Origin of the sequence: Rhodococcus zopfii NBRC 100606 = JCM 9919, assembly GCF_001895025.1 — a bacterium.
Lineage (GTDB): Bacteria > Actinomycetota > Actinomycetes > Mycobacteriales > Mycobacteriaceae > Rhodococcus > Rhodococcus zopfii.
Map to the genome: position 1 here is coordinate 230687 of NZ_BCXI01000001.1, position 56563 is coordinate 287249.

General features: G+C 70.0%; 54 protein-coding genes and 2 tRNA genes (2 of these 56 cut by a window edge). 25 read left to right on the top strand and 31 right to left on the bottom strand.

The features are described from left to right. Nucleotides 1–2420 carry the 3' portion of a DEAD/DEAH box helicase gene (locus tag RZ1_RS00980; protein ID WP_072808374.1) on the top strand. 793 nt of this gene lie to the left of the window's left edge, so only the last 2420 of its 3213 coding nucleotides appear in the window; its start codon lies beyond the left edge, outside the window; it ends in the stop codon at nucleotides 2418–2420. Between the two features lie 52 nt (nucleotides 2421–2472). Here RZ1_RS00980 and mshC read toward each other — a convergent pair whose 3' ends face one another. Genes mshC through RZ1_RS01005 form a run of 5 tightly spaced genes read right to left on the bottom strand, consistent with a single transcriptional unit; the run spans nucleotide 2473 to nucleotide 6814 of the window. Further along, the gene (mshC, locus tag RZ1_RS00985; RefSeq protein WP_072808376.1) at nucleotides 2473–3714 is read right to left on the bottom strand and encodes a cysteine--1-D-myo-inosityl 2-amino-2-deoxy-alpha-D-glucopyranoside ligase; all 1242 of its coding nucleotides are present in this window, start codon (nucleotides 3712–3714) and stop codon (nucleotides 2473–2475) included. Nucleotides 3715–3767: 53 nt separating this feature from the next. Continuing rightward, a complete protein-coding gene (locus RZ1_RS00990; RefSeq protein WP_072808378.1) occupies nucleotides 3768–4574 on the bottom strand; it encodes an SCO1664 family protein in 807 nt (268 codons plus the stop codon). 4 nt (nucleotides 4575–4578) lie between these two features. Continuing rightward, nucleotides 4579–5166, bottom strand: a complete 588-nt coding sequence (locus tag RZ1_RS00995) for a DUF3090 domain-containing protein (protein ID WP_072808380.1) — start codon at nucleotides 5164–5166, stop codon at nucleotides 4579–4581. Between the two features lie 45 nt (nucleotides 5167–5211). Beyond that, on the bottom strand, nucleotides 5212–5913 hold the full coding sequence (locus tag RZ1_RS01000) for a histidine phosphatase family protein (protein ID WP_072808382.1): 702 nt from the start codon (nucleotides 5911–5913) through the stop codon (nucleotides 5212–5214). Between the two features lie 55 nt (nucleotides 5914–5968). After that, the gene (locus tag RZ1_RS01005; RefSeq protein ID WP_174565149.1) at nucleotides 5969–6814 is read right to left on the bottom strand and encodes an undecaprenyl-diphosphate phosphatase; all 846 of its coding nucleotides are present in this window, start codon (nucleotides 6812–6814) and stop codon (nucleotides 5969–5971) included. A gap of 187 nt (nucleotides 6815–7001) precedes the next feature. On the opposite strand from RZ1_RS01005, the gene RZ1_RS01010 reads away from it, so the two are divergent. The 9 genes from RZ1_RS01010 (at nucleotide 7002) to RZ1_RS01050 (ending at nucleotide 16137) form a co-directional block, all read left to right on the top strand. Continuing rightward, the gene (locus tag RZ1_RS01010; RefSeq protein WP_072808386.1) at nucleotides 7002–7940 is read left to right on the top strand and encodes an aldo/keto reductase; all 939 of its coding nucleotides are present in this window, start codon (nucleotides 7002–7004) and stop codon (nucleotides 7938–7940) included. 97 nt (nucleotides 7941–8037) lie between these two features. After that, nucleotides 8038–8709: a biliverdin-producing heme oxygenase gene (locus RZ1_RS01015; RefSeq protein WP_072808387.1), complete on the top strand. Its 672-nt coding sequence runs from the start codon at nucleotides 8038–8040 to the stop codon at nucleotides 8707–8709. After that, a complete protein-coding gene (locus RZ1_RS01020) occupies nucleotides 8709–9725 on the top strand; it encodes a heme/hemin ABC transporter substrate-binding protein (protein ID WP_072808389.1) in 1017 nt (338 codons plus the stop codon). Before RZ1_RS01015 ends, RZ1_RS01020 begins: the two co-directional genes overlap by 1 nt. Continuing rightward, on the top strand, nucleotides 9722–10807 hold the full coding sequence (locus RZ1_RS01025; protein ID WP_072808391.1) for a FecCD family ABC transporter permease: 1086 nt from the start codon (nucleotides 9722–9724) through the stop codon (nucleotides 10805–10807). Before RZ1_RS01020 ends, RZ1_RS01025 begins: the two co-directional genes overlap by 4 nt. After that, a complete protein-coding gene (locus tag RZ1_RS01030) occupies nucleotides 10804–11694 on the top strand; it encodes a heme ABC transporter ATP-binding protein (RefSeq protein ID WP_371305026.1) in 891 nt (296 codons plus the stop codon). Before RZ1_RS01025 ends, RZ1_RS01030 begins: the two co-directional genes overlap by 4 nt. A 145-nt stretch (nucleotides 11695–11839) precedes the next feature. Further along, nucleotides 11840–12853, top strand: a complete 1014-nt coding sequence (locus RZ1_RS01035) for an NHL repeat-containing protein (RefSeq protein ID WP_307718274.1) — start codon at nucleotides 11840–11842, stop codon at nucleotides 12851–12853. After that, a complete protein-coding gene (locus RZ1_RS01040; protein WP_072808395.1) occupies nucleotides 12853–13104 on the top strand; it encodes a DUF5703 family protein in 252 nt (83 codons plus the stop codon). Before RZ1_RS01035 ends, RZ1_RS01040 begins: the two co-directional genes overlap by 1 nt. 44 nt (nucleotides 13105–13148) lie before the next feature. Continuing rightward, entirely contained in the window at nucleotides 13149–14213 is a 1065-nt protein-coding gene (locus tag RZ1_RS01045; protein WP_072808397.1) for a quinone-dependent dihydroorotate dehydrogenase, read from the top strand. 124 nt (nucleotides 14214–14337) lie between these two features. After that, nucleotides 14338–16137 carry a lipase family protein gene (locus RZ1_RS01050; protein ID WP_072808399.1) on the top strand — a complete coding sequence of 600 codons (1800 nt, stop codon included), beginning with the start codon at nucleotides 14338–14340 and terminating at the stop codon, nucleotides 16135–16137. 62 nt (nucleotides 16138–16199) lie between these two features. Here RZ1_RS01050 and RZ1_RS01055 read toward each other — a convergent pair whose 3' ends face one another. Together RZ1_RS01055 and RZ1_RS01060 are read right to left on the bottom strand one after the other, a co-directional pair. Continuing rightward, nucleotides 16200–16742: a YbhB/YbcL family Raf kinase inhibitor-like protein gene (locus tag RZ1_RS01055; protein ID WP_072808401.1), complete on the bottom strand. Its 543-nt coding sequence runs from the start codon at nucleotides 16740–16742 to the stop codon at nucleotides 16200–16202. 30 nt (nucleotides 16743–16772) lie between these two features. Next, nucleotides 16773–18125 carry a M20/M25/M40 family metallo-hydrolase gene (locus tag RZ1_RS01060; protein WP_072808403.1) on the bottom strand — a complete coding sequence of 451 codons (1353 nt, stop codon included), beginning with the start codon at nucleotides 18123–18125 and terminating at the stop codon, nucleotides 16773–16775. Between the two features lie 117 nt (nucleotides 18126–18242). Here RZ1_RS01060 and RZ1_RS01065 point away from each other — a divergent pair. Together RZ1_RS01065 and RZ1_RS01070 are read left to right on the top strand one after the other, a co-directional pair. Next, nucleotides 18243–18328, top strand: a tRNA-Leu gene (locus RZ1_RS01065). Nucleotides 18329–18561: 233 nt separating this feature from the next. Continuing rightward, nucleotides 18562–18647, top strand: a tRNA-Leu gene (locus tag RZ1_RS01070). 127 nt (nucleotides 18648–18774) lie between these two features. Here RZ1_RS01070 and RZ1_RS01075 read toward each other — a convergent pair. Beyond that, nucleotides 18775–18996 (bottom strand): hypothetical protein, encoded by a 222-nt coding sequence (locus tag RZ1_RS01075; protein ID WP_072808405.1) that lies wholly within the window; start codon nucleotides 18994–18996, stop codon nucleotides 18775–18777. 87 nt (nucleotides 18997–19083) lie between these two features. Between RZ1_RS01075 and RZ1_RS01080 the strand changes: the two genes are divergently transcribed. From RZ1_RS01080 to RZ1_RS01110, 7 genes are all read left to right on the top strand, one after another. Then, the gene (locus RZ1_RS01080) at nucleotides 19084–20571 is read left to right on the top strand and encodes an SDR family NAD(P)-dependent oxidoreductase (RefSeq protein ID WP_072808407.1); all 1488 of its coding nucleotides are present in this window, start codon (nucleotides 19084–19086) and stop codon (nucleotides 20569–20571) included. 152 nt (nucleotides 20572–20723) lie between these two features. Continuing rightward, a complete protein-coding gene (locus tag RZ1_RS01085) occupies nucleotides 20724–21116 on the top strand; it encodes a universal stress protein (RefSeq protein WP_072808409.1) in 393 nt (130 codons plus the stop codon). A gap of 18 nt (nucleotides 21117–21134) precedes the next feature. Beyond that, nucleotides 21135–21521 (top strand): DUF2784 domain-containing protein, encoded by a 387-nt coding sequence (locus tag RZ1_RS01090; RefSeq protein ID WP_072808411.1) that lies wholly within the window; start codon nucleotides 21135–21137, stop codon nucleotides 21519–21521. A 10-nt stretch (nucleotides 21522–21531) separates the two neighbouring features. Further along, nucleotides 21532–22779: a saccharopine dehydrogenase family protein gene (locus tag RZ1_RS01095; protein WP_072808741.1), complete on the top strand. Its 1248-nt coding sequence runs from the start codon at nucleotides 21532–21534 to the stop codon at nucleotides 22777–22779. A gap of 285 nt (nucleotides 22780–23064) precedes the next feature. After that, entirely contained in the window at nucleotides 23065–24000 is a 936-nt protein-coding gene (locus RZ1_RS01100; RefSeq protein ID WP_072808413.1) for a sulfite exporter TauE/SafE family protein, read from the top strand. A gap of 55 nt (nucleotides 24001–24055) precedes the next feature. Beyond that, nucleotides 24056–25432, top strand: coding sequence for a CoA transferase (locus RZ1_RS01105; protein WP_373863687.1), 1377 nt, complete (start codon nucleotides 24056–24058; stop codon nucleotides 25430–25432). An 83-nt stretch (nucleotides 25433–25515) separates the two neighbouring features. Further along, nucleotides 25516–26091 (top strand): hypothetical protein, encoded by a 576-nt coding sequence (locus RZ1_RS01110; protein ID WP_238072305.1) that lies wholly within the window; start codon nucleotides 25516–25518, stop codon nucleotides 26089–26091. 28 nt (nucleotides 26092–26119) lie between these two features. Here the strand turns inward: RZ1_RS01110 and RZ1_RS01115 are convergent, their stop codons facing one another. From RZ1_RS01115 to mutA, 4 genes are read right to left on the bottom strand one after another with little or no spacing between them, the layout of a single operon-like run. Next, a complete protein-coding gene (locus RZ1_RS01115) occupies nucleotides 26120–26806 on the bottom strand; it encodes a lysoplasmalogenase family protein (RefSeq protein WP_072808414.1) in 687 nt (228 codons plus the stop codon). Continuing rightward, nucleotides 26803–27795, bottom strand: coding sequence for a methylmalonyl Co-A mutase-associated GTPase MeaB (gene meaB / locus RZ1_RS01120; RefSeq protein ID WP_072808416.1), 993 nt, complete (start codon nucleotides 27793–27795; stop codon nucleotides 26803–26805). The genes RZ1_RS01115 and meaB overlap by 4 nt, the downstream gene beginning before the upstream one ends. A gap of 5 nt (nucleotides 27796–27800) precedes the next feature. Then, complete coding sequence (gene scpA, locus RZ1_RS01125; RefSeq protein WP_072808418.1) at nucleotides 27801–30074, bottom strand: methylmalonyl-CoA mutase; 2274 nt, start codon at nucleotides 30072–30074, stop codon at nucleotides 27801–27803. Further along, nucleotides 30075–31937, bottom strand: a complete 1863-nt coding sequence (gene mutA / locus RZ1_RS01130) for a methylmalonyl-CoA mutase small subunit (protein ID WP_072808420.1) — start codon at nucleotides 31935–31937, stop codon at nucleotides 30075–30077. 254 nt (nucleotides 31938–32191) lie between these two features. On the opposite strand from mutA, the gene RZ1_RS01135 reads away from it, so the two are divergent. Genes RZ1_RS01135 through RZ1_RS01145 form a run of 3 tightly spaced genes read left to right on the top strand, consistent with a single transcriptional unit; the run spans nucleotide 32192 to nucleotide 34045 of the window. After that, nucleotides 32192–32896 carry a TVP38/TMEM64 family protein gene (locus RZ1_RS01135; protein WP_072808422.1) on the top strand — a complete coding sequence of 235 codons (705 nt, stop codon included), beginning with the start codon at nucleotides 32192–32194 and terminating at the stop codon, nucleotides 32894–32896. A gap of 31 nt (nucleotides 32897–32927) precedes the next feature. Continuing rightward, on the top strand, nucleotides 32928–33509 hold the full coding sequence (locus RZ1_RS01140; RefSeq protein WP_072808424.1) for a hypothetical protein: 582 nt from the start codon (nucleotides 32928–32930) through the stop codon (nucleotides 33507–33509). Further along, on the top strand, nucleotides 33506–34045 hold the full coding sequence (locus RZ1_RS01145; protein WP_072808425.1) for a hypothetical protein: 540 nt from the start codon (nucleotides 33506–33508) through the stop codon (nucleotides 34043–34045). The genes RZ1_RS01140 and RZ1_RS01145 overlap by 4 nt, the downstream gene beginning before the upstream one ends. Here RZ1_RS01145 and RZ1_RS01150 read toward each other — a convergent pair. From RZ1_RS01150 to RZ1_RS01195, 10 genes are all read right to left on the bottom strand, one after another. After that, nucleotides 34038–34850: an SDR family oxidoreductase gene (locus RZ1_RS01150; protein WP_083583450.1), complete on the bottom strand. Its 813-nt coding sequence runs from the start codon at nucleotides 34848–34850 to the stop codon at nucleotides 34038–34040. The genes RZ1_RS01145 and RZ1_RS01150 overlap by 8 nt on opposite strands. A 93-nt stretch (nucleotides 34851–34943) precedes the next feature. Then, nucleotides 34944–36680 carry an ABC transporter permease gene (locus RZ1_RS01155; protein ID WP_072808427.1) on the bottom strand — a complete coding sequence of 579 codons (1737 nt, stop codon included), beginning with the start codon at nucleotides 36678–36680 and terminating at the stop codon, nucleotides 34944–34946. Between the two features lie 5 nt (nucleotides 36681–36685). Beyond that, on the bottom strand, nucleotides 36686–37852 hold the full coding sequence (locus RZ1_RS01160; protein ID WP_072808429.1) for an ABC transporter ATP-binding protein: 1167 nt from the start codon (nucleotides 37850–37852) through the stop codon (nucleotides 36686–36688). Nucleotides 37853–37880: 28 nt separating this feature from the next. Further along, on the bottom strand, nucleotides 37881–39065 hold the full coding sequence (locus RZ1_RS01165) for an acyl-CoA dehydrogenase family protein (RefSeq protein WP_072808431.1): 1185 nt from the start codon (nucleotides 39063–39065) through the stop codon (nucleotides 37881–37883). Between the two features lie 43 nt (nucleotides 39066–39108). After that, on the bottom strand, nucleotides 39109–39393 hold the full coding sequence (locus RZ1_RS01170) for a hypothetical protein (protein WP_072808433.1): 285 nt from the start codon (nucleotides 39391–39393) through the stop codon (nucleotides 39109–39111). Between the two features lie 83 nt (nucleotides 39394–39476). Next, entirely contained in the window at nucleotides 39477–40538 is a 1062-nt protein-coding gene (locus RZ1_RS01175; RefSeq protein WP_072808435.1) for an ABC transporter substrate-binding protein, read from the bottom strand. 113 nt (nucleotides 40539–40651) lie between these two features. Then, complete coding sequence (locus RZ1_RS01180) at nucleotides 40652–41893, bottom strand: acyl-CoA dehydrogenase family protein (RefSeq protein WP_072808437.1); 1242 nt, start codon at nucleotides 41891–41893, stop codon at nucleotides 40652–40654. Between the two features lie 236 nt (nucleotides 41894–42129). Beyond that, on the bottom strand, nucleotides 42130–43299 hold the full coding sequence (locus tag RZ1_RS01185; protein WP_072808439.1) for an amidohydrolase family protein: 1170 nt from the start codon (nucleotides 43297–43299) through the stop codon (nucleotides 42130–42132). 117 nt (nucleotides 43300–43416) lie between these two features. Then, nucleotides 43417–44634: a CaiB/BaiF CoA transferase family protein gene (locus RZ1_RS01190; RefSeq protein WP_072808441.1), complete on the bottom strand. Its 1218-nt coding sequence runs from the start codon at nucleotides 44632–44634 to the stop codon at nucleotides 43417–43419. Between the two features lie 197 nt (nucleotides 44635–44831). Further along, nucleotides 44832–45623, bottom strand: a complete 792-nt coding sequence (locus tag RZ1_RS01195; RefSeq protein WP_072808443.1) for an SDR family NAD(P)-dependent oxidoreductase — start codon at nucleotides 45621–45623, stop codon at nucleotides 44832–44834. A 163-nt stretch (nucleotides 45624–45786) separates the two neighbouring features. On the opposite strand from RZ1_RS01195, the gene RZ1_RS01200 reads away from it, so the two are divergent. From RZ1_RS01200 to RZ1_RS01210, 3 genes are all read left to right on the top strand, one after another. Then, nucleotides 45787–46572 carry a FadR/GntR family transcriptional regulator gene (locus RZ1_RS01200; protein WP_072808444.1) on the top strand — a complete coding sequence of 262 codons (786 nt, stop codon included), beginning with the start codon at nucleotides 45787–45789 and terminating at the stop codon, nucleotides 46570–46572. Nucleotides 46573–46707: 135 nt separating this feature from the next. Further along, nucleotides 46708–47991 carry an MFS transporter gene (locus tag RZ1_RS01205; RefSeq protein WP_139281737.1) on the top strand — a complete coding sequence of 428 codons (1284 nt, stop codon included), beginning with the start codon at nucleotides 46708–46710 and terminating at the stop codon, nucleotides 47989–47991. Nucleotides 47992–48104: 113 nt separating this feature from the next. After that, nucleotides 48105–48824 carry an SDR family NAD(P)-dependent oxidoreductase gene (locus RZ1_RS01210; RefSeq protein ID WP_072808446.1) on the top strand — a complete coding sequence of 240 codons (720 nt, stop codon included), beginning with the start codon at nucleotides 48105–48107 and terminating at the stop codon, nucleotides 48822–48824. A 63-nt stretch (nucleotides 48825–48887) separates the two neighbouring features. Here the strand turns inward: RZ1_RS01210 and RZ1_RS01215 are convergent, their stop codons facing one another. The 9 genes in view from RZ1_RS01215 to RZ1_RS01255 are tightly spaced (at most 60 nt apart) and all read right to left on the bottom strand, a layout consistent with a single transcriptional unit that may run on beyond the window. Further along, a complete protein-coding gene (locus RZ1_RS01215) occupies nucleotides 48888–49772 on the bottom strand; it encodes a TIGR03619 family F420-dependent LLM class oxidoreductase (protein ID WP_072808448.1) in 885 nt (294 codons plus the stop codon). A 60-nt stretch (nucleotides 49773–49832) separates the two neighbouring features. Beyond that, entirely contained in the window at nucleotides 49833–50921 is a 1089-nt protein-coding gene (locus RZ1_RS01220) for a phosphotransferase family protein (RefSeq protein WP_072808748.1), read from the bottom strand. Further along, nucleotides 50921–52210, bottom strand: a complete 1290-nt coding sequence (locus RZ1_RS01225) for an acyl-CoA dehydrogenase family protein (RefSeq protein WP_072808450.1) — start codon at nucleotides 52208–52210, stop codon at nucleotides 50921–50923. The genes RZ1_RS01220 and RZ1_RS01225 overlap by 1 nt, the downstream gene beginning before the upstream one ends. 40 nt (nucleotides 52211–52250) lie before the next feature. Further along, nucleotides 52251–53393, bottom strand: a complete 1143-nt coding sequence (locus RZ1_RS01230) for a thiolase family protein (RefSeq protein ID WP_072808452.1) — start codon at nucleotides 53391–53393, stop codon at nucleotides 52251–52253. Further along, nucleotides 53390–53824, bottom strand: a complete 435-nt coding sequence (locus RZ1_RS01235) for a Zn-ribbon domain-containing OB-fold protein (protein ID WP_072808454.1) — start codon at nucleotides 53822–53824, stop codon at nucleotides 53390–53392. The genes RZ1_RS01230 and RZ1_RS01235 overlap by 4 nt, the downstream gene beginning before the upstream one ends. Next, nucleotides 53821–54297, bottom strand: coding sequence for a Zn-ribbon domain-containing OB-fold protein (locus tag RZ1_RS01240; RefSeq protein WP_072808455.1), 477 nt, complete (start codon nucleotides 54295–54297; stop codon nucleotides 53821–53823). The genes RZ1_RS01235 and RZ1_RS01240 overlap by 4 nt, the downstream gene beginning before the upstream one ends. Next, nucleotides 54294–55481: a thiolase C-terminal domain-containing protein gene (locus tag RZ1_RS01245; RefSeq protein WP_072808456.1), complete on the bottom strand. Its 1188-nt coding sequence runs from the start codon at nucleotides 55479–55481 to the stop codon at nucleotides 54294–54296. The genes RZ1_RS01240 and RZ1_RS01245 overlap by 4 nt, the downstream gene beginning before the upstream one ends. A gap of 48 nt (nucleotides 55482–55529) precedes the next feature. Beyond that, on the bottom strand, nucleotides 55530–56345 hold the full coding sequence (locus tag RZ1_RS01250; RefSeq protein ID WP_244899307.1) for an SDR family NAD(P)-dependent oxidoreductase: 816 nt from the start codon (nucleotides 56343–56345) through the stop codon (nucleotides 55530–55532). Beyond that, nucleotides 56342–56563: the 3' end of a mycofactocin-coupled SDR family oxidoreductase gene (locus tag RZ1_RS01255; protein ID WP_072808457.1), read on the bottom strand. Its footprint extends 606 nt past the window's final position; 222 of the gene's 828 nt are visible here — the last part of the coding sequence; its start codon lies beyond the right edge, outside the window; the stop codon is at nucleotides 56342–56344. The genes RZ1_RS01250 and RZ1_RS01255 overlap by 4 nt, the downstream gene beginning before the upstream one ends.

The following is a 56563-nucleotide window of genomic DNA, read 5'->3' on the forward strand; positions in this document are numbered from 1 at the left end:
ATCACGCCGTGCCTGCGGTCGGGTTCATCGGCGCACCGGCGCACGGGGTGATTCACCTGCCGCCGGGCGATCACTCGGAGATCGCGACTGCCGATCTCCCGTTCCGTATCGCACGCCTGCACGGCGCCGCACCGGAAGGAATGCAGCGTCTGCTGCTCGGCGGTGCGGCGCTCACGGTGCCGGCGGGTCAGGTGCCGCGGTTCGCCACTACCTACTATCCGAGGTTGCAGCGCACCGCGACAGTCGGCTCTGCCGACGGATCGTTCACGGCACCGACGGTGAGCGGCCCCACCCTGTTGATGCACGTCGCATTCCGGCCGGCGCACCGCACCGATCTGCACTCGCAATTCGTGTACACCGTGGGTGACGCCGAACACGCCGTCGAGTTGTACGAACAGCTCTCCGATTCCGTGCGCGACCGGGACGCGGAGGACGCGCTGCTGTCCGAGATTCGCGACCTCGTCGCACCATACGGCTTGGACAACACCGTCGATCGTCGACTGTTCTCGCGGGTCACCCTCGCCGGCCTCGATACGGCACGTCTGGCGTCCGAACTGTTGCCGCTGCTGTCCGACCGCGACGACGTGGACGTGCGGGTCGACGGCACTCCAGCCGACTATCGTGACGTGGGCGACAGTCTTCGGATCGGATTGTCCACCAAGGAAACCGGCGACTCAGACTGGTTCGACCTGAACATCACCATCGAGATCGACGGTGAGACGGTCCCGTTCCGCGAGGTGTTCACCGCGCTCAGCGACGGCGCGTCCTATCTGATGCTGCCCGACGGCGCCTATCTGTCGCTGGACAAACCGGAGTTGCAGCAGCTGCGCCGGCTCGTCGACGAGGCTCGCGCGCTGCACGAGGACGACCCGGATCGGTTGCGGCTGAGCCGGTTTCAGGCGGGCATCTGGGAGGAGCTGGCGGCACTCGGCGTCGTCGACCGGCAGGCCGCCGCCTGGAAGAAGCAGGTTCAGGGCCTGCTCGACGTGAAGGCGACCGCGAAAACACGTGCGCCGAAAGAACTTCAGGCGACGCTGCGGCCATATCAGCTGGACGGATTTCGCTGGTTGACGTTCCTGTGGACGCACAACCTCGGTGGGATCCTCGCCGACGACATGGGCCTCGGCAAGACCCTGCAGTCACTCGCGTTGATCTGTCACGCCCGCGCCAAGCGTCCCGCCGACCCACCGGTGCTCATCGTCGCACCCACCTCGGTGGTGCCGAACTGGGCGGCCGAGGCGCGGCGCTTCGTCCCGGACCTGAACGTCGTCGCGATCACCGAGACGTCCGGCAAACGCGGCGTGGGACTGGGCGCGCTGCTCGACGGCATCGACGTGGTCGTCACGTCCTACACGCTGCTGCGCCTGGACATCGACGACTACCTCGAACGCGGCTGGTCGATGCTGCTGCTCGACGAGGCACAGTTCGTCAAGAACCACCGCGCCAAGGCGTATCAGTGTGTGCGACAGGTCGAGGCGCCGCTGAAGGTCGCGATCACCGGCACCCCGATGGAAAACAACCTGATGGAGCTGTGGTCGCTGCTGTCGATCACCGCGCCCGGATTGTTCCCGAACCCCACGAAGTTCCAGGACTACTACCGCAAGCCCATCGAAAGCGGCACCAGCCCCGAACTGCTCACGCAACTGCGGCAGCGGATCCGGCCGCTGATGCTGCGCCGCACCAAAGAACAGGTCGCCACCGACCTGCCCGAGAAGCAGGAACAGGTACTCGAGGTCGATCTCTCCCCCAAACACCGCACCCTCTACGACCGGCAGCTGCAACGCGAGCGGCAGAAGATCCTCGGACTCGTCGACGACCTGGACCGCAACCGCATCACGATCCTGCGGTCGCTGACGATACTGCGGCAGATGAGTCTCGATCCGGCCCTGTGCGACGACGCGCACGCGAAGGTCGGGTCCGCGAAGATCGACGCGCTGCTCGAGCAGCTCGACGACGTGATCGCCGGCGGGCACCGCGCGTTGGTGTTCAGCCAGTTCACCGGGTTCCTCTCCCGGGTCCGCGACCGGCTCGACGCCGCCGGCATCGACTACCTGTATCTCGACGGCAAGACCAAGCAGCGCGGAAAGCTGCTCGGCGAGTTCAGATCCGGCACGGCACCGGTGTTCCTCATCAGCCTGAAATCCGGCGGGTTCGGCCTGAACCTGATCGAGGCCGACTACTGTTTCCTGCTCGACCCGTGGTGGAATCCCGCAGCCGAGGCGCAGGCGATCGATCGCACCCACCGGATCGGGCAGACCCGCAACGTCATGGTGTACCGGCTGATCGCCCGCGACACCATCGAAGCGAAAGTGCGGGCGCTGCAGCTCCGCAAGTCGGAGCTGTTCTCGTCCGTCGTCGACGGCGGCGAGATGTTCTCGGCGGCGCTGACAGCCGACGACATCCGTGCGCTGCTGGCGTGACCCTCGTGCGTGGTTCCGGTAGTCAGCGCTACCGGAACCACGCACGGGCGGGTCAGCGCAGCGGGACGCCGAGCAGTGCGTCGACGGCGTCGGCGAACAGACCCGGCGCCGACTCGTCGTCCCCACCGCGTTCGACCGCGAACTTCGCCCAGGCGTCCAGGGCGTCGAGGGCCTTCGGGGTGTCGAGGTCGTCGGCGAGGTGCTGACGCAGCCGGGCGATCGTGTCGGCGACCGGAGACGCCGACTCCAGCGCCGCGGCCTCACGCCACAGCGTCAGTCGCGCCTCGGCGGCGGCCAACACATCGGACGTCCACGGCCGGTCGGCGCGGTAGTGCCCGGACAGCAGACCGAGACGGATCGCGGACGGATCGACGCCCTCGCCGCGCAGCTTGGAGACGAACACCAGATTGCCGCGCGACTTCGACATCTTCTCGCCGTCGAGGCCGATCATGCCGGCGTGCACGTAGTGCCGTGCGAAGCGTCGGTCGCCGGTGACCGATTCGGCGTGCGCAGCGGAGAACTCGTGGTGCGGGAAGATCAGGTCGCTGCCCCCGCCCTGCACGTCGAACCCGGAGCCGATGCGGTTGAGGGCGATCGCGGCGCATTCGATGTGCCAGCCGGGCCGGCCGTCGCCGAACGGGGACGGCCACGCCGGCTCGCCCGGTCGCTGGGCGCGCCACAGCAGCGCGTCGAGCGGGTTGCGCTTGCCGGGCCGGTCCGGGTCGCCGCCGCGTTCGGCGAAGAACCGCATCATCGTCTCGTGGTCGTAGCCGGACTCGTAGCCGAACTGTTCGGTGGCGTCGACCCGGAAGTACACGTCGGGATACTGCTCGTCGTCGACGACGTAGGCGGCACCGGACGCGACGAGCTTCTCGACGAGTTCGACGACCTCGTTCACCGATTCGACGGCACCGATGTAGTCGCGGGGCGGCAGCACCCGCAGCGCTTCCATGTCCTCACGGAACAGGGCGGTCTCGCGCATGCCGAGGACCACCCAGTCCTCGCCGTCCCGGTTCGCGCGTTCGAACAGCGGATCGTCCACGTCGGTCACATTCTGCACGTAGTGCACGTTGTGGCCGGCGTCGCGCCAGAGCCGGTTGACGAGGTCGAACGCGAGGTAGGTGGCGGCGTGCCCGAGATGCGTGGCGTCGTACGGGGTGATGCCGCAGACGTACATGGTGGCCGTGGTACCCGGGGTGACGGGACGAACCGCCCGGTCGGCGGTGTCGTACAACCGCAGCGGAGGTCCCTGACCGGGGACGGACGGGAGCGCGATATCGGACCAAGACTGCATGGCACGAGCCTAATGGAGACCGACGTGTGACCTGGATCGAGGCCGGTCGTCGATCAGAACGCGGGCCACGGGATGCGGCGGTCCCCGAGCGGTTTCGGCATCACGGGCCGCGCGAGCAGGGCGGTGATACGGGCGCGCAGCGCCGCGACCTCGGCGCCGGTGATGTAGGCGCGCAGTTCGTTGCCGAACTCACCGTCGAGTCGCTGGCCGAGTTTCTCGAGGTCGGTGAGCAGTTCCGGGTCGACGGTGCTGCCGGCCCAGCCCCACAGCACGGTGCGTAGCTTGTTCTCCTGGTGCAGGCAGATGCCGTGGTCGACGCCGTAGACGCCGCCGTCGAGCCCTTCCAGGGCGTGGCCGCCCTTGCGGTCGGCGTTGTTGAGGATCACGTCGAGCACGGCCATCCGGTGCAGTCGGGGGTCGTCGGCGTGGACGAGCACGACCTCGGCGCCGTCGTAGTCGCGGGCCCGCAGGATCGGCAGCCAGCCGGTGGGGACGGCATCGGCCGGGCACAGGTCGACCAGGTCGATGCGGCCGTCCGGGGTGTCGTCGGGGTCGGGGGTGTCGATCCACTGCTGCACCATGCCGGGGCCGAACGGTCCGTCGCGCAGCACGGTTACGGGGATCACGCCCCAGCCGAGCGCCTCGCAGATCAGGTACGACGCGACCTCCCGTCCGGCGAGGGTGCCGTCGGGGAAATCCCACAGCGGACGCTCGCCGCGGACGGGTTTGTAGACGCAGCGGACCACGACGCCGCCGAGAGTCGCGTCGCACACGAGCGTCGCGTTGCTCGCGTGCACGACGCGGCCGACGACGGTGAGTTCACCGCGCTGCAGCACGTCGCGGACGTCCGGGGTGCTCACCGGGTCAGGACTCCTCACCGAACCAGGATGCGGGATCGAACCCGGGGGTGCGCAGGTAACCGTTGGTGCGGATGCACACGTGACCGCCGCCGTCGATCGGTTCACCGCACAGCGGGCAGGGGGTGCGTCCGGCGGAGACGACCATCTCCGAGCGGGCCGCGAACTCGAGGGCCTGCTCCGGGGTGAGGAACACCCGCACCGCGTCGGGTCCTTCCTCGGTGTCGTCGAGCACCACCGACTCGTCGAGTTCGGCCTCGGTGACGGCGAGGAGTTCGACGACCACGGCACTGCTGTCGGCGTCCCAGCCCAGACCCATGGTGCCGACCCGGAACTCGGCTTCGATGGGGGTGAGCAGCGGGCTGATGTCGACGTCGGGATCCTCGGGCAGGTCGGTGCCGAACCGGCGGTGCACCTCTTCGAGGAGCAGGCCCATGCGGTCGGCGAGGATTTTGACCTGCTGCTTCTCGAGCATCACGCTCACCACGCGGGAGTCGTGCACGGCCTGCAGGTAGAACACCCGGTCGCCGGGCTCACCGACAGTGCCGGCGACGAATCTGTCCGGCGTCCGGAACACGTGTATCTCGCGGGCCATCGCACACCTCCTCGAGTCGAATGATTCGAAAACCGAACACTGCCATTATCCGCCGGACGCCGCCGCGGCCGGGGGGTCCGCCGCCGCGTTCACCTCCCCGCCGGGCACCGATTTCGGGGGGACGGCGAGCCCCGCCAGATCGGGGCCGGTGTCGTTGACGCGGAGCACGAACGGGCGGGTCTCGGTGTAGCGGACGACGCTGAGCGAGGCCGGTTCCGCGACGATCCGCTGGAACCCGTCGAGGTGGGTGGCGAGCGCGTCGGCGAGGACGGATTTGATGACGTCGCCGTGGCTGCACGCGATCCACACGACGTCGCGGCCGTGCTGTTCGGCGAGCCTGATGTCGTGTTCGCGGATCGCGGCGACCGCCCGGACCTGCACCTGCGCCAGTCCTTCCCCCCCGGGGAACACGGCGGCCGACGCGTGCTGCTGCACGACCTTCCACAGCGGTTCGCGCACCAGTTCGGACAGTTCCCGGCCGGTCCACTGCCCGTAGTCGACCTCGGCGAGCCGGTCGTCGACGAGCGGTGTCAGGCCACGGTCGGTGGCGAGCGGGGTGACGGTCTGCAGGCAGCGCAGCAGCGGCGAGTGCACGATCTCGGTGATCTCCAGACCGGAGAGCCGGGCAATCAGCCCCTTGGCCTGGATGTGGCCGAGTTCGTCGAGCTCGACACCCGGGGAACGACCGGCCAGGACGTGCGACGTGTTGGCCGTCGAACGTCCGTGCCGCAGCAGGATCACCGTCATGGAATCCAGACTAGTGGGCCGCCGATGCCCGGGGCGGTCACGGCGAGGTGCGCGATCACGTCGCCGAGATCACCCCGGTGGCCAGCAGGCCGAGCACGAGAACGCCGAGCAGGATGCGGTAGCCGACGAACCAGTACATCGAGTGGTTGGCGACGAACCTGAGCAGCCAGGCGATCGCCGCGTAGCCGACCCCGAACGCGATGACGGTGGCGACGAACAGCTGGGGACCGGACGCGTTGAGACCCTCTCCGGCCGGTTCGAAGGCGTCGGGCAGGCTGAACAGCCCCGATGCGACGACCGCGGGGATGGCGAGCAGGAACGAGTATCGGGCCGCGGCCTCACGGTTCAGGCCGAGGAACAGGCCGGCGGAGATGGTGCCGCCGGACCGGGACACACCCGGGATCAGCGCCAGGGCCTGCGCGGTGCCCATGACCAGGCCGTCGCGCAGGGTCAGCTGTTCGATGCCGCGCTTCTTGGGTCCGTAGTACTCGGCCGCGGCGATGACGGCGGAGAACACGATCAGCATCGTCGCGACGAGCCACAGGTTGCGGGCGACCGTGCGGACCTCGTCCTTGAGCACGAATCCGAGGATGCCGATCGGGATGGTGCCGAGCAGCACGTACCAGCCCATCTTGTAGTCGTGGTCGGCGCGCAGTTCCTTGTCGAACAGGCCGCGGAACCAGGCGACGAGGATGCGCCAGATGTCCCGGGCGAAGAACACCAGGACGGCCGCTTCGGTGCCGAGCTGGGTGACGGCCGTGAAGGACGCGCCGGCGTCGGATCCGAAGAACACCTCGGAGACGATGCGCAGGTGACCCGAGGAGGAGACCGGCAGGAATTCGGTCAGGCCCTGGACGATGCCGAGCACGATCGCCTGCATCCAGGTCATGGACTCGCCGATCATGCGGCGACCTCCGCTCGGATGTGACTGCTGGGGCGCGCGGTGCGATCGAATCTCACTCGGGGCACAGTACGCGGCGCGCCTGAACACTTTTCGGGCCGCCGCGGCACTAGGGTTCTGTGCCAGGGTGCGGGGTCGCCGTGGCGGCCCGGCGACCCGATCGGACGGTCACGAATCGCGGGCGGTTATGGAACAGAGAACGGTGGGAGCGAGCGGGCTGCGCGTCTCGCGGCTCGGCTTGGGCACCCTGACCTGGGGTCGCGGCACCGACGGTGACGAGGCGGCGGCGCAGTTGGCGGCGTTCGTCGACGCCGGCGGCACGCTCGTCGACACGTCCTCCGCGTACGGCGACGGGATGGCGCAGCGGATCCTCGCCGAGTTGCTCGACGATGTGGTGCCGCGCGATCAGCTCGTGCTGTCGGGCAGTTCCGGGATCGACACGTCCAAGCTCGGCGAGGGGCGCGTCGACTGCTCCCGCGGGGGGCTGCTGACCCAGCTGGATGCGACGCTGCGTGAGCTCGGTACCGATCACCTGGACGTGTGGCAGGTCGCGACGTGGGATCCGCAGACGCCGGTGGACGAGGTCGCGGCGACGCTGGACTATGCGGTCACCAGCGGCCGGGTGCGCTACGTGGGGGTGCGCGGCTATCTGGGCTGGCAGCTGGCGACGGCCGCGACCGCGGCGACGCGGGGTGCGCGGCTGGTAAGCACGCAGGTCGAGTACTCGCTGCTGGCGCGTGGCGTCGAGGAGGAACTGATCCCGGCCGCGACCTATCACGGGGCGGGGGTGTTCGCGGCGGTGCCGCTGGCCGGCGGGGTCCTCACCGGTAAGTATCGCGGCGGGGTGCCGGTCGATTCGCGGGGCGCCGACGAGGTGCATGCGGAGGAAGTTCGTCACTACCTCACGGAGTCAGCGGTGCGGGTGGTCGATGCGGTCGTGACCGCCGCGGACGGGCTGGGCACGTCTCCGCTTGCGGTCGCGCTGGCGTGGGTGCGGGACCGGCCGGGGGTGGCGTCGACGCTGGTGGGCGCGCGGGATCTGGCGCAGTTGACCGGGGTGCTGGTCGCGGAGGAGTTGGAGTTGCCCCCGGCTATCGCGGCCGCACTCGACGATGTGAGCGCCTGAATCCGGTGCTTCCGAGGGGAAACCCTCGCTCGCATATCCTCGGAAAGTTAGGTTACCCTGCTCCGTAGGTTCGGGTTGCCTACAGCAGGGAGAGCAGATGACCGCCACCGAGGTTGCCGGATTCGCCGAGCGCATCAAGTCCGAAACCGCCGCGGAACACAGCGAGACCGAGAACTCCGCGTTCGTCACCGAACTCCTCGGCGGGCAGCTCAACACCGACGGCTACGCCGCCCTGCTGGCCCAGTCCTGGTACATCTACGAGGCGCTCGAGCGGATCGGCGCCGGATACGCCGACAACGCGATCGTCGGCCCGTTCCTCGCCGACGAACTGCTGCGCACCGCCGCGCTCGAGGCGGACCTGCAGTTCCTGCTCGGCGACGGCTGGCGCGCCACCGTCGCGCCACTGACGTCCACCGCCCGCTACGTGCAGCGTCTCGAGGAGGTCGCCGCGGCCTCCCCCGAGGCCTACCTGGCGCACCACTACCTGCGATACCTGGGGGATCTGTCCGGTGGCCAGATCATCCGCCGCATGCTCGAACGCGCCTACGGGTACGAACGTGACGGCCTGCGCTTCTACACCTTCGACGGCATCCCGAAGACGAAGCCGTTCAAGGACGCCTACCGCGCGAAGCTCGACGCCGCGCCCCTGGACAGCGCACAGCAGCAGGCCGTGATCGACGAGGCGAACCTGGTGTTCGGTCTCAACCGCGACCTGTTCGCCGATCTCGGCGCCGATCTGGACCGCTATCGGGTGGCGACGCCGCAGTGATGAGCCGATTCCGTCGCCCCCTCCTGTTCCTTCTCCTTCCGCTGGTGACGGTGCTCGCGGTCGCCGGCTGCAGCACCGTCGACGAGTCCGGTTCGGCGGCCTCCACCGGTGCGCGCACCGCGGTGATCGCCGACCGCGATCCGCGGCCGATCGCTCAGGACCCGGTCCCGGCCCTGCCCGTGACGGTCCGCAGCTTCGACGGGGTCGACGTCACCGTCACCGACGTCTCGCGCATCGTCACCGCAGACCGCTCCGGCACCCTCGCCCAGACCGTGTTCGCGCTCGGTCTCGGCGACAACCTCGTCGGCCGGTCCACGGCGAGTTTCCCGGCGTCGGAGCATCTGCCGAACGTCACCCCCGGCGGGCACGGCCTGAACGCCGAGGCGATCCTGGCGCTGAACCCGACGGTGGTGCTCACCGACGCCTCGATCGGGCCGCTGGCCGTGCAGGAACAGTTGCGGGCCACCGGAATCCCGGTGGTGTTCGTCGACCCGACCCGCACCCTGGACACGGTCGCCCCCGGGATCGAGGCGGTCGCGGCGGCGCTGGGGGTGCCCGAGCAGGGTGCCGCGCTCGTGCACCGCACCGACGAGGAGATCGCCGCGGCGGCGGCGATCCCCGCGGACCGTCCCGCACCGACCGTGGCGTTCCTGTATCTGCGGGGATCGGCGATCAAGATGCTCGGAGGTCCGGGTTCCGGCGCCGACGCGCTGATCGGTGCGCTCGGCGCCCGGGACGCCGGCACGGTCGCCGGGCTCACCGCCGAGTTCACCCCGATCACCAGCGAGGCGATGATCGCCTCCGCGCCGGACGTGATCCTGATCATGACGCACAGCCTCGACTCGGTCGGTGGTCCCGACGGTCTCGCGGCCTTACCCGGCGTCGAGCAGACGCCCGCCGGGAAGAACCGCAGCATCGTCGACATGGACGATTCGGTGCTGTTGAGCTTCGGCCCCGATACCGGCAAGGTTCTCGCCGCGCTCTCCGACGCCCTGTACCCGCAGGCCTCGGGATGACGGCGGTCACCGACAGCACCGCGACGCCGGGCAGCACGAAGAAGGCCGGTGCCCGGCGCAGCACGCTGGTGTTCGCCGGGTTGACCGTCGCGCTGGTGGCGTTGGCATTGGTGTCCGCGTGCCTCGGGCAGGTACCGACCAGCCCGGCCGAGGTGATCGGCAGCCTGCTGCACCGCATCGGGCTGGATCTCGGGCCGATGCCCGCGCATCCGGCCGGCGACGTCACGCTGTGGCAGGTGCGGTTCCCGCGCGTGGTGCTGGCGATGCTCGTCGGTGCGGCCCTCGGCTGCGCCGGGGCGCTGCTGCAGGGGGTGTTCGCCAATCCCCTCGCCGAACCCGGTGTCATCGGCGTCTCGTCCGGTGCGGCGGTCGGTGCGTCGCTCGTGATCGTGCTGGGCGGCGCGTTCACCGCCGGCTGGGCGATCGCCGGTGCCGCGTTCGTCGCCGGCCTGATCACCACCGCCCTGGTGTATGGGCTGTCGCGGTCGAACGGCCGCACCGAGGTCGTCACCGTCATCCTCACGGGTGTGGCCGTCAACGCCGTCGCCGGTGGGCTCATCGCGCTGTTCACGTTCGTCGCCGATCCCGCCGCCCGCGACCAGATCGTGTTCTGGCAGCTCGGCAGCCTCGGCGGCGCCACCTGGGAGATCGTGTCGGTGGTCGCGCCGCTGGCGCTCGCCGGGATCGGCGCGGCGATCGTGCTCGCCCCCAAGCTGGATCTGCTGTCGCTCGGCGAGTCCGTGGCCCGGCACCTGGGGGTCGATGTCGAACGGGTGCGGCAGGCCGCGATCGTGATCGTCGCGGTGCTGGTGTCCGCGGGGGTCGCGTTCACCGGCATCATCCTGTTCGTGGGGCTCGTGGTGCCGCACCTGATGCGCATGGCGCTCGGTCCCGCGCATCGGCGGCTGATCTGCGCGAGCGCCCTGTGCGGTGCGGCGACGCTGCTCGCCGCCGATCTCGGTGCACGCACCCTGGTCACCAACGCGGACCTGCCGCTGGGCATGCTCACCGCGCTGGTCGGCGGGCCGGTGTTCTTCTGGATGTTGCGCCGCACCCGCGCGAGCCAGGGAGGGTGGGCGTGAGCCGTCCTGGACTGTTCGGCCGGTGGCGCGACGACCGGCGGATCCCGGAACGGTCCGGGTCCGGTGCGGTGACGATGCGCGCGACCGGGGTGCGGTTGCAGCGCGGCGACCGGGAGATCCTGCACGACGTGGACCTCGAGGTCCGGGTCGGTGAGGTGCTCGCGCTCGTCGGGCCGAACGGCGCCGGCAAGTCGACGCTGCTGGCCGCGCTCACCGGTGATCATCCGATCTCGGCGGGTCGCATCGACGTCGACGGGCAGCCGCTCGACGACTGGGCGCCGGTCGCGTTGGCCCGGCGGCGGGCGGTGCTCCCCCAGCAGCACGCGGTCGGTTTCCCGTTCACCGCCGTCGAGGTGGTGCGGATGGGCCGGGCGGCGTGGGCGCGCACCGCTCGGCAGGGCGACGACGACACGCTCGTCGACGCTGCCCTGACCGAATGCGATGTCACGCACCTGCGGGACCGCCCGTTCCCGGCGTTGTCCGGTGGTGAAGGGGCCCGGGTCGCGTTGGCGCGGGTGCTCGCGCAGGACACCGAGACGCTGCTGCTCGACGAACCGACCGCCGCCCTGGATCTCGGGCATCAGGAAGCGGTCATGCAGGTGGTGCGGGCCCGTGCCGATCACGGGCACGCCGTCGTCGTGGTACTGCACGATCTGGGGCTGGCCGCCGCCTACGCGGACCGGGTGTGCGTGCTCGAACAGGGCCGGGTCGTCGCGGACGGGCCCGCCGCCGAGGTACTCACCGAGGAACTGCTCAGCCGCGTCTACGCGTTTCCGGTACAGGTGGGTGTCGACCCGACGACGGGCGCTCCCCTGGTGCTGCCGCGGCGGAACCGGCCCGGCCCGTCGATAGCGACCGCCGGCTCAGCCGGCGGCACCGCCGGCTGAGCCGGCACGTCGGCTGTGTCACATTCGGCGGGTGCCGCGCCGAGGCGGCGTCGGTGCCCGCGCGCCGATCAGGAACACTGGAGCGAGGCGCGTCTCCGTATCGGAGGGTGCGCGCATCGGGTCGACGGTGACAGCGAGGAGCAACATGATGGGTAGACCGGCAGTTCGTGCGACCGCAGTGGCGGTGGGACTTGCGGTCGCGCTGGTCACCGGCTGTTCCTCCGACACCGATCCGGAGAACCTACCTACCCGCGACCCCGCGACCGCGCTGACCGCACCCGAGGTCACTGCACCGCCTGCCGGGACGGTCCAGCAGATCGGCACCGGCATCGAGGCGCTCGCGCAGGCACCGGGTACCGATGTGATCGCCGCGCTCGTCGACGAGGGCACCCGGCTGCTGCTCACCGCTTCCGCCTCCGACAGCGAGCCGCGCCCGGTGGCGTTGCCGCGTAGCGCGGTGACGGTCCTGCCGGGGCCCGACGGTCAGGTACTCGCGCCCGCGGCCGGTGCGGTCCTGCGCGTCGACGTCAACTCCGGTGCGGTCGGCGAGGTTCCGGTCGACGGAGAGGCCACCGCGGTCGCGGTGCTGCCGGACGGTCGCTGGGCGGTCGGCACCGCCGACGGCACCACCTATCTCCTCGATCCGGACTCCGGGGCCGTCGAGTCCACCATCACCGGTCTCGTTTCCGTCGACGTGCTCGTCGCGGCCGGCGACGACGTGGCAGCCCTCGACCGGCATCAGACCTCGATCACCGAACTGCACCTGGGCGAGGAGCGCCTCCGGATGGCGTTGCGGGCCGGTGAGGGCGCCGCCCAGATGGTGTCCGATCCGTTCGGCCGGGTCGTGGTCACCGACACCGAGGACGACGAACTGCTGGTCTACACGCTCGACACGCTCGTGCTGCGGCAGCGGTACCCGTCCGGTCCCGGCATCTACGGCGTCGCCTACGACGAGTCGCGTGATCTGGTGTGGGTGACGTTGACCGGCAGCAACGAGGTGGTGGGCTACGATCTGTCGACCGGGATCCCGAGGGAAAAGCAGCGCTATGCCACGGTGCGGCAGCCCAACTCGGTGTCCGTCGATTCGGATGATGCGGTGTTGGTGATCGGCTCGGCAACCGGTGATGGGTTGCAGCGGGTCCCGATCGGGGAGGTGTGATGGCAGGTGCCGGACGCCGGTTCACGCGGCTGCCCGTCGACTGGGACACCAGCAACGATGCCTACGAGTACGTGCCGTTGCGGTTGCCGCCGGACGTGTCGAGGGTCAGTGCGTCGATGCGGTTGGCGATCTCGGCCGAGTTCCACGGCTGGGAGCTGAGCCGGGTGCGGTTGTATCCGGACGGGAGCCGCCGGGTGCTGTTGCGCCGCCGCAAGACCGATCACCACGTGCCCGAACCGACCGTTCGTTGACACCGACCCCGGACCGACCCGGCCCGGGATTGCAGGGAGTTCTCTTGTATCGCTATGTCCTGAAACTGATGTTCCTGCTGCCGCCGGAACGCATTCACCACCTCGCGTTCCTCGCGATGCAACTGGTGACGCGCTTCGCACCGCTGCGGGCGCTGGTGTCGAAGATCCTCGTCGTGAACGACCCGGTGCTGCGCAACACCGTGTTCGGGGTGCCGTTCCCGGCGCCGCTGGGTCTGGCCGCGGGATTCGACAAGGACGCCACCGGCGCCGACGTGTGGGGCCCGCTCGGATTCGGGTTCGCCGAGATCGGCACGGTCACCGCACAGGCCCAGCCGGGCAACCCGGCGCCGCGTCTGTTCCGGCTGCCCGAGGACCGCGCGCTGATCAACCGGATGGGCTTCAACAACCACGGTGCCGGCGAGGCCGCCAATCAGCTGCGGCAGCGTCTGCGCACCGTGCCGATCGGCGCGAACATCGGCAAGACGAAGATCGTGCCCGCTGCGGAGGCGGTCGCCGACTACACCGAGAGCGCCCGGCTGCTCGGCCCGCTCGCGGATTTCGTCGTCGTCAACGTCTCCTCGCCCAACACCCCCGGTCTGCGGGACCTGCAGGCCGTCGAGTCGCTGCGTCCGCTGCTCGCGGCGGTGCAGGCCACCGTGACCGTGCCGGTGCTGGTGAAGATCGCGCCGGACCTGTCCGACGAGGACGTCGACGCGGTCGCCGACCTGGCGGTCGAGCTGGGTCTGGCGGGCATCGTCGCAACCAACACCACGATCCGGCGCGATGGTCTGCGCACCGACACCGCGCGGATCGAGGAGATCGGCGCCGGCGGACTCTCGGGTGCGCCCGTCGCGGATCGTTCCCTCGAGGTGCTGCGTCGCCTGCACGTGCGGGTCGGCGACAAGCTGGTACTGGTGTCGGTGGGCGGTATCGAAACGGTCGAGCAGGCGTGGGAACGGATCCTGGCGGGGGCGTCGTTGATCCAGGGGTACACCGGGTTCATCTACGGCGGCCCATTGTGGATGCGCCGCATCCACAAGGGTCTGGCACGCAAGCTCCGGGCGTCGGGCTATTCGTCGATCGCCGAGGCGGTCGGGTCCGGTATCTGACTTTCCCGATAGCTGAAAGCCCTGGTGGTCCACAACCACCGGGGCTTTCGCATGCCCGGTTCACGAGGCTTGTCGGGTCCGGTGGCTAGGGTGATGCGTCTTCGCACACACGAAAGGGCCACGGTTGAAAATCGTCTTCTTGCATGGGATCGGTGACGGCGACCCGGACATGATCTGGCTCGACGGACTCAACCGCGGTCTCGCCGCGCACGGCAGGGAGCCGGTGCCGGCTTCGGAGGTTCTCGCGCCGCGATACGCGTCGTTCCTGTCGACCGAGGGGCTGGGCGCAAAGATGCCGGCGCCCAATTCCGAACCGAAGGACAACACCGCCGCCCGCCACGAGTTCCAGCGCCGCAGGGCCCGGATCCGGCGGTCGCTGGCCGAGCGCGAGGACGTCCGCGCCTTCGGTTCGATCGGTTACCACCGCGTGCCCGGTCCTGTTCTGCACGCCGGCCAGGCCGCCGCGGTCGGTTCCGGCACGACGTTCTTGAACCTGCATCAGGTCGGCCGGTACGTGAACAGCGAACCGCTGCGTGGCGCGGTCCTGCGGTACGTCCTCGATCAGCTGCCGTCCGGTGCTCACGACCTCGTGCTGATCGGTCACAGCCTGGGCAGTGTGATCGCGATCGACCTGCTCGATCACCTTCCGGACCGGTTCCGGGTTCGGCGGTTCCTGACCGTCGGCAGCCCGGCCGGCTCCCCGGTGCTGCATCGCGACGGCAACCGGATGTCGCGGCGGTTCCCGTACTCGCGGGTCGACGACTGGACGAACGTGCTGGATGTCGGCGATGTCGTCACCGGTGGGCGCGGCCTCGCGTCCATCTTCGGCGCGGCCCAAGACGTCGTCGTCGACATTCGCGGTCAGCACGGCGCGGGCCTGTATCTCGGGCACGGCGCCGTGTCCGGGCTGATCGCGGAGGTGCTGTATCCGTCGCGGGAGCTCGTGCCGATCTCGGTGCATCTGACCGTGCGGATGTCCGACGACGACGCGAACAATCTGCTCACCCTGCACTACGCGCACGCGGTCGCCGGCGCTGTCAAGGACAAGACCGTCGCCGAACGCTACCGGGGGGCGCTCGCGCAGGTGCAGGACGATCTGGTGGAGGCCACCGGACGTTTCGTCCGGGAAACCGGGCGGGCGATACCTCCGGAGATCGCCGAGCTGCTCGAGGGCCGGCTGCCGCCGCTGCCCGACCGTTGGGGACTGCGCGAACTCGTGGCGCGACTGATGGTGCTGTCGTCGACGAACCTGGTCGAGCCCTACGACATCGACACCGGGCGCGCCCAGCGGGACGCGATGCGACAGATCCTGGACCTGCTCGGATACGAGGACATGGCCGCTGTGATCGGCAGGTCGCTCGACGAGGTGCGCGGCCACGTGTCCAAGAAGGGGGGCGTGCCGTGGGGCACGATCATCCCGATCGCCGTCGGGGCGGCATTGATCGCGGCCGTGCCGCTCGGGCTGGCCGCGGTTGGCACCGCTGGGCTTGCCGGCGCCGCGGCGACGACGAGCACGCTCGCCGCGTTCGGTCCCGGCGGCATGATGGGCGGGGTCGCGACGATCGGGACGCTCGCATCGAGTGGCACGGCGGCCGCCGCCTACGGGATGTTCTCGGGCGGCGGCTCGGTCCCGTCCGCGCTCGGCGCGAACGCCCTCGTGCTCGAGGTCGCCGTGGAATACGCGTGCAAACAACTCGCTCTCGAGGTGGACGAGACGCTGTGGTTCCGCGTCGCCGACGCGGAGTCCCAGGTGGCCGCGGAGATCCGCCGCCGTGAAGAATTCAGCGACCCCAAGTCCGCGCGGCTCGTCGAACTACGCGCGGTCCACGCGATCGTCTCGTCCCTGCTCGTGTTCCTCACCGTGCATGAACTGACCCCGCGCGAGCTCACCCCGGCACCCCCGCTGGCCGCGCTCGAGTCCTGACCCGCGCCGGACGAAGGAGGACCCGGCGACCGGAGCGGCCGCCGGGTCCTCGACGCCGATGCCTATTTCACCTCGTAGGTACCCGTCAGCAACGCGCGAGCGATGGCGTGCCCGAACACGTTGAAACCGAGGAACGCCGGGCTGGAGTCGGCGGTAAGCCCGTCGATCGTCTCGACGTCGAGGGCGTGGACGGCGACGATGTAGCGGTGGTGGCCGTGACCGGCCGGCGGGGCGGCACCGATGAAGCCGGGGCCGCCGCCGTCGTGGCGCAGCGTGACCGCCTCGGCGGGCAGTCCCTCACCACCGGCGCTGCCCGCACCGGCCGGCAGGTCCGTCACGGTCGCGGGGATGTTCGCGACAGCCCAGTGCCAGAAGCCCGACGCGGTCGGGGCGTCGGGATCGAACACGGTCACCGCGAAGCTCTTCGTCTCCGCGGGGAACCCGGACCACGACAGCTGCGGGGACACGTCGCCCCCGCCGGGGATCCCGAACGCGCCGCTGGCCTGCGCGAGTTTCCACTCCTCGCCTTCGGCGAAGTCCTCGCTGGTCACCTGGAACGTGGGCAGCTTCGGCAGAAACTCGTACGGGTCGTAATCGAACGCCATCGGGGGTCCTTTCCTCGTGGGGGCGGATCTTCAGGAATGCAACAGGAAGTGTTCCATGACGCGGGTCCCGAATCGCAGAGCCTCGACCGGGACACGCTCGTCGACGCCGTGGAACAGCGCCGCGAAGTCGAGATCCGGCGGCAACTGCAGGGGCGCGAACCCGAAGCACCGGATGCCGAGCTTGGCGAACGCCTTGGCGTCGGTGCCCGCGGAGAGCATGTACGGCACGGTCCGGCCCAGCGGATCGTGCGCGAGGATCGCCGCGTTCATCGCATCGACGAGATCGCCGTCGAAGCTCGTCTCGTACGAGTCGAGGCTCGTGATCCAATCCCGGGTCACGTCGGGACCGATCAGTTCGTCGACGGTGCGTTCGAATTCGGCGAGCCGGCCGGGCAGGATGCGGCAATCGACGATGGCCTGCGCGGTCTGCGGGATGACGTTGGCCTTGTAACCGGCCTGCAGCATCGTCGGGTTGGCGGTGTCGCGGAAGGTCGCGCCGATGATGCGGGCGATGGAGCCGAGTTTGGCGAGGGTGCCTTCGATGTCCGGGGACATCGGGTCGAAGTCGAGGCCGGTTTCCTCCGAGGCCGCGGCGAGGAACTCGGCGACCGAATCGGAGATCACGAGCGGGAAGGTGTGACTGCCGAGCCGCGCGACGGCCTGCGACAGGATCGTCACCGCGTTTTCCTCGTGCAGGAACGAACCGTGCCCGGCGCGACCCTTGGCGGTCAGCCGCATCCAGCCCAGGCCCTTCTCGGCGGTCTCGACGAGGTAGAAGCGGCGTTCTCCCCCGTCGCGTCGGGGCAGGGTCAGCGAGAAGCCGCCGACCTCCCCGACCGCTTCGGTGATGCCCTCGAACAGGTCGGGACGATGCTTCACGAGCCATTGGCAGCCCCAGGTGCCGCCGGCTTCCTCGTCGGCGACGAACGCGAACACCAGGTCGCGGGGCGGGACGATGTTCTCGGCCTTGAATCGGCGCGCCACGGCCAGCATCATGCCGACCATGTCCTTCATGTCGACGGCGCCGCGACCCCACACGTAGCCGTCCTCGACGGCACCGGAGAACGGGTGCACGCTCCAGTCGGCGGGTTCGGCGGGCACGACGTCGAGGTGGCCGTGCAGCATGAGGGCGCCGCGGCTGCGGTCGGCACCGGCCAGCCGCGCGAACACGTTGCCGCGCCCCGGCTGCCCGGACTCGACATACACGGTTTCGTAGCCCACTTCCTCGAGCTGCGCCGCGACCCACTCCGCACAGGCACGTTCGCCGCGGGTGGTCGCCGGGTCGCCGGTGTTCGAGGTGTCGAACCGGATGAGCTGGGAGACGAGGTCGACGACCTCGTTCTCGGCTCGGGACGGAATATGGGCACTCACGTGTTCGGCCATGCCTGAATGTCTACCACCGTGGGTTCGCATCTGTGCAGGTGAAGGGGGCGATTTGGGCGCGTGGACGCAGTGGGTTACTCTTTCACAGCACCCACGGAAGCGGGTGCGAACAATTCAGTCCGAGTGGCGGAATGGCAGACGCGCTAGCTTGAGGTGCTAGTGTCCTATTAACGGACGTGGGGGTTCAAGTCCCCCCTCGGACACTCTGAGTTGAGACAGACGGCGAAGGCCCCGAACCGACAGGTTCGGGGCCTTCGCCGTTGTCGTCACCGCCCCTGCCGTGCGCGTTTCCGGTGGCGGGAGCAGCCGGAAACGCGCACGAGACCCCGGGGCAGAACGATGCCAGCGCACGAATTGGGGAATCGCGCTTCCATACGCTACTGTTCTCGTCAGCGCCCGCGGGAGCGGGAGCTACCGGCATGTCCAAGCACATCCGGTCCGAGTGGCGGAATGGCAGACGCGCTAGCTTGAGGTGCTAGTGTCCTATTAACGGACGTGGGGGTTCAAGTCCCCCCTCGGACACTCCGACAGTTCCCGGAACTGACATTTGCGAGGTCACAAACCCGACAGGGTCGTGACCTCGTTTTCGTTTCGGTTCTGTGTGGGTTTGTGTCCGCTGGGCGAACACAAACCCACACAGAACATGTGATCAGGCGCGGCGACCCTTCCGGAAGTACCAGATCGGGCCCACGAAGTTGATCAGGGTGATCAGCGCCCACTTGCCCTTGCTGCCGTTGACCTTCTCGGCGGGACGCGTGGCGAGGTCCGCCCACGCCGTCGCCGCCAGCGACAGCTGCACGCTCGCAAGCGTGAGGACCGCGGTCTTCTGCCACGGGGCAAGGTCGGCGAACTTCTTCTTGGCGGCGCTCATGATCCGGGTGCTCCTCGGGTGTGTGGACGGACGCACCTCCTGCGCCCGATACCATTCATTGCTACAGCACGACATCGGAAAAGGTTCATGAACTCCCACTGCGACACTCCGGCCGCGGAGGCCGCCGCCGTCCCGCCGCGCGCAATCGACCCCGCCGAGCTCGAAACCTGCTTGAGGGTTCTCGATCTCGCGGCCGGCCTGGACGCCGGCGATCCCGACGCGATCGCCGTGCAGCGGGCCGCCGGCCACATGTTCAAGAAGTTCAAGCGGCTGCGCCGCAACGAGGCACGCACCCGGAAGGTCGAGGCCGACCGCGAGGTGCTGTCGGCGACCGCGACCGGGTCGCCGACCCGTATCGACGACGAAACCGCCGGGCTGACGCTGACGTCGACGACGCGCGGCGCGTCCGCGGGCACCCTGCTGCGTCCTCGGCACTGCTACGTGTGCAAGGACAAGTACACCCGGGTCGACGCGTTCTATCACCAGCTGTGCCCGGACTGCGCGGCCGAGAACCACGCGAAGCGGGACGCCCGCACCGACCTGTCGGGCAGGCGGGCCCTGCTCACCGGCGGTCGCGCCAAGATCGGCATGTACATCGCGTTGCGACTGCTGCGCGACGGCGCGCACACGACCGTCACCACCCGGTTTCCGCACGACGCGATCCGCCGGTTCTCGGCGATGGAGGACAGCGCCGACTGGATCCACCGGCTGCGGATCGTCGGGATCGACCTGCGCGATCCCGCACAGGTGGTCGCCCTCGCCGACGACGTCGCCGCGCAGGGGCCGCTGGACATTCTCATCAACAACGCCGCGCAGACGGTGCGCCGCTCCCCCGGCGCCTATTCGGCGCTGGCCGATGCCGAATCGGGGCCGCTGCCGGCGGGTCCCCGACCGGAGATGATCACCTTCGGCAAGCCGTCGGATGCCCATCCGGCGGCGCTGGCGGGGTCGCTGCCCACCGAGCTTGCCGCACACGCCCTGACGCCGGAGTCGGTGACGGCGCTGGCGATGGTCGCCGGGTCCGCAACGCCGGAGCGGATCGCGGCGGGGGTCGCGGTGGACGCGGGCGGGTTGCTGCCGGACCTCGTGCACACCAACAGCTGGGTGCAGACGGTCGGCGAGGTCGAGCCCCTCGAGCTGCTCGAGGTGCAGCTCTGCAACTCGGTGGCGCCGTTCATTCTGGTCAACCGGCTGCGCCCGGCGATGGCCGCGGCAGCCGCGCGGCGCAAGTACGTGGTGAACGTCTCGGCGATGGAAGGGCAGTTCGCGGGCCGCCGCTACAAGGGCGCCGGCCACCCGCACACCAACATGGCCAAGGCCGCGCTGAACATGCTCACCCGCACCAGTGCGGAGGAGATGCTCACCGACGGGATCCTCATGACCGCGGTGGACACGGGGTGGATCACCGACGAGCGACCGCATCACACCAAGATGCGTCTGGCCGAGGAGGGCTTCCACGCGCCGCTCGACCTCGTGGACGGCGCCGCCCGGGTGTACGACCCGATCGTGCAGGGCGAGGCCGGGGTGGACCTGTACGGCTGTTTCCTGAAGGACTACAAGCCGGCACCGTGGTGAGCCACGACAAGGATGCCGTGGTGAGCCACGACTGAGACGCACCTGACACGAAAGAGCAGGTCGAGACGGGTTACACACCCTCTCCACCCTGCTTCTTCGGGTCTGTGCCGGGATACTGGAGGCAGTTCCGTCGAGTCGCCAGGAGCATCATCATGACCGTCGCAGTCGTTCACGCCGATTCCCCCGAGGGCCGCGCCGCACTCGTCGCCGCCGTCGACGAGGCCCACCGTCACCACGAGGATCTGTTGGTTCTGCATGTGCTCGACGACGACGGTGCGGCTGCCGAAGCGGAAGTCGAATCGGTACGCACCGCGGTGCGGCGGATCGCCGGCGACGACGGCTGGCAGGTGCGCACGGCCGTGCACGACGGTGACGCGGTGGGCACCCTCGTCGGCCTTGCCACCGACAGCGGCGCCGCGCGGGTCGTGGTCGGCAGCCGGGGTCGCAACGCGCTCGGCAAGTTCCTGCTCGAACGGCCGCTGCAGAGATTGGTGATCGAGGTTCCGGTGCCGGTTCTCGTCGTCAAGGATCCCGACGAGCAGTAGCCGCCCTACCCTGGAGGCATGCCCTATCGCGTGCTGGCCGACGGTATCGCGGTTGCACACATGCTCTTTCTGCTGTACGTCGCGTTCGGTGGATTCCTGGCGTGGCGGTGGCCGCGCACGATCGTGCTGCACGGTTTCGCGGTCGCGTGGGGGCTCGGGTCGGTGGTCGTCGGATTCGAATGCCCGCTCACCGACACCGAGAACTGGGCGCGTCATCGCGCCGGCGCGGCGGGATTGCCGCCGTCGGGATTCATCGACCATTATCTGACCGGAGTGATCTATCCGGATTCCGCGCTCGGTCTGGTCCGCGCGCTCGTCGCGGCCTGCGTTCTCGTGTCCTGGGTGGGCCTGTGGCGACGTGCGCGTCGTGTGAGTTCCGTCGCATCCGGGGTTACCCGACAGTAGGGTGGGCGCCATGACTGCTGTCCCACGCGAACTCGACATCGTCGTCTACGGAGCCACCGGGTTCGTCGGTCGGCTCACCGCCGCCTACCTGGCCGAACATCTGCCCTCCGGCCTGAAGGTCGCCCTGGCCGGGCGATCCCGCAGCCGCCTCGAGAAGGTCCGCGCGGAACTCGGCGGCACGGCCGCGGACTGGCCGCTGATCGAGGCCGACGCCGGAAACCCCGAGTCCCTCGCCACGTTGGCCGCCGCGACGCGGGTCGTGCTCACCACCGTCGGCCCCTACGCGAAATTCGGGTTGCCCCTCGTGCAGGCGTGTGCCGAGGCTGGCACCGACTACGTCGACCTCACCGGCGAGGTGCTGTTCCACCGCGAGAGCATCGACCGGTTCGACGAGCTCGCGCACCGGACCGGGGCCCGGATCGTGCACTCGTGCGGCTTCGACTCGATCCCCTCCGACCTGGGGGTGCATGCGCTCTATCGCGCGGCGCAGGCCGACGACGCGGGTGAGCTCACCGACACCACCCTGGTGGTCACCGCGTTCCGCGGCGGTATCAGCGGCGGCACCATCGACTCGCTACGCACTCAACTCGACGCGGTGCGCAAGGATCCCGCGCTGCGGAAGGTCGCGGCGCAGCCCTACTCGCTGAGTCCCGATCGGGGGCGGGAGCCGCAGCTGGGGCGGCAGAACGATCTCGCGCTCGTCGACGGCAAGACCATCGCCCCGGAGCTGTCCGGGTGGAAGGCACCGTTCGTCATGGCGTCGTACAACACCCGGATCGTGCGCCGGAGCAACGCCCTGACCGGATGGGACTACGGAAAATCCTTCCGGTACCGCGAGGTCATGGATGTCGGCACGTCGCCGGTGTCGCCGGTGCTGGCCGGGGGTGTCGCGGCGGGCCTCGGTGCGCTGGTGCTGGGCTTGTCGTTCCCGCCCACGCGGTTCCTGCTCGACAAGGTGCTGCCCGCGCCGGGCGAGGGTCCGTCGGAAGCCACTCGCGACCGCGGGTTCTTCACGATCGACCTGTACACCACGACCACAAGCGGCGCCCGGTACACCACCCGGTTCGCGGCGCAGGGTGATCCCGGTTACAAGGCGACCGCGGTGATGCTCGGCGAATCCGCGCTCTCGCTGGCGGTCGGCGGTTCCGCACTGCATGCCGGTGGAGGGGTGCTCACTCCGGCGGTCGCGTTCGGCGATGTGCTCACCGAACGGCTGCGGGCGGCCGGTTTCGAGATCACGACACGCCGGCTTCCGTGACGGTCCGGCGGGACGACGCTCCACGGGCCGGAGGTGTCGTCCCGCCGCGGATCGGGCTATGCTCGACCGGTCGCCGTGTCTCGGCGACACCGACGACGAAGGACGCCAGCCGTGCAGACGACGAGCATCGAGGCCGCACCGGCCACCGTGCTTGCGCTGATGCCGTTCTGGCCGACTCGTCGTGGTGCCTGCTTCGACGGCGCGTGTTGTTCCCAGGTGTGTTGCTGAGCGGTCTGTCCGCTCCCATTCCCCTTCGGTAACCCACGTTCGCGGTCGGAGCATGCCTTGTTCAATTTGTTGATCTTCACTCTCGTCGGTGTCGGCGCGCAGCTCGTCGATGGCGCACTCGGCATGGCCTTCGGCGTCACCGCCACCACCTTGTTGATCTTCAGCGGGGTGGGTGCGGCACACGCCAGCGCGGCCGTGCACCTGGCGGAGGTCGGCACCACCCTGGTCTCGGGCATCTCGCACTGGAAGTTCCGCAACATCGACTGGAAGGTCGTCGCGAAGCTCGGCGTGCCCGGCGCGATCGGCGCGTTCCTCGGCGCGACGGTGCTGTCGAGCCTGTCCACCGAGGCCGCGGCCCCGGTCACCGCGGGGATCCTGCTGGCGATCGGCGTGTACGTGGCGTTGCGGTTCTCGGTGCGGCCGCCGGCGGTCGCGCATGCCCGCACCTCCCCGCACACCGCGAAGTTCCTGTCACCGCTCGGGTTCTTCGGCGGATTCGTCGACGCCAGCGGCGGCGGCGGATGGGGGCCAATCACCACCAGCACGCTGCTCTCGCGCGGTAAGACGGCACCGCGGACCGTCATCGGCTCGGTCAGCGCGTCGGAGTTCATGGTTGCGGTCGCGGCCAGCGTCGGCTTCGTGATCGGTCTCGGTCGCGAGTCGGTGGGCAACCTGCTCGTCGTCGCCGGGCTGGCGCTCGGCGGCGCGCTCGCGGCACCGCTGGCCGCGTGGCTGGTCAGCCGTGTTCCGGCGACGCTGCTCGGCACCGCGGTCGGCGGCATCATCGTCATCACCAATGCGCAGAAGCTGTTCAAGTCGTTCGACGTCACCGGCACCGTCGCGATGCTGGTGTATCTGCTGATCGTGGCCGGCTGGATCGCGTTGCTCTCCGTCTCGTGGCGGCGCTCGCGCCTCACCCGCGCCGAGTCCGCCGGGTCGCTCGAGCGGATCACCGTCCCGACCTCGCCCGCCCTGCGCGAAGAACGCGTCTGAACGGCACCGCTCGCCTCGCGCCTGACCTCGCGTCGTTCGACAGATTGGAGCGGGTGTGACGGTGTCCGACTCGAGGCTCCCGCACGACTACGCAAAGGCGCTCGCCGGTGCAGGGCTCGATGCCGCACCCGCCGGTGACGTCGAGTGTCCCGCTCCGGGGGCGCTGCTCTCGGCACGGCTGCCGGTGTTCGCGCTCGCCGCGGGCGCGGTCGCGGTGTTCGCGCAGGCCGCGAACCGGGTTCGGGCCGCGGCCGGGGTACCTTCCCGCCCGATTCGCCTGGACCCGGAGCGGATCGCCGCGTCGTTCTCCGGCGATCGGATGCTCCGGTTGTCGGGGACACCGGTCGACGGTTTCGCCGACCTGTCGGGGTTCTTCCGGGTTCGTGACGGGTGGGTGCGCACGCACGCGAACTATCCGCACCACCGGTCACGGCTGCTGCGGGCCCTGAACGTTCCCGCCGACGCGAGCCGCCACGAGGTGGTAGAGCGACTCTGCGGTCTCGACGCCGCCGAGGTCGAGGCCGCCGCGGTCGCGCACGACGCGATCGCGGTGCAGGTGCGCAGCGAGGCGCAGTGGCGGGCATCGGCGGCGGGATGCGCGGTGGCCGCCGAACCCCTCGTCGCGGTGACTGCCCGGCCCGATTCCGGGCGCCCGGCCGGGACGGCGGCGACCGCGGCGGCGCCGCTCGCCGGTGTGCGCGTGCTGGACACGACCCGGGTCATCGCCGGTCCGGTGGCCTCCCGGGCGCTGGCGCTGCTCGGCGCGACGGTGCTGCGGATCGACCCGCCGCACCTACCCGAGATCGCGTGGCAGCACCTCGAGAACGGCCAGGGGAAGCACAGTGCGCTGCTGGATCTGCGCGACCGCCGGGACGCGGCGACCTTCCGCGCGCTGCTCGCGGACGCCGACATCCTGCTCGGCGGGTATCGGCCGGGTGCGCTCGAGGCGCTGATCGGCGACATCGGCGCGATCCGTCCGGGCCTGCTCCGGGGCCGGGTGTGCGCGTGGGGCCGGACGGGGCCGTGGTCCGGCCGCCGGGGTTTCGATTCGATCGTGCAGGCCGCTTCCGGAATCGCGGTCGTCGAGTCCGGGGGTGACGGGCCGGGCGCGCTGCCGGCGCAGGCGCTCGATCACGCATCGGGGTACCTCCTTGCCGCCGGCGTCCTCGACGCCTGTGCGATCGGTGACGGTGTCGGGCGGGACGTCACGGTGTCGCTGGCCCGCACGGGCTCGTGGCTGCTCGGCGCGCCCGGTCGCCGGCCGGACCCGCCGCTGCCCGTCGCCCCGGGTGAGGCCACCGTCGCGATCCACGGTGCGGTCACGGCGGCTCGGCCCGCCGTCGCCGACTACGCCGATCATCCGTTTCCGGCGCGCCCCTGGGGCGGTGATCCCCCGTGCTGGCCGACACCTCCGCCCACACGCGTGCGGTAGCTGCTGACCTGCGACGATCGCGGGCAATCCCGGCAAAGGAGACCAAGATCAACCGGCCGGTGCGCGGCCTATAGCATGCAGCGGTGATTCGAACTCGACTTCTCGCCGCCCCCGTCGCACTTGCCTGTGCGCTGCTGCTGCCCGCCTGTTCCGCCGAGGACTCGTCCTCCGAGTCCGCGTCGTCGGATCCGGCCGCGGAGTTCACCCCCGACACCCTCGACGACGACCTCCTTGCGCGCTTCTCGAGCTGCGCCGAGATCGAACCGTATGTCGCCGACTACATCGACGGCCTGCAGGCCGGCTCCGCGAGCGAGGCCGGCGAGAACGGCGCCTACTGCGAGTGGGAAACCCCCGATTCGGCGACCGACCTCGACGAGATCCGCACGGTCGGGGTCACCCTCGAACCCGGCACCGGCATCGTGTACTCGGCCGAGGAGATGGGTGGGTCCGGGCTGACGGTGATCGCCGACGCCGACATCGAGAACGCCGGTGGCGTCGCCTACACCCTCGACCAGGAGGTCGCCGTCGCCTCCGTCGCCGTGACCACGGTGACTCTGCCCGAGGTCTCGGTGACGGTCATCGGCGGCCGGTGGGGCGACCGTCCGGCTCTCGACGGACCCGCCGCGGTCGCCGTCGCGAAGGAACTGATCGGACTCTGACCGCCGTCCCGGCCGGTTCGCGACCAGTTCAGGAGGCCGCGGCCCGGTCGGGGCTCGACAGCATCGGCTCGGCGACCGCGCGGGCACCGACCGCGATGAGCGCCTGGGCCGCGAGGTAGGTGGCCATGATCGCGAAACCGGGGACGGCCAGCGCGGTGAACGCCCCGAGGGCGATCAGGGCGTCCGAGACGACGAACAGCACCGCGCCGGTCGCGACGACCGGGGACACCCCCGTGGCGAGCACCGCCATGGTGGCGAGCAGCAGCCCGTACACCACGACCGGGACGAGCAGCACACCGGCGCCCGGCGCGCACGCCACGATCAGCGCGGCGACGGCAACCACCGGAATCACCAGCGCCCAGCGGCGCCTGTGCAGAATGCTCCCCGCCCGGTACGGCACGAACGCCACGATGTAGACGACCTGGGCGCACAGGAAGAACCCGACCATCACCAGGAACGAGGCGTCTCCGTCGAACAGGTCGGGTGCGGTGTCCCCCAGCCACGAGAACCCGAGCGCGACGAGAACGAGGCCCACCAGCCGGGTGCGGGGCGGCGGGGCAGAGGCGGCCAGCGCGGCCGCGAGCAGCGGCATGGCGAACCACTGCGAGATGTCCGTGAAGGACGATTCCGGTGCCACCAGCTGTGCGACGAGATGCGCGACGGCGACGGCCGCGAACGCCACCGAAGCAGCGGTCGCGGCCGGACGTGTCGTCATTCGGAGCCGTCGAATGCGGCGAGCAGCCGCTGTGCGGCCAGCGCCGCGGTGAGCGAACCGTCCCGCACACCCGACTCGACGTCGTCGCGGATCGCCCTGACCCGCGGATTCGTTTCGAGGCGGCGCAGCAGCTGGTCGTGCACCATCGTCCACGTCCAGTCGACCTGTTGGCGGCGGCGGTTCTCCTCGAACTGCCCGGCCTCGGTGAGCACCTCGCGGTGTTTCAGGACGGTGTCCCAGAAGGTGTCCAGGCCGATGCCTTCGAGACCGCTCATCGTGATGACCGGAGGCTTCCACAGGGCGTCGTGCCCGTGCACCAGACGCATCGCACCCGACAGTTCACGGGCGGCGACCCGCGCATCGCGTTCGAAATTGCCGTCCGCCTTGTTCACCGCGACGAGATCGGCGAGCTCGAGCACACCTTTCTTGATGCCCTGCAACTGGTCGCCGGTGCGGGCGAGGGTCAGGAACGTGAAGCAGTCCACCATGTTCGCGACGGTCACCTCGGACTGGCCGACACCGACGGTTTCGACGAGGATCACATCGAAACCGGCAGCTTCGAGCAGCACCATCGTTTCGCGGGTCGCCTTGGCGACACCGCCGAGCGTGCCGGCGGTCGGGGACGGCCGGATGTAGGCGTCGCGTTCGACGGACAGCCGCGCCATCCGCGTCTTGTCACCGAGGATCGAACCGCCGGTCCGGGTCGACGACGGATCGACCGCGAGCACCGCGACCCGGTGCCCCTTGCCGAGCAGGTACATGCCGAGCGAGTCGATGAACGTCGACTTTCCGACACCGGGAACACCGGTGATACCGACACGAATCGCGTTGCCCGCCTTCGGGAGCAGGCGCAGCAGCAACTGCTGCGCCTGCTCCCGATGGTCGTCGCGGGTGGACTCGACCAGGGTGATGGCCTTGGCCAGGCCGGCCCGCCGATTGGCGAGCACGTCCTGTTCGAGCACATCGAGATCGACCGGGGGTCGGCCCATTCCGATCAGGCCTCCGCGTCGTGGCCGAGCTGCTCGGAAAGCTTGCCGAGCAGGCCCACGGCCGCGTCGGCGATGACGGTGCCGGGCGGGAAGATCGCCGCGGCGCCGCCCTGGTACAGCTCGTCGAAGTCGCCCGGAGGGATGACGCCGCCGACCACGATCATGATGTCGGGGCGGCCCACCTCCGCGAGCGCCTCCCGAAGCGCGGGCACCAGCGTGAGGTGTCCCGCGGCCAACGACGACACGCCGATGACGTGCACATCGTTGTCGGCCGCCTGGTTGGCGACCTCTTCGGGGGTCTGGAACAGCGGTCCCACGTCGACGTCGAAGCCGAGGTCGGCGAAGGCCGTGGAGATCACCTTCTGGCCTCGGTCGTGGCCGTCCTGGCCCATCTTCGCGACCAGGATGCGCGGACGACGCCCCTCGGCCTGCTCGAACTTGGCGACGAGCTCGGTTGCCGTGCTGATGTTGCCCGCCTTTCCGGCCTCGTCCCGGTACACACCGCTGATGGTGCGGATCTCGGCCTGGTGCCGTCCGTAGACCTCTTCGAGCGCGTCGGAGATCTCGCCGACGGTGGCCTTCGCGCGCGCGGCGTCGATCGCCAACGCCAGCAGGTTGTTCTCCAACGAGACACCCCCCGCCGCTCCGCTCGCCCCGGCCTCGGTGGAGGCGGCCGCACGGGTCAGCGCGGCGAGCGCGGCGCGGGTGGCCTCCTCGTCGCGGTCGGCGCGCAACTGCTCGAGTTTGGCGATCTGCTCGGCCCGCACCTTCGAGTTCTCGACCTTGAGGACCTCGATCTGCTGGTCCTCGTCGACCTGGTACTTGTTGACGCCGATCACCGGCTGGCGGCCGGAGTCGATGCGCGCCTGGGTGCGGGCCGCGGCCTCCTCGATGCGCAGCTTGGGGATGCCCTCGGAGATGGCCTGCGCCATGCCGCCGGCCTCCTCGACCTCGGCGATGTGGGCGCGGGCCCGGTTGGCGAGCTCGTGGGTGAGCCACTCGACGTAGTAGGAGCCGCCCCACGGGTCGATCGGCCGGGTCGTGCCGGACTCCTGCTGCAGCAGCAGCTGGGTGTTGCGGGCGATGCGCGCGGAGAAGTCCGTCGGCAGCGCGAGCGCCTCGTCGAGCGCGTTGGTGTGCAGCGACTGGGTGTGGCCCTGGGTCGCGGCCATCGCCTCGACGCAGGTGCGCGCGACGTTGTTGAACACGTCCTGCGCGGTGAGCGACCAGCCGGAGGTCTGCGAGTGGGTGCGCAGCGACTTCGACTTCGCGGACTTCGGGGAGAACTTCTCGACGAGTTCGCTCCACAGCAGGCGCCCGGCCCGCATCTTCGCGATCTCCATGTAGAAGTTCATGCCGATGGCCCAGAAGAACGACAGGCGCGGCGCGAACTTGTCGATGTCCATGCCCGCGTCGAGGCCGGCGCGGATGTACTCGATGCCGTCGGCGAGCGTGTAGGCGAGTTCGAGGTCGGCGGTCGCTCCGGCTTCCTGGATGTGGTAGCCGGAGATCGAGATGGAGTTGAACCGCGGCATCTTCGCCGACGTGTACGCGAAGATGTCGGAGATGATCCGCATCGACGGCTTCGGCGGGTAGATGTACGTGTTGCGGACCATGAACTCCTTCAGAATGTCGTTCTGAATGGTTCCGGCCAGCTGCTCGGGGGTGACGCCCTGTTCCTCGGCGGCCACGACGTACAGCGCGAGGATCGGCAGCACCGCGCCGTTCATCGTCATCGACACCGACACCTGCGACAGGTCGATACCGTCGAAGAGCTGACGCATGTCCAGGATCGAGTCGATCGCGACACCGGCCATGCCGACGTCACCCTGCACGCGCGGATGGTCCGAGTCGTAGCCGCGGTGCGTGGCCAGGTCGAACGCCACCGACAGGCCCTTCTGGCCCGCCGCGAGATTGCGGCGGTAGAAGGCGTTGGACTCGGCGGCGGTGGAGAACCCGGCGTACTGGCGGATGGTCCACGGCTGGTTGACGTACATGGTCGGGTACGGGCCGCGCACGAACGGCTCGATGCCGGGGTAGCTGGCCAGCGGGTAGCCCTCGGCCTCGACGGCGTCGCGGTCGGCCTTGGTGTAGACGGGCTTGACGTCGATGCCCTCGGGCGTCGACCACACCACGTCGTCGACGGTGTAGTTGTTCGCGGTCGCCACGGATTCGACGAGCGCGGCGGCCTGCTCCGGCGTCGGCGCGGACGGGGCCGGCGACGCCGGATCCGTCAACGGGACCTCGGCGAAGCTGCCGATCTGGTGTTCGATGCTCACTTACGCTCCCAGGGTGTTCAGCAGGTCGGTCAGCGCGGCGATCGCGTCGATCTTGGCGGTGAGGAACCCGTCCGGCCGCGCCTCGCCCTCCGCGTCACCGACGGCCTTCTCCGGTCCCGCGAGCAGGACGGTGGAGATCCCCGCGGCGCGCAGCGCGGCGACCGCGGGGCCGGCGTCCGCGCCGTACCGCTTGTCGGTTCCGCACAGGACGGCGACGGTCGCCCCCGAATCGGCGACGGCCTGCGCGATGGTGTCGAGCGCCAGCGGGCCGGGGTTGACGGCCTCGATGCCGCCCGCGGCGAGGAGATTCACCGCGAAGGTCGAGCGGACATTGTGCTCGGCGACGGGGCCGAGCGGGGCCAGCAGCACCGTCGGGCGGGTGCCGTGGGCGGCGAGGTACACGTCCGAGCGGTCGCGCAGGGCCTCGAACGGTGCGGCGTAGCGGGCCGCGAACGCACCGGAGTCGGCGACGGCGGCGGGCAGCGGCGCCTCCCCGAGATTCGGGAACTCGTTGACGCCGGTCACCGAGGTGCGCCGGTGCGCGATGTCGGTGTCGCGGCGGGCGCGGGTCGCGGCGATGCGTTCGGAGATCAACCCGGCATCGAGCGCGGCGCGGTAGCCGCCGGCCGCCTCGATCTGCTGGAAGAACTCCCAGGCCTTGCCGGCGACCTGCGCGGTGAGCTCCTCGACGTACCAGGAGCCCGCACCCGGGTCGAGGACGCGGCCGAGGTTGGACTCCTCGAGCAGCAGCAGCTGGGTGTTGCGGGCGATGCGCTCGGAGAACGCCTCGGACACCTCGAGCGCACCGGCGGGCAGGGCCACGTCGAACGGCAGGACGGTGACCGAGTCCGCGCCGCCGACGCCGGCGCCGAACGCGGCGAGGGTGGTGCGCAGCATGTTCACCCACGGATCGCGCTGGGTCATCATCGCGGCGGAGGTGACGGCGTGCTGCGGGGCGTTGCCCTCGCCGGCGGCGCCGACGACCTGGGCGATACGCGCCCAGAGCTGACGGCCGGCGCGGAACTTGGCGATGGTCTGGAACTGGTCGTCGGTGGCCGCGAGGCGGAACTCGACCTGATCGAGTGCGCGGCCGGCGGTCCGTCCGGCGGTGACCAGTTCGCGCAGGTACTCGAGGCCGGCGGCGATCGCGGCGCCGAGTTCCTCGGCGTCGGACGCGCCCGCGTTGTGGAACGCGGTGCCGTCGACGGTGAGGGCTCGGACGGTCTCGGCGCGATCGGAGGCGGCGCCCGCGAGGGCGATCGCGTCGGCGACGGAGACGTCGGCGCGACCGGAGAACGCGCTGGTCAGCGGAGCGGCGCCGAGGGCGATGCGCACGGCGGCGCGGTCGGCGACATCGGGGCGGGAGTCGAGCAGCGCGTACAGCGCGTCGGCGGCCGCGGCGGTGTCGGCGCCGGCGTCGAGGGTGACCGGCGCGAGATCGAGCAGCACCCGGTCCAGCGTGGCCGCGAGGGCATCGACGGGCAGTCCCTCGGCGCCGACCTGCAGCCAGAGCGCGCTGACGCCGTTCTCGAGGGCCGCGAGGATCCGCTCGTTGGCGGCTGCGGCGTCGGTGCCGCCGAACCGGGCGGACACGAGCCAGCCCGCGTTGACGTCGCGGGTCGCCGAGGTGCCGCGCACGTACGGGAACTCACCGGGCAGCGGCGCCTCGGGGCGCTCGTCGCGAACCCCGTAGAGGGGGTTGACGGTGACGTCGTCGTACGTGGTGGTCTCGAGCAGTCGCTGCGGCTCCGGTCCGAGTTCGGCGGGCTCGACGCGGCGGGACTTCGCGAGCACGCCCGCCACCGCGTTCTGCCACTGCGCATACGCGCGTGCGGCGTCCTCGGCTTCTGCAGCTAATGACACGTGCGGTTCCTCTCCTACGCTGCGGGGTGTGGTGCAGGCTCGGTGTGATGCAGGTTCTCGGGCCTGTGGGGGCCGTGGATACCTTAGGCGGGTTCTCGTGTGATGCTAGCCGCACACACGCCGGGGCTATTGTGGGGATCACCACAGTTTTCCTAGCGATCGTTAACGGCGTTGCCGCAGGGAAATCTACCGGTTGCTCCTCCGCCACTCGCAGGCACCGGCCCATCCCCCGGCCCCGGGTATCGTGGACCCTCGTGACGAGGCTCCTGAACGACCGCAGAATCCTCGGCATCCTCGTCGTTCTGGTGGCGCTGGCCGCCGCGGCGGTTCTGATTCCGCGCCCGACGATCGCGGAGATCCGCGGCTGGTCGGAGACGATCGGGCCGATGTTCGTCCTGGTCTTCTTCTTGGTCCACACCGTCGTGACGATCGCGCCCGTGCCGCGCACGATGTTCACGCTCAGTGCCGGCGTGCTGTTCGGCGCGGGTACCGGGATCGCCGTTTCGGCCGCCGCGACCACGGTGAGCGCGGTCCTCGCCTTGCTGCTGGTGCGGCGGATCGGCCGTGGGGCGGTCTCGTCGTATCTGACACATCCCGCGGCGAAGGCCGTGGATCTGCGGCTCGCCCGGCGCGGCTGGCTCGCGGTCGGGTCGCTGCGCCTGATCGCGCCGGCGCCGTTCTCGGTGGTGAACTACTGCTGCGCGATCTCGTCGGTGCGGCTCGTGCCGTACACGCTGGCCACGATCGTGGGGATCCTGCCCGGCACGATCGGGGTGGTGCTGCTCGGCGACGCCCTGACCGGGCGGACGAACCCGGCGCTGATGGCCGTGACGGCGGTGTGCCTGCTGGTCGGGGTGGTGGGACTGTGGCTCGAGGCGCGTCTGCCCGCGCCGGCCGGTTCCGCTCTCGACGCGATCGTCGACCCGGACCACGACACTTCGACAAGTCTCAAACCTTGATTTCCTGAAGTCAAGGCTTCATTCTTGACCCATGTTCGTGTTGACGGTGGATCAACGCGGCAGCCGACGCGATGTCGACCGGGTCGCGGCGCTGCTCGACGAATTGCGCGACGCCGACCTGCTGCGCCCGTTCGAACGCACCGCCGGCGACGAGGTCCAGGCGGTCGCGGACGATGCCGAGACCGTCGTGGATCTCGCCCTCGACCTGGTGCGGCGCGGCCACTGGAGTGTCGGGATCGGGGTCGGCTCGGTGGAGACGCCGCTGCCCGAACAGACCCGCGCCGGGCGCGGCCCCGCCTTCGAACACGCGCGGACCGCCGTCGAACGCGCCAAGAACGCACCGGGCAATCTCGCCGTCGAAGGCACCGATTCCGCGGCCGCGGCCGACGCCGACGCCGCCCTCACCCTGCTGGCGACGCTGGTGCTGCGCCGCACCGCTCAGGGACGGGAAGCGGTCGCGCTCGCCCGCGCCGGACTCCCCCAGGCCCAGGCCGCGCAACGCCTGGGCATCAGCAAGCAGGCGGTGTCGCAGCGTCTGCACACCGCCGGGTGGCCGGCCGAACAATCCGGCCGGACCCTCGCTCGCCGACTCCTCGAAAGGGCCGATCGTTGACCGTCGTCTCGCTGGTGTTGCTCGCCGTGGTCGCGCTCGCCCCGGCGCTGAGCCTGCGCCCCGACCTGCCCGCCTGGCTCGCGCCGGTACTTTCGACGGTGGCGCTGGCCGGGGCGGCCGCGGCCGCGTCGGCGACGACCGCGGTGCACAGCTTCGACTACGCCGTCACCCTCGTCCTGACGATGCTCGCGGCAATCACGGGCGGTGGACCGGCCGTACTCGCCGCGTTCCGCATCGCCCGCCGCCAACCCGACGCCGGCCCCGAACCGGCCGCGTCCGGACCCGGCGGCGGCGCACCGATACCGGGTCCGTTGCGCGGCGGTCGCGTCATCGGCATCCTCGAACGCGCCGCGGTGGCCGGTGCGGTGCTGGCCGGCTGGCCCGAAGGCATCGCGATCGTCCTGGCCGTCAAGGGCCTGGCGCGGTATCCGGAACTGCGCGAGCCGCAGGCCTCCGAGCAGTTCATCATCGGCACCGGCACCAGCGTGTTGTGGGCACTCGCGGTGTGCGGTGTCGGGTGGTCGCTGCTCACCTGAGCGGCGACGCGGCCTCGTCGCGCACGGCGTCGTCGATCCGGCGTTGGATGCGGCGCATCCCGCGCAACCACCGGTCGGTGTCGGCGGCGCGGCCCGCGTAGTACTCGGCGACCTCGGGGTGCGGAAGGATCAGGAACTGCTCCCCGGCCAGGGCCACCATCACCTCGTCGGCGACCTGCCCGGGTGTGAGCACACCGGTCTCGAAAATCACCTGTCCCGCCGTGTCGGTCGGCAGCAGGTCCGTCGCGACCCCCTGTGGACACAGGCACTGCACGATCACGCCCTTGTCTCCATACGTCGCAGACAGCCACTCCGCGTGCGCGACGGCCGCGTGCTTCGACACCGAGTACGGCGCCGACCCGAGCATGGTGAGCAGACCCGCCGCCGACGCGGTGACGACGAAGCGCCCGTGCCCGCGTTCGATCCAGCCCGGGACGAGGGCCCGCGCGGCACGCACGTGTCCCATCACGTTGACGTTCCAGGACGTCTCCCACGCAGTCTCGGCGTCGGGAGAATCGGCTACCACGCCGGCGTTCGCGAACCACGCATCGACGGTCCCGAGTGCGTCCACGGCCCTCGCGACGAGCTCGGCGACGCCGGTCTCCCCCGCCGCATCACCGGGGACGGCGGTACCACCGATCTCCCGGGCGACGGCGGCGCAGGCGTCGGCGTCGAGGTCGTTGACGACGACCCGTGCCCCGGCCTCGGCCAGCCGGTGGGCGAGGGCTCGGCCGATCCCGTTGCCGGCGCCGGTCACGACGACGCCGGCGTCGCGCAGCCACGCCGGATACTCGATCGTCTCCACCACATTCCTTCCTGTTTCCTCACCGCCCCGTCCGTGCGTGGTTTCGGTAGCGGGAACTACCGAAACCACGCACGGGCGGTGCCGCGAGAGCGATCACATCTTGCTGAGAGCGTCGGTTCCACCGACGAGCATCGCCGCGGCGACACCGACCGCGGTCACGGCGGTCATCACCAGCGCCACGGCGGCGACCAGCGGATAGCCGCCGTTGGACCAGTACTCGAACAGGATGGTGCCCATCACCTGAGTCTGTGAGGCCCGAACCAGCAGCGACGCGGTGAACTCGTGAGTGAGCAGCACGAACAGCAGAGCCGCGGTCCCGCCGAGACTGCCGCGCATGAGCGGCAGGAGGATCTTCAGGTTGGTGGCGACGAATCCGGCGCCGCTCACCCGGGAGGCCTCGAGGTAGGAGTCACCGAGGGCCAGCATCGACGACAACTGCATCCGGGTCGCGAACGGCAGCATCAGCGTGACGTACACCAGGATCACCACCCACGGCGTGCCGTAGAGCACCAGCGGTCCCTGGGTGTAGGTGAGCAGGAATGCCGCGCCGAAGATCACCGCGGGCACGCCGAGCGGTATCGACACGAGGACATCGGCGACCACACGCAGCACGGGGTAGCTGCGCCCGCGGACGATCAGATTGGCCGCGACGAAACCGAGCGGCAGCACGATCGCCATGGCGATCAGGGAGAACATCACGCTGTTGCCGATCGCGGTGGGGACCGCGGATCCGGAGAAGATCGTGCGGAAGTTGTCGAACGTCAGTGCCGAGAAGCTGATCGTGCCGCTCCAGTACCGCGACAACGCCACGAACACCAGAGCGAGGATCGGCAGCACGGTCGAGAGCAGCGAGAACACCAGGATGATCGCCACGCCCGTCTTCGACGGGCGCCCCTGCGACCGGAACGCCTTACCGCCGTGGGTGACGAACCGCCGCTGGTTGCCCAGCAGTGCCTTCTGCGCGAACACCACGACGATGCCGACGATCAGCAGCGGCGACCCGAGGGCCGCGGCGGTCGCGAACTGCGCCGGCGAATCACTGATCTGGAAGTACATCTCCGTCGTCAGCACGCTCACGCCGGTATTGGTGCCCAGCAGCAGCGGGCCGGTGAACTGGCCCAGGCCCAGCAGCAGCGCCACCCCCGCGCCGTAGATCAGGGTCGGACGCAACAACGGCAGAGTGATCTTGAAGAACACCTTCCATTCCGGCATGCCCGACACCTGCGCCGCCTCGATCATCTCCGAGTTGATGTTCTCGAATCCGGACCGGACGAACATGTACACGAACGAGCTCAGCGAGAATCCGGTGATGATGACGATCCACTGGATCGAGTAGATGTCGATCGGGCCTTCCTCCAGGTGCGACCACCACGGCAGGTTCCGCAGCATCGCGTTGAGGTAGCCCGGCCGGGGTGAGAGCAGGAACGCCCACCCGACGATCGCGGCGACCGCGGGGATCACGATCGGCAGGATCGGCAGGATCTCGAGCAGCGCCAGCCGGCGCGGCAGCCGGTTCGCGGCCCACGCCAGCGCCGTGCCCAGCACCATCGCGATCGTCAGCGATCCGAACGCGAGACCGACTGTGTTCCAGAGGATTCCACCGAGCCGCGCGAGACCCAACGCGCGTTCGTATCCCGCCGCTCCGTCCTCGAACGCAGTCGACTGCAGCCGCACCACCGGGACGACGACCAGATAGGCGAGCAGCGCGACGAACGCCACCACCCCCAACCGGCGCGCCACCGACCGGACGGCTTCGCTCTGCATTCCCGCGGCCGGGGCACTCGGACGCTGTTCGCCGATGTCGTTGCTCGGCAAGGTCACCACAGCCATGGCCCTCACCCCGCCAGGGCGCCGGTGAGCGCCCGCTGCGGCAGCGCCAGGGCGCGGCCGTCGGTGTCGAAGGTGCGGCCGTCGATCGGATCGAACGCGAGAATCATCGCCGCACCGCGGGAGACGGTCCGCGGCGCCCGCGACGAGTCGTGCGTCGGGATCCGCGCGTGCAACTGCCGCCGGGCCGAGTCCTCGACCGCCACCGAACACATCACATCCAGATGCAGGCCGCCGTATTCGACGTCGTCGACGTGCACCGCGATACCGGCCTCGCCGTGCCGCAGGTCCGCCGCATCGGCGACGAGGCGCGCCTTCTCCGGTCGCAAGCGGATCACGAAAGATCCCACCGATGCTCCGGCCGGGGGCTGCATACCGAAGATCTCGGCGCCGAGGGCGTACCAGCGGCCGTCGACGTACTCGCACGGCAACCGGTTCGACATGCCGGTGAATCCGGCGACGTACTCGTCGACGGGTTCCTCGAACACCTCCCGCGGGGGACCGATCTGCACGATCTGCCCGGCGCGCATGATGGCCATACGGGTGCCGAGCGCCAGCGCCTCGCTCTGGTCGTGGGTGACGAACACCGCGGTGAACGGCTTGCGCTGGTGCAGGTCGTGCAGTTCGGCCCGGACCTGGTCGCGAAGCCGGGCGTCGAGGTTGCTCAGCGGCTCGTCGAACAGCACGAGGTCGGGGTGCGAGACGAGCCCGCGGGCGAGCGCGACACGCTGCTGCTGGCCGCCGGACAGTTCGGCGGGGAGGCGGTCGAGCAGGCGTTCGCAGTCGACCAGGGCCGCCGTCTCCTCGACCCGGCCGCTGTTGAGCGCATCGGTGAGCTTGCGGGACTTGAGCGGGTACGCGATGTTCTTGCGGACCGTCATGTGGGGCCACAGGGCATACGACTGGAACACCATGCCGATGAACCGCTTGTCGGGGGTCAGGTTCACTCCCCGATCGCCGTCGAAGACGAGCTGGTCGCCGAGGGTGATCGAGCCGCTCGCGGGCTGTTCGAGTCCGGCCAGGCACCGCAGGGTGGTGGTCTTGCCGCAGCCGGACGGGCCGAGCAGCACCAGGAATTCACCGTCCTCGATCTCGAGGTCGAGGTGGTCGACGGCCACCGTCGGGGGCTTGCCGTCGAAATTCTTCAGCAGCTGGCGTATCGAGACATGGGACATCGGAGACTCACTTTCTGGCCGGCAGGAATCAGGGCTCGGTGGCGAACAGGGCCGAGGCCGGCTCGCGGAGACGTTCGGTGGTCGGGGCGTCGGCGGCGGAGGGGGCGCTGCCGGTCGCGAGGAGATACAACCGTTGCGCGTGATCGTCGGCGGTTCCCCACAGCACGCTCGAGGTCAGGGCCCGGCGGTAGTACAGGTGGGCGGTGTGTTCCCAGGTGAAGCCGATGCCACCGTGTACCTGGATGTTGGTGGCGGTCGCGAGATCCGCCGCGTCACCGCAGGCGAGCGCGGCGATGGCGGCAGCTTCGGCGAGCTCGTGCTCGGTCCCCTCCTCGACGGCCCAGACAGCATGGGACACAGCGGAATCGGCGAGCTCGACGGCGACCGCCACCTCGGCGAGCATGTGCTTGATCGCCTGGAATCCGCCGATCACGCGCCCGAACTGGACCCGGTTCTTCGCGTACTCGACGGCGGTGTCGAGGCACGCCCGGGCGACGCCGAGGCTGTCGCAGGCGAGGGCGACGAGAGCGCGATCGCGGAGGGTCTCGGGAGCCGGACGGTCGGTGAGCAGCGTCGCGGGCGCGGCCCCGATCTCGAGACGCGACAGAATGCGGGTGGGGTCGGTGGCCTCCATCCGGTGCACGGCGATATCGGCGCGGTCGACGGCGTAGAGACCCAGGGTCCCGCTCTCGTCGGCGGCGTGGAGCAGCACGGTGTCCGCGACATCACCGTCGAGCACGAACTCGGCGCTGCCGGTGACCACCGAGTCGTTGCCGATCCGGTCGACCCGGAAGGCGCTGCCGTGCCCGCCCGGGGTCGGAACGCCGGAGAGGACGGTCGCGACGACCGTTCGCCCCGCGGCGAGGCCGGCGAGCAGTTCGGCCGCGTACGGATGGTCGGCGCACCGGCCGAGCGCGGCGGCCGCGACGACACTGCCGACCATCGGAATCCGGGTCAGTTCCGATCCGAGCAGTTCGAGGGCTGCGGCGACCGCGGCGAACGAGGCCCCCAGCCCCCCAGCCGATTCGGGGACAGCGAGTGCGCCGATCCCGATCTCGGCGCCGAGCACCGACCACAGGTCACGGTCGAAGGGACCGTCGCGGTAGACGCGTTCGACTCGGCCGTCGGCCGGGTCGGCCTTGCCGAGGACGGCCCGGATCGTGTCGGTGAGCAGCGCCGCGTCCTCCGCGCCGACCGCGCTCGAGAGAATCATGTGTCGCCTTTCTGGTGGGGCGTGTCGCTCGGGTGGTTGTCGGTCAGTCCGAGGACGGGAGGGGTTTGGCCTGCTTCTCACCGAGTACGGTGTCGCCGAGTGCCAGCGGGCCGGCGCCGGGCTTGACGCACAGCACCTCCACTCCCCCGCCCTCGTAGCGCTTGCCGATGAGCAGACCGGGTGCGGCGGCAGGAGCGGAGTCGGGGGCGGCGTCGGCGGACATCGGCTCGCCCCCGCACAACAGGGGTCCGTCGATACCGGCGTCGAGGCGCACGATGACGACCTCCGCGCCGCAGCGCGAGCTCTTCAGACGTTCTCCGACCTTCATGGTGTCTTTCCTCTCGTCGTGTCCGGCACGTCGTGCCGGAGGGGGTGCCGGCGGCCCGGAGGGGTCGGGCCGCCGGCACGGCATCACTGGCTGGAACCGAACAGGCGCTCGAAGTCGGTGCGGAAGGCTTCGACGTCGGCGCCGGTGACGGTGCGACTGTTGACCCAGATGTTCTGGGCGGACGTGGCCGCGGTCGAGATTCCGGGCAATACGGCACCGGCTCGGTTCGCGACCGCTTCCTGGCCGGCCTTCGTCACCAGGAAGTTGGCGAACAACTGCGCGGCGTTGGGGTGCGGCGCATTCGCGGACACGCCCGTGTGGAAGGGGGCGCCGAAGACGGGGTCGGGCATCCCGGACTCGACGGGGGCGCCCGCTTCCTTCTCCGCGGTCAGCGGAACGGTGTAGACGGCCGCGGCGAGTTCACCGGAGGCCAGCGCCTGCCCCATCGCCTGGGCGCCCGGGTAGGTGCGCGGCTTCTGCGCGGCAAGCTTCTCGACGAAGTCCGGCGACACGGTGTCGTTCAGGTAGTCGTAGAAATCGACGATCGCGGCCGAAACCGGGAGCATGACCCCGACCTTGCCGTCGGCGAGCGCCGGGTCGAGCAGGTCCTCGTAGCCGTCGAGACCCTCGGGGACGCGGGAGGTGTTCCAGCCGTAGGTGAGCACGGCCGCGGACGAGGTGAAGATCGTGTCGTCGCGCAGGAACTTGTCGCGGTCGAACTCGGCCGCGCCGAACGCGGGGCCGGTCACCGGAAGGTAGGAGCCCTCCGCGAGTCGCGCATCCACCCAAGGCTTGGCAGCGGAGGCGACCACGTCGGCCGTGTGCCGGCCCGTCTCCGCCTCTGCCGCGAGCTTCGTCTGGAGGTTCGCGTCGTTGTCGCGGACGATGTCGACCTTGATGCCGTAGGCGGACTCGAAGCGGTTCGAGAGCTCCTGCAGGTTGTCGGTGGCCTGACCGGTGAAGTAGGTGACGGACCCTTCCTGCTGGGCGGCGTCGATCACCTGCTCCCACGCGGCGTCGCCGGCGGGGCCGAGATCCTCGGCGGCGACCTCGGTCGTGGATCCGGAGCCACACGCGGCGACGGCGAATGTCGCCGCGGCGAGTCCGACCCCGGCAAGCGAGCGGCGGAGCGACGCAAATCTCATGGGACACGGCCTTTCAGAGCGATTTCGGGGCGGAGGAGATGGCCGTGCGTGCCGACGGCACGACAGCGGACGGGGTGGGACAGCGGACGGGGTGGGGCGTTAGCCGGGACTGTTCAGTGGGCGCCGGTACGGGAGCGCGCTTCCCGCCAGGTCAGTCCGCGGTCGGCGCGCGGCTCGGCCGGCAACCCGAGCAGACGTTCGGCGACGATGTTGCGCTGGATCTGGTCCGATCCGCCGGCGATGGAGTACCCGGGGGCGCCGAGGACGTGGGCGTTCCACGCGTAGGTGCCGGGCACGCCGGTGTCGGCGACGAGGGACCTGCCGAGGACGGTGCGGGCTGCCGTCGAGACGGCCGCGAGCTTGTCGACCCACTGGATCTTGCGGATCGAGCCGATGGCCGACGGCGCGGCGCCGCCGTCGCGGGCCTGCCGGTCCCGCAGCTGGTCGACGGTGGCGAGCTGCTGGCGCAGGTACACCCGGGCGAGCTGCTCGCGGACGCGCGGGTCGGTGTCGCGCCCGAGCCGGCGGGCGGTGTCGACGAGCTGGGTGAACTGCCCACCGATACCTGCGGTGTTGGAACCTCCCTCGCGTTCGAACGCGAGGGTGGTCAGGGCCACCGACCAGCCCTGCCCGACTTCGCCGAGGCGATGACTGTCGGGAATCCGGACATTGTCGAGGAAGACTTCGTTGAAGCTGCTGCCGCCGGACATCTGACGGATGGGCCGCACCTCGACGCCGGGCGCGTCGAGCGGGACGAGGAACGCGGTGATCCCGGCGTGTTTGGGCTGGTCCGGGTCCGTCCGGGCGAGCAGTTCGCCCCATTCGGCGAACTGGGCGCCGGACGTCCAGACCTTCTGGCCGGAGACGATCCAGTCGTCGCCGTCGCGCACGGCGCGGGTACCGAGGTCGGCCAGATCGGATCCGGCGGCGGGCTCGGAGAACAGCTGGCAGGCCAGCAGTTCGCCGCCGAGCATGGCGGGCAGGAATTGCCGCTTCTGGTCTTCGGTGCCGAGCAGCCGGATGGTCGGGGCGATCAGGTGCAGGGTGACCGAGACGAGTTCGTGCGGAGGAAGCGGGCACAGTTCGTTCTCGATCCGGGCGAACGCTTCGGCGATGTCGGTCCCGGCGTCGGCGCCTCCGTATTCTGCGGGCCACGCCAGGGCCCCGTAGCCGGCGGCGAACTTCTCTCGCTGCCAGGCGCGGTGCCGGTCGAGCAGGGCGAGCTCGGCGTCGGTGCTCAGATCGTGGAACACCGAGACGTCGAATCCGTCGTCGGTGGCGGCCGTGAATCCGAGCCGGGCGACCGCGTCGCCGACCCAGGCCCGGGCGCGGGTCTCGAACTCCGAAGGGGACATGATTACTCCACTGGCTGAGGCTGTCGAGGGGTGGACGGTGTTCTCGTCGGTCCGCGGGCGTGGCAGGCACAGCCCCACCAGGCATCCATTAGGAACATACGCATATTAACGGAGATTTGCGTCACAGTCCAGAATCCACGAGATTGGGATCACTCACAGGGTGGCTGCTCACGGGACGGGCCGTCGTTTCGGCGGCGGGCCGTTGCGCCCGCCGCCGAAACGACGAGGACCGGTGCTCAGTCCAGGTTGTACAGAGCCGCCGCGTTGTCGTGCAGGATCTTGCGGGCATCCGCCTCGGACAGGTGCGCGAAATTGCGCCGGAGGTAGTCGTCGGGGCGCTCCGCGTCGGAGGCCGGGCCGGGAGACATCGACGTCGGATGCGGGTAGTCGGTCTCGTAGAGGACGTTGTCGGCCCCGAGCTGATCGATGGCACTACGCGCCGAGTCCTGTTCGAACCAGAAGCAGCCGTAGATCTGGCGCTTGAAGTACTCGCTCGGCAGCAGCTCGTAGTTGGGATGCTCCTTGTGGACTCCGCTGTTCTTCCACTGCCAGTCCATCCCCTCGAGCGCGAAGGGCATCCAGCCGATACCGGATTCGACGGAGACGAACTTCAGCTCGGGGAAGCGGTCGCAGATGCCGCCGAAGATGAGCTGCGAGAGGGTGCGCGCGTTGTCCATGAAGAAGGAGATGCCCATCATGCCGTAGTTGGCCCGCACCCCGTTGCTCGCATGGCCGAATCCGCTCAGATCGACCTCACCGGACGCGATGTGGAAGTTGATCGGCAGCTTCTTCTCCTGCGCGGACGCCCACAGCCGGTCCCAGTACGGATCGGTGAGCATCGGCAGGCCGAACGCCGCGGGATTCTGGGTGAACACCAGACCCTTGTGACCCGCGGCGGCGACCCGCTCGACCTCGGCGAGCGTGGCCTCCATGTCCCAGAACGGCAGGATCCCGACGGGAACGTACCGGCCCGGCGCGAACTGCGCCCACTCGGTGAGGTAGTCGTTGTAGGCGCGGATGCACTCGATCTGCATCTCGTTGGATCCGTTGGCCTGCAGCGTCTTCGAGCTGAACACCGCGACGTTCGGGTAGAGGATCTGGGCGTGGATGCCGTAGTCGTCCATGAGGGTCAGGCGCTTGGCCGGATCCCACGACCGCGGGTCGGTGTCCTCGAAACGGGGCGGGCAGCTCGGCGGGTACTCGTGCCAGCCGGCCATGGCCGGCGAGCCCACGGCGCTCATCCGCGTTCCGGCGACGAACCACGCTTCGTCGCCGCGCTCGTCGTCCCACCGCACGTGCGGAACGAGGTCGCCCCACTTCCGCGACATGCGGGAGGTCCACAGGTCCGGCGGCTCGACGACATGGGTGTCGGTGTCGATGATCTTGATATCGCGCAGGTCGTACACGATCAGCTCCTTTTACGGATCGAATGAGATGGAGGGGAAAGGCACGCGTGCCCGGCGCCGGGCACGGCGAGAGAGGGCCGCGAGCACGCTCAGCGGCCGGAAGGTGCGGCGGTGCGGCTACTTGATGGCGCCGGCGAGCTTCAGTTCGACGATCCGATCCCAGTCCAGACCGTGTTCGAGCAGTACTTCCTCGGTGTGCTCGCCGTGCTGCGGAGCCCGCGTGAGCGTCGGGGCGTGCCCGTCGAAGGAGGTCGGCGCGGCGACCATGTCGAGCGTGCGTCCGTCCTCGTATTCGACCGTGCGCACGTAGCCGTTGGCGAGGGCCTGCGGATCGGAGAGCACGTCGAGCGGCTTCCGGAAGACGTCCCACTGTCCTTCCTGCTTGCCGAGGATGTCGGTCCACTCCGCGAGGGTCTTGCGTTCGAACACGGCGGTGAGGATCTCGGTGCACTCACGGGTGTTGCGGGCACGGTCGTCGAAGGTGGCGAAGCGCGGGTCGTCGATCAGGTCCGCGAGCCCGATGGCCTCGCACAGGCCGGGCCAGAACTTCTGGCTCTGGAGCAGGGCGAGGTGAATGTACCGATCGTCGCTGGTGCGGTAGATGTTCGAGACGGGATTGACCGGGTTGTTCCGGTCCGGATACGGCAGCTCGTCGGCGCCGACCATCTGGCATCCGGCGATGGTGGCCTGCATCGCCCACGCACCGACCGAGAACAGCGAGGTGTCGACGACGATGCCCTCGCCGGTACGTTCACGATGCAGCAGGCCGGCCGCGATGCCCCCGGCCAGCGCCATTCCGCTCTGCGAGTCCCCGAAGGCCGGGCCGGGCATGTTCGCCGGCCACTCCAGGTCGTCCGGCGCGATCGACCCCGCCGCCCCCGAGCGCGCCCAGTAGGTGATGCCGTCGAACCCCCCCTTCTCGCTGTCCGGACCCGTCACGCCCTGGGCGGTGCCGCGGGCATACACGATGCGGGGGTTGCGGGCGAAGATGTCGTCGACGTCGATGCCGAGCTTCGCCCGTGCGTCCGGCAGGAAGTTCGTCATGAAGACGTCGGCCGATTCGACGAGCGTCATGAGCACTTCGCGCCCCTCGGGGTTGGCGATGTCGAGGGCGATCGCGCGCTTGCCGCGGTTGTTGATCTCCCACAGGCTGGCGAGGCCGTCGACGTGGGCGGGAACGCCCCACGCCGCGGTCGACCGGGTCGGATCGCCGAAATCGGAGTGTTCGACCTTGACGACGTCGGCTCCCCAGTCGGAGAGGATCGCCGCGGCCGAGGGAACGAAGGCGTACAGCGCGACCTCCACCACCTTGATCCCGTTCATCACCGTGGTCATCGAGTGTTCTCCTTCGTCGTCTCACGACCACGACCGGTCGTGCGGAGGCTGGGTTGAGACCGCCGAACAGAGTGCGCGGGGCGCGGGTTCGACGGCAGCTCGAACACGAGCTGAAAACACCGTAACTATAGCAATGTTTTGTGCGTTGTACATCACAATTTTTGGGAGGCCCACCCTCGGGCGCGGCGCGGAGCCGGTCAGTACAGGGATTCACCCCCGTCGACCACCAGGTTCGTCCCCGTCACGAAGGACGCCGCGGGACTCGCGAGATACAGTGCGGCACCGGCCATGTCGGCCGGAGTGCCTGCACGGCCCATGGGCACGGTGGCGGCCCGCTCCTCGAACAGAGTGTTGCGGTCCTGAGCCAGCGGGGTCGCGGTGATTCCCGGCGAGAGGGCGTTGACCCGCACGCCGGTGGAGGCCAGTTCGTACGCCGCGAGCCGGACGAGTTGATTCAGCCCCGCCTTCGTCGTGCCGTACGGAACGAGGGACGGGCGGGCGCCGAGCGCGCGGATCGAGGAAACGACGACGATCGAGCGGTTGGCTCCCTCGCGCTGCACCATCGACCGGGCGGCCGCCTGGACACACCGGAAGGTGCCGGTGAGGTTGAGGTCGATGCAGTCCTGCCACTGCTGCGGCGTGAGCTCGAGGAAGGGCACCGGGGTGCCGCTGCCGGCGTTGGCGACGAGGACGTTGAGCGGGCCGTGGCACTCCTCGGCGGTCGCGAACATCGAGGTGATCGAGTCGCCGTCGGTGATGTCGGCGACGACGCCCGCGACCCGCCGCGGCTGACCGCACCGCGCGCGCAGCCGCTCGACGGCGGCGTCCAGGACGGCCGGCCGGCGGGCGGCGAGCGTGACGGTGGCGCCCGCGTCGAGCAGATGCTCGGCGATGCCGTAGCCGATTCCTTCGCTCCCGCCGGTGACGAGGGCGTGCTGCCCGGCGAGAACCTGCGCCACGGAGGAAGTTTCGACGGATGTGTGTGTCATTGTGTTCCGGGTCATACACAGTGGTATAACATCAACTAACCGAAACATAGCAATAATTTGTGAGGATGCTTCCGGCCGGATTTCTCCAGCCCTATACTCGGCCGCACGCTCGCCCGGCCCGGACGAGTCGGGCATCCGCTGGCGCTACCGACGAGGACTTCCCATGACCCGCAACATCACGAGTTCGCAGGACACCGCCGCTCGGCGGCGCGCGGTCGCGATGACCCGCAACGAGAAGGTCTCGAAAACCGTCGCGCGCATGGTCGCCAAGGAGATCGCCGACCGCGGTCTCGCCCCGGGATCGGCGCTCGAGGCCGAGTCCGAGATGGCACGGCGCTTCGGCGTCGGACGCGCGTCGGTGCGGGAAGGACTGCGGCTGCTCGAGGCCCAGGGGCTGGTCACGGTCCGTCAGGGTCTCGGTGGCGGACCGATCGTCTCCGAACCCTCCGGGAGCGAGTTCGGCGACACCCTCTCGATGTACCTGCAGGCCAGGGACGTCAGCTTCCGTGAGGTCGCCGACGCGGCGCTCGAGATGGAGGGACTCGCCGCGGCGATGCTCGCCGATCGCGTCGCGGCCGGCGAGGACGTCGATCTCGACACCCTCGCCGGCAAGCGCATCCATCCGGATATGTCGAACGACGAGGTGATCGACACCGCGGTCGGTTTCCACCGGATGCTGCGCGAGATGTCGGGCAACTACATCCTCACCCTGACCGGATCGGCACTCGCCCATATCTACACCGACCGGATACTCGAGGCGCATCCCCACGAGTGGAGCGAATCCGAGCGCGAAGGCTTCTCCGGCCCCCACGAGCAGATCCACGCCGCCATCGCAGCCGGGGATCCCGAACGTGCCCGCAGTCTCGCTCGCGAACACATGCGCGAGGTCATCGAACGCCTCTCGGCTCTGAACCCCCGCATGCTGGACGAACGCGTGGCCTGGCACTAGATCGCCGCGTCCTTCCCGGTTCGACAGCGCCGCGGCCAACCCGCCCGCAGCCCGCACGACGTCCTCGACGATCCGGTGGCACATGCGCCACCGGATCGTCGCCGTGCAGGTCGCCGCACCGAATCGGAGTTCGCAGTGACATCACGTCCCAAGCCCTGCCCGAAGCGCTCCCTCGAGCCACCGCGCCGCGGCGCCCACTCCCGCGCCACCTGGGCGATCGTGTTCGCGACCGTCGGCGTGTTCATGGGTATCGGCGTCGTCAGCCCCATCCTCGCCCCGCTGGCCACCGAACTCGGCGGCACCCCGGCCCAGGTCTCGCTGCTGTTCACCAGCTACATGGCGGTCATGGGTCTGGCGATGATCACCACCGGATGGATTTCGAGCCGGATCGGCATCCGCACCACGCTGCTGCTCGGGCTGGTCGTCATCGCGATCGCGGCACTCGGTTCCAGTGCCTCGGCCTCCGTCGGCCAGATCGTCGGGTTCCGCGCGGGCTGGGGTCTGGGCAACGCCTTGTTCGTCGCCACTGCGCTCGCCGCGATCGTCGCGACCATGGCGGGCCGGCCGTCCAGGGCCGTCATCCTCTACGAGTCGGCGGTCGGCACCGGGATCGCCACGGGTCCGTTCATCGGCGGCCTGCTCGGGGAGATCTCCTGGCGCGTCGCCTTTCTCGGCTCCGCCACGCTCGTGGCTCTCGCGTTCGTCGTCCTCGTCGTCCTGCTTCCCCGGAGCGCGACGCCGCCGACCCCGACGTCCTTCTCCGCGCCGTTCCGGGCGCTCACCCACCGCGGGCTGTTGTCGGTGGCGCTGGTGTCGCTGCTCTATCACCTCGGACTGTTCGCCATGTTCGCGTACGGCCCGTTCGTACTCGGGCTCACCGCGGCGCAGATCGGGGTGGTGTTCTCGGGGTGGGGCCTGTGCCTGGTCTTCTCGACCGTGGTCCTGGCTCCGCGAATCCGCAACGCGCTGGGCGCGATCCCCGCCACGGCGGTGGCGTTGGTGCTGTTCTCCGCGACGCTCGGCGTCACGGCCACCTTTACAGGACACCGCCCGGTGGTCGTCGCCTGCATCGTGGTCTCGGGACTGTTCGTGGGGGTGCTCAACGCCCTGGTGACGGAGATCGGGATGGATGCCGCCCCGGTCGACGGGGCCACCGCGGCCGCCGCGTACAGCTTCGTGCGGTTCGGCGGCGGGGCGTGCGCGCCGTGGCTGGCCAGCTGGGCGGGTGAGGCCACCAACGAACACGTGCCCTTCGCCGTGGTCGCGGGTGCCTCGGTGCTGGCGCTCGGGGTCCTGACGTTCGGCGCGCCCGCCCTGCCCGCACGCCACCGGAAGCCGGCCCGGCGCCGTGGACGGCGGCAACTCACCGGATCGGACGACGCCACCCCGGCGGCCACCCGGGTCACCACCGAGGCGTGACGCAGGCCACGTCCTGCGCTACCATCGCTATACATACGAAATATTGCAGTGTTTATCGTCCGGCGGGCGCCCGCCTCGCCGCGCCCAACCGACTCCCACGAAAGGCTTTGCCCGTGAACGGATTTCCCACGACCGCACGCACCGTTGTCGTCACCGGCGGCACCGGAGGACTCGGCACCGCGGTGACCGGGCATCTCCTCGACGCCGGATGGCGGGTCGTCGTCCCGTGGTTCGATCCGGCCGAGGCCGACCGCCTCGACGCGCACCCCGGGCTCGAGCTTCTGCGCGCCGACCTGTCGAGCGAAGCCGACGTCGAGACGCTGATCGCCCGGGCGGCCGGCGACGACGCCCGCCCGCTCACCGGGGTTGTCAACCTGGTGGGCGGCTTCCACTCCGGCAGCCGCGTGCACGAGACACCCGTCGACGTGCTCGACGCGCAACTCTCGATCAACGTGCGGATCGCGTACCTGGTCACCCAGGCCGCCCTTCCCGAGCTGATCCGCCGCGGCGGCGGGTCCGTCGTGTGCATCGGCTCCGCGGCGGCGACCCGGCCCTTCCCGGGGGCGGCCGGATACATCGCCTCGAAGGCGGCCGTCGCCGCGCTGGTGCAGTCCCTGGCTGTCGAGTACACGGCCGACAACATCCGGGTCAACGGCATCGTCCCGTCGATGATCGACACCCCCGCGAACCGTCTCGCCATGCCCGGAGCCGACACCTCGACGTGGGCGCGCCCGGCCGACATCGCCGAGGTGATCGCGTTCCTGCTGAGCGACGCCTCCCGCGCGGTGACCGGCGCGTCCATCCCGGTCACCGGCTCTTCCGCCGCGGGATAGCACCGAAACGGAAGGGACCCCGGGGATGCTTCCCCGGGGTCCCTTCCGGCTGCGCGCCGCGGATCAGCCGTGTGAGGACACGCCGAGCCGATCCGCGAGCGCAGCGAGCCGGTCCTGCCGTTCCGCGAGCGTGACCCCGCTCCAGCCGGCGTCCGCCCACACCACGAGATCGTCGATCCCGTGATCGCGGTAACGCTCGAGGTCGGCGGCGGTGGTCGCCTCCGTCACCGCGACCCGCACGTAGCAGGGGAAGTCGCCGTCCGCACCGAGGTCGGCGCGATGGCGACGGAGCGCGGCGACCAGCTCGCAGGCCTCGTCGAATCCCGGTGTCCCCGAGGAGAACCACGCGTCCCCGAGCCGAGCGGCGCGCGCGAGTGCCTGCGGCCCGTTGCCGCCGTAGACCACGGGCACCGGGACCGGCCGCGGATGCACCTGCACCTCGTCGAACCGATAGTGGGTGCCCGCGTGCGAGAACCGCTCCCCCGCCCACGCCCTGCGCAGGATCTCCACGCATTCGTCCGTGCGGGAGAACCGCCCCCGGAACGGCACGTCGAGGGCGGCGAACTCCTCGCGCAACCACCCCGCTCCGACGCCGAACAGAACTCGGCCGCCGCTGAGTTCCTGAACGGTCAGAGTCGTTCGCGCGGTGTGCAGCGGGTGCCGCAGGGCGGTGACGTACACGGCCGTGCCGAGCGCGATCCGGCTCGTCGTCGCGGCGATCGCCGCGTGCACCGCCCACGGGTCGGTGAGTTCGGTGGTGACGTCGACGATCGGTCCCGTGTGGTGCTGGCTCGTGCCGGTCGACGGGTGCGCGCTCGCGTACGCGGTCGGGTGCAGCACATGCTCACCCAGCCACAGCGCGTGGAATCCCAGCGCGTCCGCGGCGCCGGCCAGCTCCAGCGCGTCCCGGGGGGTCACCCCGTAGGTGCAAAGTCCGACAGTGGGCACAGATCCTCCTCGTAGCGGTGGTGACACCGCGGTCGTGTGGCGGTGGGTGGGTCCGCGCGCTCAGCCCCCGAGCAGCCCGAGCGCCCGGCGGGCGAGCGGCTCGACGAGGTCGCCGCGCTGCCCCATCCTCGGATCGGTCGTTTCGCCGCGCACGAACCGTGCGTGGAGCTGTTCGAGAATCACGACGGTCTTCCAGCATCCGAACGCCTCGTACCAGTCGATCCGCGACAGGTCCAGGTCGCTACCTGCGGCGTACCGCTCGACGATCTCGGCCCGCGACGGCAGGCCCAGCGCGTGCATGCCCGGCACGACGATGAACGCCGCGTCCGAGCCCGGGTCGACGGTGTGGTCGGGCCAGTAGTTGAGCAACGTCCCGAGGTCGACGAGGACGTCGCCGGTGGTGGCCATGTCCCAGTCGAACACCGACTTGACCCGGTCGGGATCGCCGTGTGGGAACTGGCAGTTGTCGACCTTGTAGTCGCTGTGGACGATCCCCGCGCGCCGGCTCGTGGGAATGTCGGCGCGGATCCGGCGACCCACTTCATCGACGAGCGCCGCGACCGGCGGCGATACCGCATACCCGGAGACCGCGTCCCACCGGCCGGACCAACCGGTGACCTGACGCTCGAGGTAGCCGTCGGGTCGCCCGAGATCACCGAGATCGCACGACGCCGGGTCGACGGCGTGCAGGTCCGCGAGCGCGTCGACGACGGCGAAGCCGATCCGGCGGCCCGAGTCCGGGGCGGTCATCGTCTCGGGAATCTCGTCCCACACGACGACGCCGTCACGGTACTCGGAGACGAAGAACTCGGCTCCTACCACGCCGGTGTCGGCGCAGTGCAGCAGAGCGCGGGGTGCCCGGTCGTAGGCCCGGTGCAGCCGGGACAGGACCTTGTGCTCCCGGGTCATGTCGTGGGCGCCGCGGGCGAGCGCCCCGAACGGCGGGCGGCGCACGACGAGCAACCGGTCCCCGAACGCGACCCGGTAGGTGAGGTTGGCCGATCCGCGCGGAAACTGCAGGACCGAGAACTCGCCGTCGAGACCGTCGAGGTGTGTCCGCAGGTGATGCTCGAGCGCGGTCCAGTCGAGCTCCTCCCCGGGCCGGACCGGGGCGAGCTCGGTGCGGGGCTCCTCGGTCACGCCGGCCATCACTGCACCCCGAGTGCGGGCAGACCGAACTTCGCCTCGGCGGCCGCGTCGAGCGCCGGCAGATGGGTGGTGGGGAACAGCCCGCCGGCCGGAGTGGCCGTCTTGAGCAGCTGCTTCGCGATCTGCTGCTTGTGCAGCTCGGTCGCGCCGTCGGCCAGACCCATGTGGTAGCTCTCGAGCAGCCACTTACCGAACGGCATCTCGGTGGAGATGCCGAGCGAGCCGTGCAGCTGGATGGCGCGGGAGACGACGTTGTTGAGCACCTTCGGCATCACCATCTTCACGGCGGAGATGTCGGCGATCACCTTCTTGTAGTCGTCGAGCTGGTCGATCTTCCACGCGGTCCGCAGCACGAGCAAACGGAACTGTTCGAGGTCGGCCCAGGATTCGGCGATCATGTCCTGCACGAGCTGCATGTCGGCGAGCGATCGGCCGCGGGTCTGCCGCGACACGGCACGCTCGAGCATCATGGCGAGGGCGGCCTTGACCAGCCCGACGGTGCGCATCGCGTGGTGGATGCGCCCACCGCCGAGTCGGGTCTGGGCGACGGCGAATCCCTCTCCTTCCGCGCCGAGCAGGTGGTCGGCGGGCACCCGCACATCGGTGTACCGGATGTAGGCGTGCGTGCCCTCCGATTCCTGGTGCCCCCAGACGCCGACGTTCCGGATGATCTCGATGCCGGGGGTGTCCATGGGGACGACGAACATCGAGGCGCGCTCGGTGCGCGGCGCGTCGGGGTCGGTGACCGCCATGACGATGAGAAACGAGGAGAAACGGGCGTGTGAGGAGAACCATTTCTCGCCGTTGATGACGTAGTGGTCGCCGTCGCGGACCGCGCGGGTGACGAAGCTCGTCGGGTCCGATCCACCCTGCGGTTCGGTCATCGAGTAGCACGAGGCGATCTCCCCGTCGATGAGGGGCTGCAGGTAGCGCTCCTTGAGTTCGGCGGTGCCGTAGTGCGCCAGGATCTCGGCGTTGCCCGAGTCGGGCGCCTGGCACCCGAAGACGACCGGGCCGCTGTGGGTGGCGCCGAGGATCTCGTTGAGCAGCGCCAGCTTGAGCTGGCCGTAGCCGGGACCGCCGAGTTTGGGACCGAGGTGGCACGCCCACAGGCCTTGCTCGCGGACGATCTGCTGCAGCGGCTTGATGAGCTTGTTGCGGGTCGGGTCGGTCACGTCCCATGCGTGCTCGATGACGCGGTCGACGGGCGCGACCTCCTCGTCGACGAACTTCTGCACCCAGTCCAGCTTCGCCTGGAACTCGGGGTCTGTTTCGAAATCCCATGCCATGTCGATCGTCTCCTGCCGTTGTTGTGAAGATTCGGGATGGTCAGCGCGTGAGGACGGTGCACGCGCTGATACCGGGCGCGCCGTAGACGTGGGTGAACCCGACCTTCGGGTCTCCCGGCACCTGCCGGTCGCCGGCGGTACCGCGCAGTTGCACGACGTTCTCGTACACCTGGCGCAGGCCGGTGGCACCGATCGGCTCGCCGTTGGCGAGGCAGCCGCCGTCGGTGTTGACCGGTATCGCCCCGCCGATCTCGGTGGCGCCGGAACGGATGAGCGTCTCCTGCTCTCCGTGCTTGCACAGACCGGTCTCGGCGAGGTGCATGATCTCGGCGCCGGCCTCGGTGTCCTGGATCTGGGCGACATCGATGTCGATCGGGTCGATGCCCGCGGTCTCGAACGCCGCCCGCGAGGCGGTCACGGTGGGTCCGTCCGCGCGGTCCGGCGAGATCCAGGGGCTGAAGACCTCGAACGAGCCGAACAGTCGCGACCGCAGTTCGGCGGCCTCGAGGAAGACCGGGGTGTCGGTGTAGCGGTGGGCGTGGTCGGCGCGCGCGAGCACCAGGGCGACACCGCCTTCCGCCGGGGAGCAGAACATGTACTGCGTGAGCGGGTCGTTGACCATCGTCGCGCCGGTGATCTGCTCCTCGGTCAGCGGCGAGCGCCGCCAGGCATGCGGGGCGAGCGCGCCGTTGCGGAACGCCTTCGCGGCGACGGTGGCGAGCAGCGACTTCGGCAGGTCGTGTTCGACGAGGTAACGCTGGATCTTCATGGCGAAGAACTGGGTGGTGACCATCATCCCGGACTCGCCGTACCAGCGGCCCAGGCCGTTGTCCTCGGGGCGCGGATTGAACGCGCCGCGGGGGTGCTTGTCGAACCCGACGACGAGGCCGAGGTCGGATTCCCCGGACCGGATGCGGCTGACCGCAGAGGTCAGGGCGCTGCCGCCGGTGGCGCAGCCGTTGGAGACGTTCACGAAAGGCAGGCCGGTCAGTCCGAGATCGGAGACGAGGGTGTCGGCGTTGCCCGCGGAATCGCTGCCGCCGTAGGCGAACTGGATGTCCTTGAACTCGACTCCCGCGTCCGCGAGCGCCTGCCGGGCGGCGTAGGCGCCCTGCGCGCGGCCGCTGACCCCCTCGGTGCGGCCGAACTTGTGGATGCCGACGCCGACGATCGCGACCTTCATGACATCTCCTCCGTGGTCGGGGCGAATGCGAACGTGACGACCTCGGTGCCGTCTTCGTCGACGTGGTTGACGACGCGGCACAGGCGCATCGCCATTCCGATCCGGAGGGCGTCGGGATCGGCGACGGTGAGCCGGGATTCGACGATCACATCGCCGAGATCGATGTAGCCGACGCCGAACGGGGTGAAGGGCTCGGCGTGCAGGAACGGCCGCTTGGGCGCGAAGGACTGCACGGTGTACGACCAGAGGATTCCGTCGCGGGGCAGCGCGACGTCGTCCATGCCGGTGGCGCCGCAACGCGGGCAGCCGTCCTGGCTCGGGAAGGTCACGGTCCCGCACTCCGCACACCGGGCCCCGCGCAGTGCGGCGTCCGGCGTCTCGTCGGCGAACAGGTGCGGATCGAGGGGACGGATCGGTGTTGTCGCGGTCATTGCGCGCCTCCCGCGGAGGCGGCACGCGCGGTGTCGACCTCCCACACCGGCAGCACGACGGGGTTGCCCGCGGCGTCCGCCCCGAGGTCCTCGAAGGTGCACCGCACGGGCGTGCCGGCGGTGACGTCGGCCCGTCCCGGCAGGTTGCCGATCAGACGCACCCCGTCCGCCTCGCCGTCGAGATCGACGACGATCACCGTGTACGGCGTCGGGAACAGCGGGTGCACCTGGTGCTCGACGACGGTGTGGCTGTAGACGGTGCCGGTCCGCGGGGCGGGTGTCCAGGTCACCGCGGTGGACGCGCAGTACACGCACCGCGGTCGCGGCAGGTGGATGCGGCGCCCGCAGTCCCCGCAGGTGAGCAGGGCGATCTCGCCGGCGGCGGCGGCGCTGAAGAAGCCGCTGCTGCCGCGTTCGGTCACGAGCGGCCGCAACCGGCCGGCTGCCGCGGTCGCGGCCGTCGGGGCGTTCATGCCGCCACCAGGATCAGTGCGGACGCCGCCGGCGGCGGTGCCGACGTGACGAGCGAGACCCGCGCGCCCTCCACCTGGCTGGTGGAGGTGCCGCGGATCTGCCGCACGCCTTCGACGATGTGGTTCATTCCGTGGATGTAGCCCTCGGACATGTGTCCTCCGCTGGTGTTGATCGGTATCGCCCCGCCCAGGTCGATCTGGCCGTCGGCGAGGAAGTCTCCGGTGTCGCCGCGCTTGCAGAATCCGTAGTCCTCGAGCTGGATCAGCGCGGTGATCGAGTAGCAGTCGTAGATCTGCGCGACGTCGATGTCGGCGGGGCCGAGACCCGCGCGGCTGTACAGCGTCTCCTGGCATTCCCGGGACGGCAGCGCGGTGATGTCCTCCCGCATGAGCGTCGGGTACATCAGGCCGGGCTGCGGGTGCCGGCAGGTGGACATCGCCGCGGACCGGATCAGCGCGGGCGGCTGCCGCAGGTCCTTTGCCCGGTCGGTCGTGGTGACCACGACCGCGGCGGCACCGTCGGTTTCGAGGCAGTAGTCGTAGAGGCGCAGCGGCGACGAGAGCATCCGCGAGTCGAAGTAGTCGTCGAGTGTCATCGTGCGCTCGTACATCTGTGCGGCCGGGTTGGCGTTGGCGCGCCGGCGCGTGACGAGGGCGATCTGGGCGAGCTGCTCGGACGTCAGGCCGGTCTGGGTCATGTACCGCTGCGCCATCAGCGCGAAGTACTGACCGGACGAGAGCAGGCCGTACGGTCCGAAGAACTCCTCGAAGGTCTCGTTGCCGCCGACCTCGTCGGTCGCGACGGGTGAGAGACCGAACCGGCGGCCGGATCGGCCGTTGAGCGAACGGAACACCACGACGGTCGTGGCCTGGCCGCTCATGATCGCGGCGACGGCCTGCGCGACCATCGCGGCCGGGCCCGAGCCGCCGGGGCCGGCTTCGCCCCAGTACGTCAGGTGCGGGACGCCGAGGCCGTCGGCGAGTGCCGCGCAGGAGACGAGGTCCATGTCGTTGCGGACGACGCCGTCGACGTCGGCGGGGGTCAGGCCGGCGTCGGCGAGTGCGTTCGCGGCGGCCTCCACCGCGAGCGCGGTGACGGACACCCCGGAGTCCTTGGAGTATCTCGTCGTTCCGATTCCGGCGATTGCGCAGGCATCTCTGCGCCAGGTGGGGTCGGTGGGCATGTGTGGGTCACCTCTGTGTCGTGCCCACCGTGACGGCGGGCGGGGGGATCAGTTCGCGGTCAACCCGCCGTCGGCGGCGATCGCCGCGCCGGTCACGAAGGACGCGTCGTCGGAGAGGAGGAACGCGACGACCGAGGCCATCTCGGCGGGGTCGGCGGACCGGGCCAGCGCAGTGTTCTCGACGACGCGACTGCGGGTCGCCTCCGGTTCGGGTCCTTGCAGTGCCTGCGAATTCGCCCTCAGTCCGGTCGACACGAGTCCCGGGCACAGGCAGTTCGCGCGGATGCCGCGGTCGGCGTATCCCATGGCGACGGACCGGGTCAGCTGCAGGACACCGCCCTTCGATGCGTCGTAGCCGGGCGTGTTCAGGTTGGTCGCGACGAGCGAGGCCACCGATCCGACCGTGACGATCGATCCGCCGCCGGCGTCGAGCAGGTGCGGCAGGACCGCGCGCAGCGGAAGGAAGGTCCCGGTGAGGTTGACCCGCAGGATCCGTTCCCAGTGGGCGAGTTCCATCTCGTGCAGCATCGCGGTGCCGTTGATGCCCGCGCACGTGACGACGCCGTCCAGGCCACCGAACTCGGTGACGGTGGCGGCGACGGCCTCGGCGACGGAGGTCTCGTCTCCGACATCGCACCGCATGCCCAGCGTCCGCGTGCCGGTCTCGGCGACCGCGGCGGCGACCGACTCGGCGGCGTCACCGCGCGCATCGGTGACCGCGACGACGGCGCCTTCGGCGGCGAGCCGGTGCGCCACCGCCGCGCCGATTCCGCTTCCGCCTCCCGTGACGAAGATCCGGCGTCCTTCGAGCCGGCGCATCACACCCGCGGCAGCCGGCCGGGTGGACGCGTCGAGCGCGGTCACAGCCGCACTCCGGCGTCGACCGGCAGTGCCACACCGGTGATGAACCGCGACTCGTCGGACGCGAGGAACAGCACGGCGCTGCTCATGTCCTCGGGCGCGACCCAGCCGATTCCCATGGGGTTGCGGTCCTTGGACCGTTCCCACAGATCGTCCGGTCCCGGGTCGTCGAGGTCGGGGCCGAACACGCGGAAGGTCGCCTCGTTGTGGAGCATCGGGGT

Excerpts from the sequence above, each read along its gene's own strand:
- RZ1_RS01075 (WP_072808405.1), bottom strand. The coding sequence starts at position 18,996 with ATGAGCGCCGCCAAGAAGAAGTTCGCCGACCTTGCCCCGTGGCAGAAG.
- RZ1_RS01085 (WP_072808409.1), top strand. The coding sequence starts at position 20,724 with ATGACCGTCGCAGTCGTTCACGCCGATTCCCCCGAGGGCCGCGCCGCA.
- RZ1_RS01025 (WP_072808391.1), top strand. The coding sequence starts at position 9,722 with ATGACGGCGGTCACCGACAGCACCGCGACGCCGGGCAGCACGAAGAAG.
- RZ1_RS01230 (WP_072808452.1), bottom strand. The coding sequence starts at position 53,393 with ATGAAGGTCGCGATCGTCGGCGTCGGCATCCACAAGTTCGGCCGCACC.
- RZ1_RS01200 (WP_072808444.1), top strand. The coding sequence starts at position 45,787 with ATGACCCGCAACATCACGAGTTCGCAGGACACCGCCGCTCGGCGGCGC.
- RZ1_RS01060 (WP_072808403.1), bottom strand. The coding sequence starts at position 18,125 with ATGGCCGAACACGTGAGTGCCCATATTCCGTCCCGAGCCGAGAACGAG.
- RZ1_RS01245 (WP_072808456.1), bottom strand. The coding sequence starts at position 55,481 with ATGCCCACCGACCCCACCTGGCGCAGAGATGCCTGCGCAATCGCCGGA.
- RZ1_RS01090 (WP_072808411.1), top strand. The coding sequence starts at position 21,135 with ATGCCCTATCGCGTGCTGGCCGACGGTATCGCGGTTGCACACATGCTC.
- RZ1_RS00995 (WP_072808380.1), bottom strand. The coding sequence starts at position 5,166 with ATGGCCCGCGAGATACACGTGTTCCGGACGCCGGACAGATTCGTCGCC.
- RZ1_RS01055 (WP_072808401.1), bottom strand. The coding sequence starts at position 16,742 with ATGGCGTTCGATTACGACCCGTACGAGTTTCTGCCGAAGCTGCCCACG.
- RZ1_RS01035 (WP_307718274.1), top strand. The coding sequence starts at position 11,840 with ATGATGGGTAGACCGGCAGTTCGTGCGACCGCAGTGGCGGTGGGACTT.
- RZ1_RS01220 (WP_072808748.1), bottom strand. The coding sequence starts at position 50,921 with ATGGCCGGCGTGACCGAGGAGCCCCGCACCGAGCTCGCCCCGGTCCGG.
- RZ1_RS01165 (WP_072808431.1), bottom strand. The coding sequence starts at position 39,065 with ATGATTCTCTCGAGCGCGGTCGGCGCGGAGGACGCGGCGCTGCTCACC.
- RZ1_RS01240 (WP_072808455.1), bottom strand. The coding sequence starts at position 54,297 with ATGAACGCCCCGACGGCCGCGACCGCGGCAGCCGGCCGGTTGCGGCCG.
- RZ1_RS01095 (WP_072808741.1), top strand. The coding sequence starts at position 21,532 with ATGACTGCTGTCCCACGCGAACTCGACATCGTCGTCTACGGAGCCACC.
- RZ1_RS01000 (WP_072808382.1), bottom strand. The coding sequence starts at position 5,913 with ATGACGGTGATCCTGCTGCGGCACGGACGTTCGACGGCCAACACGTCG.
- mshC (WP_072808376.1), bottom strand. The coding sequence starts at position 3,714 with ATGCAGTCTTGGTCCGATATCGCGCTCCCGTCCGTCCCCGGTCAGGGA.
- RZ1_RS01040 (WP_072808395.1), top strand. The coding sequence starts at position 12,853 with ATGGCAGGTGCCGGACGCCGGTTCACGCGGCTGCCCGTCGACTGGGAC.
- RZ1_RS01115 (WP_072808414.1), bottom strand. The coding sequence starts at position 26,806 with ATGACGACACGTCCGGCCGCGACCGCTGCTTCGGTGGCGTTCGCGGCC.
- RZ1_RS01015 (WP_072808387.1), top strand. The coding sequence starts at position 8,038 with ATGACCGCCACCGAGGTTGCCGGATTCGCCGAGCGCATCAAGTCCGAA.
- RZ1_RS01225 (WP_072808450.1), bottom strand. The coding sequence starts at position 52,210 with ATGGCATGGGATTTCGAAACAGACCCCGAGTTCCAGGCGAAGCTGGAC.
- meaB (WP_072808416.1), bottom strand. The coding sequence starts at position 27,795 with ATGGGCCGACCCCCGGTCGATCTCGATGTGCTCGAACAGGACGTGCTC.
- RZ1_RS01020 (WP_072808389.1), top strand. The coding sequence starts at position 8,709 with ATGAGCCGATTCCGTCGCCCCCTCCTGTTCCTTCTCCTTCCGCTGGTG.
- RZ1_RS01175 (WP_072808435.1), bottom strand. The coding sequence starts at position 40,538 with ATGAGATTTGCGTCGCTCCGCCGCTCGCTTGCCGGGGTCGGACTCGCC.
- RZ1_RS01010 (WP_072808386.1), top strand. The coding sequence starts at position 7,002 with ATGGAACAGAGAACGGTGGGAGCGAGCGGGCTGCGCGTCTCGCGGCTC.
- RZ1_RS01235 (WP_072808454.1), bottom strand. The coding sequence starts at position 53,824 with ATGACCGCGACAACACCGATCCGTCCCCTCGATCCGCACCTGTTCGCC.
- RZ1_RS01140 (WP_072808424.1), top strand. The coding sequence starts at position 32,928 with ATGTTCGTGTTGACGGTGGATCAACGCGGCAGCCGACGCGATGTCGAC.
- RZ1_RS01160 (WP_072808429.1), bottom strand. The coding sequence starts at position 37,852 with ATGTCCCATGTCTCGATACGCCAGCTGCTGAAGAATTTCGACGGCAAG.
- RZ1_RS01180 (WP_072808437.1), bottom strand. The coding sequence starts at position 41,893 with ATGTCCCCTTCGGAGTTCGAGACCCGCGCCCGGGCCTGGGTCGGCGAC.
- RZ1_RS01190 (WP_072808441.1), bottom strand. The coding sequence starts at position 44,634 with ATGACCACGGTGATGAACGGGATCAAGGTGGTGGAGGTCGCGCTGTAC.
- RZ1_RS01170 (WP_072808433.1), bottom strand. The coding sequence starts at position 39,393 with ATGAAGGTCGGAGAACGTCTGAAGAGCTCGCGCTGCGGCGCGGAGGTC.
- RZ1_RS01080 (WP_072808407.1), top strand. The coding sequence starts at position 19,084 with ATGAACTCCCACTGCGACACTCCGGCCGCGGAGGCCGCCGCCGTCCCG.
- RZ1_RS01155 (WP_072808427.1), bottom strand. The coding sequence starts at position 36,680 with ATGGCTGTGGTGACCTTGCCGAGCAACGACATCGGCGAACAGCGTCCG.
- RZ1_RS01195 (WP_072808443.1), bottom strand. The coding sequence starts at position 45,623 with ATGACACACACATCCGTCGAAACTTCCTCCGTGGCGCAGGTTCTCGCC.